At 36.6% G+C, this 57671-nt stretch carries 51 protein-coding genes (1 of these 51 running past the window's edge); 34 read left to right on the top strand and 17 right to left on the bottom strand.

The features are described from left to right. The 3 genes from BKP35_RS11390 to BKP35_RS11380 form a co-directional block, all read right to left on the bottom strand. On the bottom strand, positions 1-1141 hold the 5' portion of the coding sequence (locus tag BKP35_RS11390; protein ID WP_071313472.1) for a YheC/YheD family endospore coat-associated protein. 257 nt of this gene lie to the left of the window's left edge; only the first 1141 of its 1398 coding nucleotides appear in the window; it begins with the start codon at positions 1139-1141; the stop codon falls past the left edge of the window. A gap of 141 nt (positions 1142-1282) precedes the next feature. Then, entirely contained in the window at positions 1283-2332 is a 1050-nt protein-coding gene (locus BKP35_RS11385; protein WP_071313471.1) for a YheC/YheD family endospore coat-associated protein, read from the bottom strand. Between the two features lie 25 nt (positions 2333-2357). Then, on the bottom strand, positions 2358-3719 hold the full coding sequence (locus BKP35_RS11380; RefSeq protein ID WP_084031608.1) for a YheC/YheD family endospore coat-associated protein: 1362 nt from the start codon (positions 3717-3719) through the stop codon (positions 2358-2360). A gap of 163 nt (positions 3720-3882) precedes the next feature. Between BKP35_RS11380 and BKP35_RS11375 the strand changes: the two genes are divergently transcribed. The 11 genes from BKP35_RS11375 (at position 3883) to BKP35_RS11325 (ending at position 16820) form a co-directional block, all read left to right on the top strand. Then, positions 3883-5019 carry a DUF445 domain-containing protein gene (locus tag BKP35_RS11375; RefSeq protein ID WP_084031607.1) on the top strand — a complete coding sequence of 379 codons (1137 nt, stop codon included), beginning with the start codon at positions 3883-3885 and terminating at the stop codon, positions 5017-5019. A 122-nt stretch (positions 5020-5141) separates the two neighbouring features. Beyond that, the gene (locus tag BKP35_RS11370; protein ID WP_071313469.1) at positions 5142-5492 is read left to right on the top strand and encodes a YlbF/YmcA family competence regulator; all 351 of its coding nucleotides are present in this window, start codon (positions 5142-5144) and stop codon (positions 5490-5492) included. 356 nt (positions 5493-5848) lie between these two features. After that, positions 5849-6694, top strand: a complete 846-nt coding sequence (locus BKP35_RS11365; RefSeq protein ID WP_071313468.1) for a Cof-type HAD-IIB family hydrolase — start codon at positions 5849-5851, stop codon at positions 6692-6694. 369 nt (positions 6695-7063) lie between these two features. Then, positions 7064-7414, top strand: a complete 351-nt coding sequence (locus tag BKP35_RS11360; protein ID WP_071313467.1) for a hypothetical protein — start codon at positions 7064-7066, stop codon at positions 7412-7414. Positions 7415-7938: 524 nt separating this feature from the next. After that, complete coding sequence (locus BKP35_RS11355; protein WP_071313466.1) at positions 7939-9177, top strand: metallophosphoesterase family protein; 1239 nt, start codon at positions 7939-7941, stop codon at positions 9175-9177. 1 nt (position 9178) lies between these two features. After that, the gene (locus BKP35_RS11350; RefSeq protein WP_071313465.1) at positions 9179-12181 is read left to right on the top strand and encodes an ATP-binding protein; all 3003 of its coding nucleotides are present in this window, start codon (positions 9179-9181) and stop codon (positions 12179-12181) included. Positions 12182-12282: 101 nt separating this feature from the next. Next, a complete protein-coding gene (locus BKP35_RS11345) occupies positions 12283-12858 on the top strand; it encodes a GbsR/MarR family transcriptional regulator (RefSeq protein WP_071313464.1) in 576 nt (191 codons plus the stop codon). A gap of 517 nt (positions 12859-13375) precedes the next feature. Continuing rightward, the gene (locus tag BKP35_RS11340) at positions 13376-14059 is read left to right on the top strand and encodes a response regulator transcription factor (protein ID WP_071313463.1); all 684 of its coding nucleotides are present in this window, start codon (positions 13376-13378) and stop codon (positions 14057-14059) included. Continuing rightward, entirely contained in the window at positions 14056-15399 is a 1344-nt protein-coding gene (locus tag BKP35_RS11335) for a sensor histidine kinase (RefSeq protein WP_071313462.1), read from the top strand. Before BKP35_RS11340 ends, BKP35_RS11335 begins: the two co-directional genes overlap by 4 nt. Before the next feature lie 28 nt (positions 15400-15427). After that, positions 15428-16372, top strand: a complete 945-nt coding sequence (yhaM, locus tag BKP35_RS11330) for a 3'-5' exoribonuclease YhaM (RefSeq protein ID WP_071313461.1) — start codon at positions 15428-15430, stop codon at positions 16370-16372. A gap of 169 nt (positions 16373-16541) precedes the next feature. Continuing rightward, on the top strand, positions 16542-16820 hold the full coding sequence (locus BKP35_RS11325) for a sporulation YhaL family protein (RefSeq protein ID WP_084031606.1): 279 nt from the start codon (positions 16542-16544) through the stop codon (positions 16818-16820). A 90-nt stretch (positions 16821-16910) separates the two neighbouring features. On the opposite strand, the gene BKP35_RS18965 is transcribed toward BKP35_RS11325, so the two are convergent. Continuing rightward, a complete protein-coding gene (locus BKP35_RS18965; RefSeq protein ID WP_139192861.1) occupies positions 16911-17024 on the bottom strand; it encodes a YjcZ family sporulation protein in 114 nt (37 codons plus the stop codon). A gap of 710 nt (positions 17025-17734) precedes the next feature. Between BKP35_RS18965 and BKP35_RS19575 the strand changes: the two genes are divergently transcribed. Then, positions 17735-17905, top strand: coding sequence for a hypothetical protein (locus BKP35_RS19575; RefSeq protein WP_169819206.1), 171 nt, complete (start codon positions 17735-17737; stop codon positions 17903-17905). Between the two features lie 420 nt (positions 17906-18325). Here BKP35_RS19575 and BKP35_RS11320 read toward each other — a convergent pair whose 3' ends face one another. Beyond that, a complete protein-coding gene (locus BKP35_RS11320; protein ID WP_071313460.1) occupies positions 18326-19201 on the bottom strand; it encodes a peptidylprolyl isomerase in 876 nt (291 codons plus the stop codon). A gap of 384 nt (positions 19202-19585) precedes the next feature. Here BKP35_RS11320 and BKP35_RS18960 point away from each other — a divergent pair, with 384 nt between their 5' ends. Together BKP35_RS18960 and BKP35_RS11315 are read left to right on the top strand one after the other, a co-directional pair. After that, a complete protein-coding gene (locus BKP35_RS18960; RefSeq protein ID WP_084031604.1) occupies positions 19586-19669 on the top strand; it encodes a YjcZ family sporulation protein in 84 nt (27 codons plus the stop codon). An 82-nt stretch (positions 19670-19751) separates the two neighbouring features. After that, a complete protein-coding gene (locus BKP35_RS11315) occupies positions 19752-19838 on the top strand; it encodes a YjcZ family sporulation protein (protein WP_071313459.1) in 87 nt (28 codons plus the stop codon). Positions 19839-19907: 69 nt separating this feature from the next. Here the strand turns inward: BKP35_RS11315 and BKP35_RS11310 are convergent, their stop codons facing one another. Beyond that, a complete protein-coding gene (locus BKP35_RS11310; protein ID WP_071313458.1) occupies positions 19908-20087 on the bottom strand; it encodes a hypothetical protein in 180 nt (59 codons plus the stop codon). A gap of 113 nt (positions 20088-20200) precedes the next feature. Between BKP35_RS11310 and BKP35_RS11305 the strand changes: the two genes are divergently transcribed. The 3 genes from BKP35_RS11305 (at position 20201) to BKP35_RS11295 (ending at position 22967) form a co-directional block, all read left to right on the top strand. Next, the gene (locus BKP35_RS11305) at positions 20201-20776 is read left to right on the top strand and encodes a YpmS family protein (RefSeq protein ID WP_071313457.1); all 576 of its coding nucleotides are present in this window, start codon (positions 20201-20203) and stop codon (positions 20774-20776) included. Between the two features lie 159 nt (positions 20777-20935). Beyond that, complete coding sequence (locus BKP35_RS11300; RefSeq protein WP_071313456.1) at positions 20936-22588, top strand: diguanylate cyclase; 1653 nt, start codon at positions 20936-20938, stop codon at positions 22586-22588. A 43-nt stretch (positions 22589-22631) separates the two neighbouring features. Beyond that, positions 22632-22967, top strand: a complete 336-nt coding sequence (locus tag BKP35_RS11295; protein ID WP_071313455.1) for a DUF1878 family protein — start codon at positions 22632-22634, stop codon at positions 22965-22967. On the opposite strand, the gene BKP35_RS11290 is transcribed toward BKP35_RS11295, so the two are convergent. The 4 genes from BKP35_RS11290 to BKP35_RS11270 all read right to left on the bottom strand — a co-directional run bounded on the left by BKP35_RS11290 (position 22964) and on the right by BKP35_RS11270 (position 26611). Then, positions 22964-23542 carry an HTH-type transcriptional regulator Hpr gene (locus BKP35_RS11290; RefSeq protein WP_071313454.1) on the bottom strand — a complete coding sequence of 193 codons (579 nt, stop codon included), beginning with the start codon at positions 23540-23542 and terminating at the stop codon, positions 22964-22966. The genes BKP35_RS11295 and BKP35_RS11290 overlap by 4 nt on opposite strands. A 300-nt stretch (positions 23543-23842) precedes the next feature. After that, on the bottom strand, positions 23843-24202 hold the full coding sequence (locus BKP35_RS11285) for a YtxH domain-containing protein (RefSeq protein WP_071313453.1): 360 nt from the start codon (positions 24200-24202) through the stop codon (positions 23843-23845). Positions 24203-24843: 641 nt separating this feature from the next. Beyond that, positions 24844-25932, bottom strand: coding sequence for a 3-phosphoserine/phosphohydroxythreonine transaminase (gene serC / locus BKP35_RS11275; RefSeq protein WP_211274622.1), 1089 nt, complete (start codon positions 25930-25932; stop codon positions 24844-24846). Positions 25933-26179: 247 nt separating this feature from the next. After that, positions 26180-26611 (bottom strand): HIT family protein, encoded by a 432-nt coding sequence (locus tag BKP35_RS11270; protein WP_420534826.1) that lies wholly within the window; start codon positions 26609-26611, stop codon positions 26180-26182. Between the two features lie 381 nt (positions 26612-26992). Between BKP35_RS11270 and BKP35_RS11265 the strand changes: the two genes are divergently transcribed. The 4 genes from BKP35_RS11265 to BKP35_RS11250 all read left to right on the top strand — a co-directional run bounded on the left by BKP35_RS11265 (position 26993) and on the right by BKP35_RS11250 (position 31841). Next, complete coding sequence (locus BKP35_RS11265) at positions 26993-28576, top strand: long-chain-fatty-acid--CoA ligase (RefSeq protein WP_071313450.1); 1584 nt, start codon at positions 26993-26995, stop codon at positions 28574-28576. Positions 28577-29009: 433 nt separating this feature from the next. Further along, a complete protein-coding gene (locus tag BKP35_RS11260; RefSeq protein WP_071313449.1) occupies positions 29010-29747 on the top strand; it encodes an ABC transporter ATP-binding protein in 738 nt (245 codons plus the stop codon). 1 nt (position 29748) lies between these two features. After that, positions 29749-30963, top strand: coding sequence for an ABC transporter permease (locus BKP35_RS11255; protein ID WP_071313448.1), 1215 nt, complete (start codon positions 29749-29751; stop codon positions 30961-30963). 146 nt (positions 30964-31109) lie between these two features. Then, entirely contained in the window at positions 31110-31841 is a 732-nt protein-coding gene (locus BKP35_RS11250; protein WP_071313480.1) for an EcsC family protein, read from the top strand. Positions 31842-32725: 884 nt separating this feature from the next. Here the strand turns inward: BKP35_RS11250 and BKP35_RS11245 are convergent. After that, positions 32726-33907, bottom strand: coding sequence for a M20 metallopeptidase family protein (locus tag BKP35_RS11245; protein ID WP_071313447.1), 1182 nt, complete (start codon positions 33905-33907; stop codon positions 32726-32728). Positions 33908-34064: 157 nt separating this feature from the next. Then, positions 34065-34796 carry a cytochrome c biogenesis CcdA family protein gene (locus BKP35_RS11240; RefSeq protein ID WP_245741949.1) on the bottom strand — a complete coding sequence of 244 codons (732 nt, stop codon included), beginning with the start codon at positions 34794-34796 and terminating at the stop codon, positions 34065-34067. A 280-nt stretch (positions 34797-35076) separates the two neighbouring features. Here BKP35_RS11240 and BKP35_RS11235 point away from each other — a divergent pair, with 280 nt between their 5' ends. From BKP35_RS11235 to hemY, 8 genes are all read left to right on the top strand, one after another. Then, positions 35077-37233: a transglycosylase domain-containing protein gene (locus BKP35_RS11235; protein WP_071313478.1), complete on the top strand. Its 2157-nt coding sequence runs from the start codon at positions 35077-35079 to the stop codon at positions 37231-37233. Positions 37234-37531: 298 nt separating this feature from the next. Beyond that, on the top strand, positions 37532-37735 hold the full coding sequence (locus BKP35_RS11230; protein WP_071313446.1) for a hypothetical protein: 204 nt from the start codon (positions 37532-37534) through the stop codon (positions 37733-37735). A gap of 8 nt (positions 37736-37743) precedes the next feature. Next, positions 37744-38865 (top strand): GerAB/ArcD/ProY family transporter, encoded by a 1122-nt coding sequence (locus BKP35_RS11225; protein WP_084031599.1) that lies wholly within the window; start codon positions 37744-37746, stop codon positions 38863-38865. Then, a complete protein-coding gene (locus BKP35_RS11220) occupies positions 38866-40059 on the top strand; it encodes a Ger(x)C family spore germination protein (protein WP_071313445.1) in 1194 nt (397 codons plus the stop codon). 10 nt (positions 40060-40069) lie between these two features. After that, positions 40070-41593, top strand: coding sequence for a spore germination protein (locus BKP35_RS11215; RefSeq protein ID WP_071313444.1), 1524 nt, complete (start codon positions 40070-40072; stop codon positions 41591-41593). Between the two features lie 718 nt (positions 41594-42311). After that, the gene (gene hemE / locus BKP35_RS11205; RefSeq protein WP_071313442.1) at positions 42312-43349 is read left to right on the top strand and encodes a uroporphyrinogen decarboxylase; all 1038 of its coding nucleotides are present in this window, start codon (positions 42312-42314) and stop codon (positions 43347-43349) included. A gap of 120 nt (positions 43350-43469) precedes the next feature. Further along, positions 43470-44411 carry a ferrochelatase gene (hemH, locus tag BKP35_RS11200; RefSeq protein ID WP_071313441.1) on the top strand — a complete coding sequence of 314 codons (942 nt, stop codon included), beginning with the start codon at positions 43470-43472 and terminating at the stop codon, positions 44409-44411. Beyond that, positions 44411-45817, top strand: a complete 1407-nt coding sequence (hemY, locus tag BKP35_RS11195) for a protoporphyrinogen oxidase (protein WP_071313440.1) — start codon at positions 44411-44413, stop codon at positions 45815-45817. Before hemH ends, hemY begins: the two co-directional genes overlap by 1 nt. A gap of 835 nt (positions 45818-46652) precedes the next feature. Here the strand turns inward: hemY and BKP35_RS11190 are convergent. The 3 genes from BKP35_RS11190 to BKP35_RS11180 all read right to left on the bottom strand — a co-directional run bounded on the left by BKP35_RS11190 (position 46653) and on the right by BKP35_RS11180 (position 49411). Further along, positions 46653-47648, bottom strand: coding sequence for an aliphatic sulfonate ABC transporter substrate-binding protein (locus BKP35_RS11190; RefSeq protein WP_169819205.1), 996 nt, complete (start codon positions 47646-47648; stop codon positions 46653-46655). A gap of 217 nt (positions 47649-47865) precedes the next feature. After that, the gene (locus tag BKP35_RS11185) at positions 47866-48633 is read right to left on the bottom strand and encodes an ABC transporter permease (RefSeq protein WP_071313438.1); all 768 of its coding nucleotides are present in this window, start codon (positions 48631-48633) and stop codon (positions 47866-47868) included. Continuing rightward, complete coding sequence (locus tag BKP35_RS11180; protein WP_071313437.1) at positions 48566-49411, bottom strand: ABC transporter ATP-binding protein; 846 nt, start codon at positions 49409-49411, stop codon at positions 48566-48568. Before BKP35_RS11180 ends, BKP35_RS11185 begins: the two co-directional genes overlap by 68 nt. A 575-nt stretch (positions 49412-49986) precedes the next feature. Here BKP35_RS11180 and BKP35_RS11175 point away from each other — a divergent pair. From BKP35_RS11175 to pheA, 4 genes are all read left to right on the top strand, one after another. Continuing rightward, positions 49987-50532, top strand: coding sequence for a Spo0B C-terminal domain-containing protein (locus BKP35_RS11175; RefSeq protein WP_071313436.1), 546 nt, complete (start codon positions 49987-49989; stop codon positions 50530-50532). 201 nt (positions 50533-50733) lie between these two features. Then, entirely contained in the window at positions 50734-52017 is a 1284-nt protein-coding gene (gene obgE / locus BKP35_RS11170; protein WP_071313435.1) for a GTPase ObgE, read from the top strand. A gap of 210 nt (positions 52018-52227) precedes the next feature. Next, positions 52228-52680 carry an ACT domain-containing protein gene (locus tag BKP35_RS11165; RefSeq protein ID WP_281244219.1) on the top strand — a complete coding sequence of 151 codons (453 nt, stop codon included), beginning with the start codon at positions 52228-52230 and terminating at the stop codon, positions 52678-52680. Positions 52681-52697: 17 nt separating this feature from the next. Further along, positions 52698-53576, top strand: a complete 879-nt coding sequence (pheA, locus tag BKP35_RS11160; RefSeq protein WP_071313434.1) for a prephenate dehydratase — start codon at positions 52698-52700, stop codon at positions 53574-53576. Between the two features lie 251 nt (positions 53577-53827). Here the strand turns inward: pheA and BKP35_RS11155 are convergent, their stop codons facing one another. Together BKP35_RS11155 and BKP35_RS11150 are read right to left on the bottom strand one after the other, a co-directional pair. After that, positions 53828-54379: a transcription repressor NadR gene (locus tag BKP35_RS11155; protein WP_071313433.1), complete on the bottom strand. Its 552-nt coding sequence runs from the start codon at positions 54377-54379 to the stop codon at positions 53828-53830. 29 nt (positions 54380-54408) lie between these two features. Further along, a complete protein-coding gene (locus BKP35_RS11150) occupies positions 54409-55530 on the bottom strand; it encodes an IscS subfamily cysteine desulfurase (protein WP_071313432.1) in 1122 nt (373 codons plus the stop codon). A gap of 412 nt (positions 55531-55942) precedes the next feature. On the opposite strand from BKP35_RS11150, the gene nadB reads away from it, so the two are divergent. Then, positions 55943-57559 (top strand): L-aspartate oxidase, encoded by a 1617-nt coding sequence (nadB, locus tag BKP35_RS11145; protein ID WP_071313431.1) that lies wholly within the window; start codon positions 55943-55945, stop codon positions 57557-57559. Positions 57560-57671 lie beyond the last annotated feature (112 nt).

Below are 57671 nucleotides of genomic sequence, written 5' to 3'. Positions count from 1 at the left end.
GTAAAAGCGCTGTACTATGCAACTTTTTAATGATTGTTGGATGTGCGCCGATATCATGAAGAAGCTCTTTCACCGTTTTTACTTCTCCACCACTTTTAACATGTGTTGTAATGCTTCCTGTTCCTGCAATTTTAGCTGCGATTGCACTAACAGACCAGACGCCATTTTCATCTTTATTCGTATGAATGCGAAAATCGATCGGGTTGTTATTCCACTTTAATAAGTTAATGCCTTGTTGAGCGATCATTTCATCAAAACCATATGGAAACTGATTACGTAACAATCGCTTTAACGAAGAATACCTTCTAAGTCTGTTTTCTTCATCCTTACGAAAGCGACAATAAACGAAAGGTTCCTCTTTTTTTTGAATCAGCTGTTGGATCCCTAAGCCGAGACTTCCGTTTGCAGGCTTAACATAGACTTGTTTATGCGACTCTAGCATTTGTTGTATTTCGTTGAATGAAGGTTGAAAGAAACTTTCTGGTAAATGTTTACTTGCTTCTTCATCCCCCACAAGCAGTTGATGAATTTCCCATTTATTAAAAAATCCAGGGTTGAACCATGGAATATCATATTCTGTTTGAAGGCGACTTTTTACTTCCTTTGAAACCTCGAGATTTTCTACTTTTCGATTAGGAAGGCGGTCATAAACGACATTAGGGAGTGGTACTAATGTTTGCTTCCAACCGTCTTTCGTATAAAAATATCCGTTGATAGTGCCTGCGTCCCAATCAATTTGGTGAGCACCAAACACGAAGTAAAAAGCACCAACCTTTTGTTGAACAGAGAGTAATTTTGCGAAAAATAGAGAACGTTCACCAATCGGGCGTAAATTAAATTGAGTAAAACCAGCGGTGAAAATCCCAACGAGTGGCCCGATATACAATGCCTCATCTTTGTGTATTAAATTAATCGGTCCTTCATGTGGAATAAGTAGCTGTTCCCACAAATCACTTGAAAGTAAGTACTCCTCTTTTTTTTCAGGGTGAGGAGCAACTTTACACTCAACGGTTTTTGCGCCGAAAGAGATCGTGTTAGGAAACTGAATTTTTTCCACAAACTGTTTAAATAAATGTATTGGTACATAAATAGTTTTCGAGCGGCTTTCTTCTTTTTTAAACGGTAATGCTTCAAGACTCATGAAAATTCAACTCCCTTTTTATCTTAATGAATTTCATAATTGAATTTTAATGCCATTAAGTATCTATATGGAGTTGCGTTAATTCGCTCGCAACTCCATATAGTTTGATATGGCTCATTTTAGGTGATTATGAAATTCACTCTACTGTAAAAATAAACAATAATTAATCGGTCCGTTTGCTAAAAAGTTTTCTTTGTTAGGAAAACTAGTGAGAATTACTTTTCTTCCTGGTTTAGAATTGACTTCTAGAAGCCATAGCCTGCCTTCTTTATCAAAGCCGAAATCTAGGCCCAACTCAAACAATGGGTAATGTTTTTCTAACATGGTTGGAATTCGTTCGATTAATTCCTTTAAATTTTTTCTTAGGACAACTTGGGCCGTACTCGATAAAGAGCGAAGCCAGTCATCGTAACAGTCTACTGTACCTCCACCTGCTAAGTTAGAAGTGAAATCGCCTACTTTACCAGTACGGAGGCCTCTGCCGATTTCTTGCCATTGACCTTGGTCATCTTTTTGCAAAAATACACGTAAATCAAATGGCTGTTGTTGTTGATTTGTTAAAGAAAGAAACGGTTGCACTAAATATTTGTATCGTTTCATTACTTTATATAACAGATGTTCTACTTGCTTTTCTGTCAGTCGTTTGAAAAAAATCTCTCCCTCTTTTTTAGCTAAAAGGGAAAATGAGTCGTTTTCTTTTGATAATACAAAAATCCCTTTTCCTTGCGATCCACTCACAGGTTTAAATAAAATAGAATGATGTTTTTTGAACATAGAAGAAACTTGCGAGCGATTGCTTAAAAGTACAGTTTCCGGCAAAAACGAATAAATGGTTGGATCCTTACTTAATAATTTATATACTAGCCACTTGTTTGGAAGACCGTGCCCTAAAAATACGATGTCCGGTTGAGATTTTAACCAAGACAAACTAGGGAAATATTTTTTATATGTCGTTTCATTTTCATAGAAACAACGATCATAAATAAATAAGGGTATTGAAAAAGTTTCATTTACCCACTGGTTAGTTATATCGCAATATCTTTTTCCTTTAGCGATTTTTTTGTTCGCATCAATGGTTGTAGGTAAAAAAAGGTAAACATGCATGCCTTTATTACAACCAGCTTTAGCGATATCGGTAAAATACATTTGTTCTTGGTGTAAATTTGTAACTAAAATACCGAGATCACCCATAAAGGTTCCTCCTTTCGTTCAATTTTCATTTAAGAGGATATCCGGATAAGTAACTTAAGTATGCGATAACTGCTCTAGTCGAAGGTCGTATCCGGCTTGTAACCTCATCTGATTTTGATGGTTTTGAATTCACTTCGATAATCCAGAGCTTTCCATCTTTATCTAGTGCAATGTCTACTCCTAACTCACCAAAAAGTTCGTCATAACGATCACTAATTAAAGTCGCGGCTTCAACCGCTAATTCCCCCATTAATTTAACGTATTGATAGGCGAGCTTTTCATCAAACAGTTGTGATAAAACCTCAATAGGTCGTTTTTGTTCGCCACCTTTTGCGATGTTTGAAACAATTCTTTCCTTCGGGGAAATTCTAGCCACTGACGAAACGACTTTCCATTTTTGATCGGAATTTTTTATGCAAAGAATTCGAAAGTCTAGTGGACAATCATCAATAGGAATTAGGTCAATTCCTTCTTGGATAATAAACGGTTGGTTATTTAGACGGTCACATAACCGTTGATAAAGTAGGTAGCTTGAACGAAATAATGTCCGGACTTCTTGTGAAAAAGCTGAATAGTAAACGACGTAGCGATTTTTATCAGCTTCAATTCGTAATATTTGCCGCCCTTGACTACCAAAGACAGGTTTTAAAAAAATACATTTATTTACGGTCAGTTTTTCAATGAAAGTCTCGTAATCATCGAAAAGTGTCGTATTAGGTAAATAGGGATGCATTTCTGGGTAACTTATTAATGTATTATGAGTTTCCCATTTATCTAAGAAACAATGATTAAAATAAGGTATATTTTCTTCTTGTAAAAATGTTGAAAGCTGTTTAAATGGTTCAGTAGTTTCAAAATGGCGTGAACCGATGCGGTTGTAGACTGCTTCCGGGATAGGTAATGAACTTGCGATCCATTTTCCGCTATCGAACACATAGCCTTCAAACTGTCCATCCCATTCGATTAACGGGTTTATAAAGAAAAAAATGTGGTTCTGCTTTGCAAACTGTGCCATTTCTTCAAAAAAAGGCGTCATACTACTAAATTTTTCTTCTTCGTGGTACATTTGGTTTGTGACACAACTAATAATGGGTCCTAGTTTAAGTGTATTCTCCTCCTGTTTATATAGACAATGGATTGGAAATATCTCAAAAGGAATAGCGAGTTTTTTTGCTAAATCAGGAGTAATCTCAATCGTTGGAATTTTATAAACCGGAGTCTCAATGATACATACTTCTTCTATTTGATTCCCAAACTGTAAAAAGAGGTTTTCTCCATCATTAAGCGCCCATTTTTTACATAAAGCACGAGCTATTTTTATATGATCACTATTTTTGAAAATGCTATTTTTATCTGTTTGAACGATCACCTTTCTTGTGAACATCATTAATCACTCATTTACTTTAGTTTTGAATAAAGTCAGTAGCTATACAGCGAAGTGCGAAATCAGCTGCCATAGGCATTTGTTGATATCGTATCTTATGTTCCTTTCCGAATATGTGTGAAAAGTATTAATAATGACAAGCAAAGAAAAAGAGGAGTGAACAAAAGTGACAACATTGTTTCTGATCGCGATGATGGTTTTGGTTGGTGCCTTAATCGGTGGTATCACCAACTCAATTGCGATTAAAATGTTATTTAGACCATATAAAGCAATATATGTTAAAAGGTGGCGTGTTCCATTTACGCCTGGATTAATTCCGAAACGAAGAGTTGAATTAGCAGAGCAACTAGGAAAACTAGTAACGACCCATCTGTTGACTGCTGAAGGGTTAAAAAAGAAGCTAGAGAGTTCGTTATTTATGACCGAAATGACTGAGTGGTTAAAGAAAGAAGTAAAAAAAGTATTAAGAAGTGATGAAACAATCACCTCGGTCAGTGAAAAATGGTTTGGAATTACTGATGGCAAAAAGCAGCTTGAATCTAAAATAGATGAGTGGCTTGAGATAAAGAGTGTAGAACTGTTGACAGAGCTAAGACCAAAACGAGTAAAAGATGTTATTCCAGAAAATTTAAACAAGAAAGTAGAACAATCAATCCCACAAGTGACAGCTGTTTTTATTGAAAAAGGAAAACATTATTTCGAAACGGAAGAAGGTATTGAACGTTTAAGTAACATGGTCGATCGTTTTTTATCTGGGAGAGGAACCGTAGGCAATATGGTTTCGATGTTTTTAGGAAATGAGCGACTCGTAGATAAAATCCAACCAGAAATAATAAAGATGCTCAATGATGAAGGAACCCATGAGCTAATTGAAGTTTTTATGAAAAAAGAGTGGGAAAAGCTTAAACAGTCAAAAGTTGAAGACGTTGAAGAGTATGTTGATTTGCAGCAAATGGTTTATTTTTTGAAGCAGGAAGTAATGGAGAATGTTCCAGTCCATTATTTTGACGAGCCATTTCATAGATGGACTCAGCAATACGAACAGCATTTACTGAACGATTTAACACCGAGGTTTGTGAAAAAGGTTGGTCAAACGATATCAGACGAATTAGTTTATCTATTAAAAAAGTTAAAATTAGAAGAAGTGGTTAAACATCAGGTAGAGCAGTTTTCTGTAAAGAGGTTGGAGGATATGGTATTATCAATTTCTAGAAAAGAGTTTAAGCTCATCACGTATTTAGGAGCAATTTTAGGAGGGCTTATCGGTCTTTTTCAAGGAATAATATTAATTTTTCTTCAATAATTTCTGTTATGGGTTTTATTTCAGCACATAAAAATGTTATAGTCGTGAAGGAGTAATTAAAAAAGCCAATTACTATAACAAAATAAAGAGTGATAGGCAAAATCTTGGGAGGTTTTTATTCAATGTCAAATGCTTATGATAAAGCAAATGAGCTAGGTCGAGTATTAAAAGAGAGTGATGAGTTCAAACAATTAGCAGAACTTCATAATAAGGTGAACGAGGACGAGCAAGCAAAGCAAATGCTTGACAATTTCCGTGGAATCCAAATGGAGCTTCAACAAAAGCAAATGCAAGGTATGGAGCTTTCAGAAGAAGAAATTCAAAAAGCACAAAGTGTTTTTGAATTAGTTCAACAACATGAGCTTATTTCAAAGCTTATGGAAGCTGAGCAACGTATGAGCCAATTAATTGGTGACATTAACAAAATTATTGCTGAGCCACTAGAAGAACTATACGGCATGGGCCAAGAATAAAAGTAAGATTCAAAAAGAGTCAGACATTTGTCTGGCTTTTTTTAGTTGGCTAGTGGTTAGTTGGATAGTTGGTTCGTTGGTTAGGAAACCCTTCGACTTTTACATGTTAGAAGGTGAAGGTAGCGAACGTCATGAGCGTTTTTGTATGAAAAAGGCTGTTGACACTAGTGAGCAAGCCTCTAAAGTTAGACGAAATGGCACTTTGAATGTATGAGAATAGTAATCGAAACAGCATTTTACATAATTAAATGGTGCGATTAATCGTTTTGGTGTTTTCTTCTAACTGCTGTTCTAATGCTGTTTAATCTATCATAGGCTTATACAAATGACTAGTATTTTAGAAGAGGGGGATCACAGTGGCATATCGTTTATTAGCATTAGACATCGATGGAACGGTATTAAAATCGAACCATCGCTTAGCAAAGGATACGAAAGACGCAATAGAGTATGCAAAAAGAAAGGGAGTTTACGTTACTTTAGCTACAGGGAGGGCATTTCCTTCTGCTCAAAAAGTAGCACAAGCATTAAACCTTAATACAGATTTAATTACTCATGATGGCGCATTTATTTCTTCTTCCTTAGAAACTCCAACTTTTGAAAAGCGATTGAACAACGAAAAAGCATATCACATTGTAGAAGTACTAGAAAAGCATAACTGCCATATTCGAGTGATGCATGAAAAATATGCGATAGGGAATAAGATTAGACAAAAAAATTATTTAATTGCGAAAATGACGATCGGTATCGGTGACCCATTATTTTATCCTGTAACATTTGTTGATTCAGTTAGTAATTATTTATTAAATGAACCAGTTATGCCACCTAAAATTCATGCACATTTCTTCAATGAGAACGATCGTAAAAAAGCAATAGAAGAACTAGATCAAGAAATACCAGGTATTCATATGACATCCTCATCAGAAAGTGGTCTAGAAATCGTTTCTGAAGGTATTTCGAAAGCAAAGGGACTTCACGTTTTAGGAGAAAAGTTAGGAATAGGTTTAAATGAAATGGTTGCGATCGGTGCAAGTGAAAATGACCTTGAAATGATAACCGAAGTAGGGTTAGGGGTTGCTATGGGCAATGCACCGCGATCAATACGTGAGCAAGCTGATTGGGTAACACGTTCTAATGACCATGGTGGAGTTTCCTATATGGTAAGAGAAGTATTCCGAAAACAATTGAACATGCAATATAAATAATATTTAAACGCCGGGTTTGTAGTATGCAACTCGGCGTTTTTTAATCGTCAGGAAATTATAAATACAAATCATTTGTTGATAACATCCTAACACGAAAGGTGTCTAGCTTCAGCGAGGCAACTTCTTGAATAAACTTCTTTGCTGCCTTGCGACGAGCAAACGTAGTGGCGCAGGAGCAGCTTGGTAGCCCTTCGAGCGCTTCGATCCATCGATATTTATCTAATCGAAGATGATAAATCAAGAGGAGATAAATCGTCGCTGGCTCTCCACCGCTTTTCAGGGCTGACCAAGGCGCTTGCGCTTTTCTTGTTTTTAAGTAACCATTCGCCTATTACTTGCATAGCATGAAGGGTGAAAGGGGAGATGGGTATGCATCACAAAAATATGTACGATTTATGTAAAAGTCATATGCACCGTTACGTACTAGTCCAAACAACAGATCAGCAAACTTTTGACGGAATTGTAGAAAATGTTGATCATCAAAATTTGTATTTAGCTGTACCTACCGGTGGTGAAATGGAGCGAGAAGAAGAGAATGATGAGCGATTATTAGGTGGAATCGGCTATGGTGCGGGTTTTGGATATCCAGGTTACGGTTTTCCGGGTTATGGTTTTCCTGGGTATGGATACCCTTATTATCCTAGACCACGTCGCCGCTTCCGTCGCTTAGTATTACCTTTAGCAGCACTTACCGCACTTACATTATTACCGTATTATTAGAGTGAATTTCATAATTACCTAAATTTAGCCATATCAATCTATATGTAGTTGTGAGCGGTTTGACGCAACTACATATAGTCTTAATGGTGAAAATATTGAATTATGAAATTCACTAGTTAAAAAAGAAAAGTTAGCCACTGATATGAAGATCACCGTATAATTTATTATTGGGTGATCTTTTGGTTTTGTAGAATTAAAAATTTAAAATTGAAAATTGAAAACAAAAATTCAACCCCAAACCGCAAACCCCAAAACTCAACACTCAAAACTCAAAATTTAATTATACAGAACAAATGTTTTGTCTAAAATGTTATAATAACAGAGTGAATTTCATAATTACCAAAAACGAGCCACATCACGCAATATATAGTTTGCGAATGGTTTTGGCGCAACTATATATTGATCTTAGTGGAGAGAATAATGAATTATGAAATTCATTAAACAGTACAAATTGATAGGTAGTCATAAAGAAACTCAAAAACTAACAAAAAAATACCAACTACCATGTAAGGTGAGGGAGAAAGATGAAAAAAATTCGCTTCATCCATGGGGCTGACTTACATTTAGATAGTCCATTTCGTGGATTAAAGCATTTACCAGAGCAACTGTATAATCGAATAAGTGACAGTACATTCAAGGCGCTTGAAAAGCTTGTTTGGCATGCGATTAACAATGAGGTTGATTTTGTTATTTTAGCAGGTGATCTTTTTGACGGTGAGAATCGTAGTTTAAAAGCACAATCTAGATTGAAAAATGCAATGGAACAGTTGAGCGAGCATAAAATTGCTTGTTATATTGTACACGGCAATCACGATCACTTAAAAGGTAATTGGATCGAACTTTCTTGGCCTAATAATGTATTTTTCTACAAAGACAGTGTTGAGTTTTACGAGTATAAAAAAGAAGATTTGAACGTTCACATATATGGTTATAGTTATCCAGAAAAAAGTGTCAAAGAAAATATCGCTTTAAAATATGAAAAGACGGGTAACGCAAATTTTCATATCGGCATCCTTCATGGAACTGCGGAAGGTCAAGAAGAGCATGATTTATATGCCCCTTTCGCGGTGAAACAGTTAAAAGAAAAAGATTTCGATTATTGGGCATTAGGTCATATTCATAAAAGGCAAGTCTTACATAAAGACCCGTACATCTGTTATGCAGGGAATATTCAAGGACGACATAAAAAAGAACTAGGCGAAAAAGGTGTGTTTTTAGTTGAGCTAGATGATACGAAAAGCTCAGCGGTTACGTTTTTACCTACGTCCGAAATTAACTGGGAGGAAGTTACTGTTTCAATTGAAGGGCTCACGGAAGTAGATGAACTTAAAAGCTGTTGTGAGGAAATTTTGGATACGATTCAAAAATATGATTTAGGAATGTTACTGATTTTACGTTTTATCGGTAGTGGTTCGTTACATAATTACTTAGTTGAACAAGTGGACGAGCTTATTGACGTTTTAAATATGGGACAAGAAGATAAAGTTAATTTCACTTTTATTATCGATAAAAAAATAGAAACGATCGGCGAATGGGACCGTGAGAAGTTAAAAGACGAACAGCATTTGCTAAGTGATATCGTGACGGTTGTTGATCGCTTGACAGAAGAGCGAACTCCGTTAAATGACATTCTTAATGAAGCATATGCTAACTCGAAGCTCCGAAGCTACCTCGAGCCTTTTGACGATGAAGAGCAAAAACAATTATTAAAAGAAGCAGAGCATTATGTTTTGGCAACGTTATTAAAAGAAAGGGACGGTTAAGATGAAACTAACGAAACTACATATATACGGTTTTGGTCGCTTTCAAGATTATCAAATCTCATTGTCCGATGAGCGTATTCACATTTTTTTAGGGGAGAATGAAGCCGGGAAGTCAACGATTATGGCATTTATTCGTTGCATATTATTTGGTTTTCCAACTAGACAGCAAAGTGAATTACGTTATGAACCGAGACTCGGAGGTCGCTACGGTGGTAGTATCTCAATGATGACAAGTTATTTTGGTGAAGTGACGATTGAACGAGTCAGTGGAAAAGCTACTGGTGATGTGAAAATTTATTTTCCTGACGGTACGATCGGCAATGAAGCTGAACTTAAACTTGTTTTAGGGGAAATAGATCGAACGATATTTACCGGAATTTATTCGTTTGGGGCGACAGACTTACAAACGATGGAACAATTAAATTCAGAGGAAATAAACCAATTTATGTACGGTGTCGGGATTTCTGGGAGAAATAGTCTTTTAGAAATTGAGAAAAAGACAGAAAAGACCGTGCAGTCATTATATAAGCCGACGGGGAGAAAGCCTGTGATCAATCATCGCTTAAAAAAAGTCGCTGACCTAGAAGAAAAGCTCATTATGTGGAGAAACAAGCTTAATGAACACGAACAATTAGTGAGGCAGAGAGAGGTTTTAAGCGAAAAGATCGAAAAGTTAAGTGAGGAAAAAAAACGATCAAATCAAACGCTACGTTACTACGAAAAGCTACAATCTATATCAGCGGTTGTGCTTGAAAAAGCAATGTATGAAGATCGACTACGTCAAATACCTGCTTATGAACCTTTTCCTGAAGACGGTATAGAACGGTTTGAAAAGCATCAAGAAAGTCTCGTTTTAGTTGAGGCGGAAATGAACGACCTTGAGGAAAAGCTTACACAAGTATCAAATGATATAGAAAATCTTAATGTTTATGAAAATGTTGCTCAACTTGAAGAGGACGTCGCTGATATAAGAGAAACAGGAAAAGTCTATGAAAGTAAACGGGAAGAAAATGCTTTATTACAGCAGCAAATTCAATATGAAGAACAAGAATACGAGCTGTTGAAGGAAAAAGTTGGTCTCGAAGGTTACGATGAGACGAGCTGTGAAACGAGTTATTTAATTGAGCAACAGTTAAATAAGCTAATAGAGGAAGAAGCAGCAATTAAACAGCAAGAGCAAATACTCGAGTCCCAATTTCACCAAGCGAAAGTTGTACTTGAAGAAAAAGAGTTACAAGTTCAAGAAATTAATTCACAGCTATTAACTGATGAGGCCAGGCATGATTTAGAATTCCAAGTATCAAATCAGAATAAAGAAGCAGAGCTCAAACAGCGTTTGCAACTAACAGATGAAGCGTTAGCTCAGATTGATCGTCAATTGAGTTTACTAACACCTTCTAAAAAAAGTTCTCAGCCTTTTATATTCATGGCCAGTAGTTTGTTTTTTTTGTTGGTGGGTGCAGCTTTCCTTTTCTTTAGTGAACATGCCTACATCGCATTAGTGTCCTTTGTAATTGCCGTTTTTATATTTCTCGGTTTAAAACGTCAATCGAAAAATCCTTATAACAATTTTTTTGATGATTTAAATTTTCAAAAAGAGAAGAAAGTCGACGAAAGACAAATGATATTTGAAGAGCTCGAGGAAATTGATTCTCAACAAAATGAGCAAAAGGTAGAAATTTTAAAAAAGGATGATCAATTACGTGATGAACTGTTTTTTAAGAAACTTAATTTGAAGGAAGCGAAACAAAATTATGAATCTGTTTGTAAACAATTAGATCAATTGGAGATTGGCCAAGGAGAAATTCGGGAAAAATTGTTAGACTGGGCAACGAGTAGTTGTTTTCCGTTACGTTTAACGGCAGCTAATTACAAAAAAATGTTTGAGTTAGTGGAACAGTTAAAGGATAAAAATCGTAAACTTGCCTATTTAAAAAATAAGCGAGAGACTCTTCAGAGTGAAATGGAAGAGTTTGAAACGAAAGTAAGTACACTATGCAATCAGTTATCGTTACAGTTTGATGCTAAAAGTTATCAAAAAATGATTGAAAAGTTAACACAGTTATTAAAGAATGAAAAAGAAGTTGAAAGAAATTACGAAAGGCTCGTTCATCAACAAAATGAATTAATAGAAAAACGGAAAACATTGCAAATAAAACGCCAGCAATATAATACTGAAATTGAAAAACTATTTAATATCGCTCAATTAAACTCAGAGGAAAGCTTTCGACAAAAAGGGAAGGCGTGGAAAGAAAGTGTGCAAATAAACGAACGTCTTCGGGTATTAAAAAGTCAAATTGCTCCGTTAGTTCGTAATGATGATGAGTTGATTAAATTAGAAAACGATGTGTTGAAAAACAGCGACAATTTAGAAGAGGCGATTGAGCTATTAGAAAAGGAAGTTAGTTCGTATTGGCAGGAAGAGAAGCAATTGCACGAACAATTAGCAGAGCTCAAGTTAAAAATAAGAGAAATCGAAGATGGTAGTAGTTATTCCGATGCGTTACATAATTTTGAAAATGAAAAGGGTATTCTAAAAGAAGAGGTAAGAAAATGGGCTCTTCATCGTACGGTTCAACTTTTAATTGAAAAGTCTAAAGCGGTGTATGAGAAAGAGAGGCAACCTCTCGTCATTCAAGAGGCAACAAAAATGTTTTCGTTTATGACGAATAACAGGTATCATCAACTTTTTGCACCGGTTGGTGAACAAAGACTTTTCGTCGAACGTGAAGATGGTTTGAGGTTTGAACCTAATGAATTAAGTCAAGGAACACGTGAGCAACTTTATTTAGCGCTTCGTTGGGCACTAGCAACTGTTCATTCAAAGGACACAGCATTTCCGGTTTTTATTGATGATATTTTTGTCAATTTCGATAAAAAGCGACGCACACAAGCAATAAGGTTGCTGCGGGAGGTCGCCGAAAAGCATCAAGTGATCTTTTTTACTTGTCATCCTTTCATCGCTTCAGAAATTACATCTAAATATCATCAAATGTCAACATAATATGTTTATAAAAGCTTTTCATGTGAGCGCAGAACTGATAAAATCAGTTTGAACAGTTTTTACTGAACTATTACAGTATTGCTAAAGTGGAGGTTTTCCGGTTGTTAAATGATAAGCAAGATTCTTCTAAAAAAGATGAAAAAGAATGGGCAAAATATGAAGAAACAAAAGAACAGTTTATACAAAGTATCGCCAAAAATATGAATTTATATGGGATTACTCCTTCTATTGGAAGGTTATACGGTGCTCTTTACTTTTCGGAAGATCCGATGACTTTAGACGATATGAGGGAAGCCCTTGGTATGAGTAAAACGAGTATGAGCACTGGTGTTAGATCCCTGCAAGATATGAAAATGGTTGAACCGGTATTTAGGAGAGGGATTCGAAAGGATTTGTATCGTACAGAAGAAGATTGGTATAAATCATTTTCAGCATTATTTTCGCGTACTTGGAAAAAGGCGACTGAGACAAACATTGAGGAAATGGAAGAGGCAAAAGAAGAACTTGAGAAATTGTATGAACAAACAGATGATACGCAATTAAAAGAACGAATTACTGAAGACTTCCAAAGACTTGATTATGCAAAGGACTATTATGAGTGGCTACTTCGTTTCGTACAAGTTGTTGAAACTGGGAAAATTTTTGATTTGGTCCCGAAAACAAAGCCGAAATCATAAATCCTACTGATTAAAAGGTAGGATTTTTTTTATAATCAGAATTTATAAGTGAATGCAGCGCCTACGAGCTCGGTCACTTCAGTCAGGCAACTACCTTGGGTTACTTCTTTGTAGCTTTGCGACGAGTAACCGCAAGAGCACGATTCGGAAGCCAAAAAGCGGCATCTGTCCAAGGCCTTTCAGTGGAGGCAAAACGTTGCGGGCCCTCCAACGCTTCTCGAAGCTGACTAAGGCTCTTGCGCTTTTCTTAAAAGATAAGAAAGTATATAATAATTGAACTTGGAAAGGTGTCTAGCTCCAGGCGCCATCGGCTCGACCGCTTCAGACTTTCCCTTGCGGTCTAATACCTGACCGCTACGGGAAGGTCTTCCACCGGTTTTCGCCGATAGGCGGGCGCCTTGCGCTTTTCTTATAGCATGTTCACCCTTAAATTAGGAGCCCAAGCTTGCCAAGTTTTCTTTAAGTTCGATAAAATAGAGGTAAGCTCTTACATTATGATCATAATGTAAGAGATAAAATGGAAAAATATACTGTTAATTTAGTGGAGGATGAAAAAAACTTAGCTGAAATAATAAAAGCATATATGACTAGAGAAGGATGGGAAGTGCAGCACTTTCCGGATGGACAAGAAGCTTATGATGCAATTGATGAATCAAAGCCACATTTATGGGTATTAGACATTATGTTACCTAATATGGATGGTTATCAATTATTAAAAGCGATTAAAACGAAACAAGATACACCAGTTATTTTTATCTCCGCTCGAGATAAAGATTTAGATCGCGTGTTAGGTCTAGAATTAGGTAGTGATGATTATTTAGCAAAACCATTTCTACCAGAAGAATTAATTATACGTGTGAAAAGAATTTTATCAAGAGCTTACAACTCTTCTTCCCCACAACAACAAGAAGAGAAACGAGTAGAAGTGAACGGCTACTCCATTGACGCGAATACGAGAAATATTTATGATGGCAGTCAATTATTAGAGATGACGACGAAAGAGTTAGATTTAATTATTTTGCTGACGTCTAACATTGGAAAAGCCTTTTCCCGTGAAGAAATTATTGATTACGTCTGGGGTTCCGATTATTACGGATCTGAGCGTGCGGTAGATGATGTCGTGCGTAGAATTAGGAAAAAGTTACCGCGTCTTCATGTTGAAACACTTTACGGTTTTGGATATAGGGTTTTATCTTCATGAAGCAAGTAAATTTAACACAAAGAATTTGGTTATCTTTTATTTTATTGATTTTATTAGTTGGTCTTTTGATCGTTGTGATCTATCCAATTTCTTTAAAAACAACATTAACAGAAGAAACGTATCGCATTATTGAAAAGGAGCAAGATCGTTTTACTGGACCGAATCAAGCTCCTTTTGACCCGCGAGACACTGAGATTGACTTTATTGAGCGCAGGCAAGCTGAACGTTCTGTAGGACATATATTTTTTGTCGCTCAATACGGGATGCTTCAAGGTGATCACGTTCCAAGTGATGTAGTAAACGAAATGAGAGATCGAGCTGCTCAACAATTGACGGACCGAGGTAGGTATGAGTTAACTTATGGCGGTTCGACCTTATTTTATGTCATTTCAAAGGTTGATTCGATGGTTGGCGATGCTCATCATATAGCATTTATGTGGGATTCATATCGCGACCAGATGGTGAACCAACTATGGGAAAGACTTCTTTATATTTTAATATTAGCTAGTTTTGTCAGTCTTTTTCCAGCATTTTGGTTGAAAAATTATTTGCGACAGCCATTATCTATATTAGGCAATCACTTTGAACAAATCTCTAACCGCAATTGGCAAGAGCCTTTTGAGTGGAAAGGTGATCAAGATTTTCAAAAGCTGTCGTTTCAATTTGAACAAATGCGCCAAAACTTAATTAATTATGATAAAGCCCAAAAAACATTTATTCAACATGCGTCACATGAATTGAAGACACCGATTATGGTTGTGAAAAGTTATGCGAAATCTGTGAAAGATGGTGTTTTTCCACAAGAAAATCTTGAACAGGCGATGGATGTCATTATCGAAGAATCAAATCGAATGGAAAAAAGAGTGAAGGATATGCTTTATTTTACAAAGCTCGATTCTATTAAAGATGAAATTATTCATCGTGATGACATTGTTTTTGGTTCGATCGCCTATCAATTAGAAGAACGCTATCGAATACAAAGAAATGACCTGAGTTTTATAGTAGAAGGAGCTCAAGTGGAATTTACTGGTGACCGAGAACAAGTTCAAATCTTACTTGAGAATTTAGTTGAAAATGCGCTCCGTTATGCAGAGACAACGATTTGGATAAAAGCCGAAGTGGAAAATGATGAGGCAGTCGTATTAACGGTAAAAAATGATGGAGAGCGTATTCCAAGTAAAGAATTAAGTCATATTTTTACTCCTTTTCGAAAAGGAAATAAAGGGCAGTTTGGCCTCGGTCTAGCAATTGTAAAAAGAATTGCTGAACTTCATGGTGGCTATCCAACGGTAAAAAATGATGAAGATGGTGTAAGCTTTAAAATCTTTCTACCATTATAGACTTTTGTAAAGATGCGGAGGTGCAACAATGCGAAAAGGGATTGTTCATTATAATACCGGTGAAAAAATAGATGGTTATTTACTCATTAAATCTGCTAATAAAGGGCTAGCGAGTAATGGTAAGCCATTTTTAACGTTACAATTAGGCGACAATACTGGAGACATTGAAGCGAAGCTATGGGATTGCAATCCAGAAGATGTGACGACGTTTGTTGGGAGTGTGATTGTTCACATAACTGGCGATATCCATGATTATCGTGGAAAACAGCAACTTAAAATTAGAGGTATTCGTCCAACAACTGCTATGGACCACGTGAAGCTTGCAGATTTTCTCCAGTGTGCTCCTCAAGATCCAGAAGAAATGCTAGCTAAAATTACACAGTATATTTTTGAAATGAAGAATGCCAACATTCAACGAATTACGCGTCACTTATTAAAAAAGCATCGTGAAGCTTTTATTGAAATACCAGCTGCAACGAAAAATCATCATGAATTCGTATCTGGTTTAGCATACCACGTCGTTTCTATGCTAGATATAGCAAAGGCACTCGCTCAACTTTATCCGTCGTTAGATACAGACCTCCTATACTCAGGTGTGATTTTGCACGATTTAGGTAAGGTGATCGAGTTATCTGGACCTGTGGCAACAACGTATACAGTTGAAGGAAAGCTAATCGGACACATATCCATTATGGTCAATGAAATCGGCTTAGTAGCAAAAGAATTAGGAATTGATAGTGAAGAAGTAATGCTTTTACAACACTTAGTATTGAGCCACCACTCTAAGGGAGAATGGGGCAGCCCTAAAGCACCTCTAATCCGCGAAGCTGAAATATTGCATATGATCGACAATATAGACGCAAAGATGAATATGTTAGATCGTGCCCTAGAAAGAGTAAAACCCGGAGAATTTAGCGAGAAAATCTTCGCTATGGATAACCGTAGTTTCTATAAACCTAGCTTTCATGAGTGATTTTAAATTTACAATTTACAATGTAAAATTTAAAATTGTTTAGCTGAGCTTCGGAGCAATGCCCACACTAATTTTAAATTGTGAATTATGAATTTTAAATTAAAATGGTATATCTATTAATAGAGTAGAATAGACTACTAGTATCAATCTATTAATAGAGGTGAATTGGATGAATTCAGTAAAAATTGTCGGGGCATTGATTGTGGGACTGTTTGTACTTTTCATTTTTAGAGTTTTATATTTAGCAACTCCGATTGGAGCAATAGTTGCTGCAAGTCCTTGGTGGGTATATATTGTGGTAGGTGGAATTATTGTTAGTGGTTATTTATCATATAAATACACGAAAGAAGACAAACAAATCGAGGACCGTTGGATTGAACAAGAAGGTGAAGTCTTTATGGAACCGATCCGCAAAAGACGTCAAAATAAAGGGATTGTAAATGAATAAAAAATGTAAACAAAAAGAGAAAACGGGGATCCGTTTTCTCTTTTTGTTTTATTAGACGAGAGCAAACTCGCCAATCGTTTTGGTACTTAATTACCAAGTAACGTAAGCAGAACCTACAATTACTAATAAAATAAATAACACTACAATTAGAGTAAAGCCTGCACCTGCACCTGGAGCTGGAGTTGGAGGGATACAACCTGTCATGTTTATCATCCTTTCAAATATTTTTATGAGGGATATTCCTCTTTATCACACTATGTAGATGCACTTGATTTCGTACTGGGCAAAGGTGGAATTTTTTAGGTGGGTGAAAAAGACTTAGTTAACATGATTATAGCTCAAAAAACTTCGGGAAAATTTAAGGGTGTATGGGGAGTGTGCAGTATCACGTTGCTTCGGAGTATGGGGATTATGCGCAGTAATTCGCACTCGCTCGATAGTGTGCATTATGGGGAGAGTATGCTGTAGTTGGGTTCCTTATAGGGTCGGGCGCGCGAGAAGATCTTGCGTTACCTTTTAGGTGGTGCGACGCTTCGTTCGGGCATACGAGAAGATCTTGCTTTACCTTTTGGTGAGTGTGACGCTTCGTTCGGGCACGGGAGAAGGTCATGCGTTACCTTTTGTATGATGTGACACTTTGTTCGGGCACGGGAGAAGGTCTCGCGTTACCTTTTGTGTGATGTGACGCTTTGTTCGGGCACGGGAGAAGGTCTCGCGTTCCCTTTTGTGTGATGCGACGCTTCGTTCGGGCACGGGAGAAGGTCTCGCGTTCCCTTTTGTGTGATGTGACACTTTGTTCGGGCACGGGAGAAGGTCTCGCGTTCCCTTTTGTGTGATGTGACACTTTGTTCGGGCACGGGAGACCGTGCAGTAGAAATGCGCCCTTTCTAATACTGGATTACTCTTCTCTGGATTTGATTCCAGAAGAGAAATCATTCTGGTGTTTTGATTACTCATCTTTAGATTTGATTCCAGAAGAGAAATCATTCTGGTGTTTTGATTACTCTTCTCTGGATTTGATTCGAGAAGAGAAATCATTCTGGCGTTTTGATTACTCTTCTCTGGTTTTGAACACAGAAGAGTAATCATTCGAGCGTTTCGATTACTCTTCTCACGTTTTGAACTCAGAAGAGTAATCATTCAAGCATTTGGATTACTCTTCTCTGGATTTGATGTAGGAAGAGTAATCATTGGAAATAGTTGCGTCATTTAAAAGTTCATAAAAGAGAAAAGGGGCTGTCCGAAAAAGTGTCAGACACCGTTAGGCTCCAAATATAGACGGATAATAAGTTTATACGTCTATATTCGGTAATTTTTACCTAGTGTCAAACACTTATGGGACAGCCCCTTTAAATAGAAATTAACATTCTTTTAAGACAATGAATTTCATAATTCATTATTCTCACCACTAAGATCAATATATAGTTGCGTCAAAACTTTCGCAAACTATATATTGCGTGATGTGGCTAGTTTTTGGTAATTATGAAATTCACTCAAGAAGAGACTTAATTAAAAAGGTGTTGAAATTGTTCGTCTTTAATTTCAATATTGGCATCTTCGAGGATTTCTCGTTGAACTTCTTCAATAGGGCGAGCTTGTCTTCTTGCTAGCACTTCTTCTATCTCGTCTTTTACTTCTTCGAAATCCTCTTCATAAGGCTTTTTGTCGGTAACTTTAATAATATGGTATCCGAATTGAGATTGAACTGGTTCACTGATTTCACCAACTTCAAGGTTAAAAGCAGCTTGTTCAAATTCTGGCACCATTTGTCCACGCTCGAAATAACCTAAGCTTCCACCCTCCGCTCCTGAGCCAGGGTCTTGTGAATATTGTGTGGCTAACTCAGCAAAATCTTCACCTTCATTTAGTTTTTCTAATATTTCTTCTGCAGTTTGTAGATCTTCAACTAATATATGGCTTGCTTCTACTTCTTTACCTGCATCGTACTCTTCACGTACTTCTTCTTCAGTAACTACAGCGTCTTCTGAAGCTATTTTTTGAATGACTAAATGTTGTTTAACTAATGCACGGAATTCCTCTTCATCAGAAAAGCCTTGCATTGCTATAAAGCCAAGGAAATCTTCTTCTTCTGTTAGGTCATAAGCTTCTTTAATTTGATTAAGTTCTTCATTTATATCTTCTTCAGTAATATTAAGTCTTTCGGCATGTGCATTAAAAAGCTTTTCCTGAACTAATAATGCAACTACTGTTTCTCCGTGTCTTTCTTTAAGTTCATTAATTAGTTCTGCTTCTGTAATAACTTGCCCTTCCACTTCTGCAATTACTCTTTCATCAGTATCGGCAACATTAGCACCGTCACCATTACAGGCTGACAAGACTAAAAGACCGGTTAGGGTAAATGCGGTAATTAACTTTTTCATAGTTCCAACTCTCCTTAACTTTTCATCAAAATTGACACAATGCTAACTATAGCATAAAAATGAAAAAAAAGTAAATTTCAATAATAGGGCAAACGTCCAAACAAAATAATGATTAGATACATATACCAATATTAAGTAAGGCATAATTCAATTGTTTTACATTATCAAAATTTGGAAATTGTCTCGGTATAAAAAAACTAAGGCTTTCGAACTTCAATTATAAAAAGAGAGAAACCAAGTTTTTTATGATGCCTTACCTTAGTGACGGTTAATTTATTGAGGTTCTGTTACCTGAATAAAATTAACAGTTTAAGGTTGTTTGCCCATTCGCTCCAACGGTAGTTTGCATATGATAATGTAGTCCATTGGAAAGGGGGTTTTTTCATGTCACACAAATATCATGGTGGATTTGCGTTAATCGTTGTACTGTTTATTTTATTAGTAATTGTAGGTGCAGCGTGGCTTTAATTAAAAGTATAATACTCGATCATAAATTTGGCTTTAAGCCAAGTATAAACAAATAACTTATTTCAAAAGGAGGAAGTTTAAAATGGCTCATGCCTATACTGGAGGTTTCGCGTTATTAGTTGTATTATTTATTTTATTAGTGATTATCGGTGCATCTTGGGCTTGGTAAGTAGAAAAGTGAAAACACCTTGCTAGGTTCGACGAAATAAGTAAATACCTAAAAAAAATCCTCTTCACTTTATGTGAGGAGGATTTTCATATAGGAAGATGTTAATAATATAGTTATTAATACATTTATCGTACGAAATACTTGTGGCTGCTTCTCTTCAGGTATTTCTTTTTGAAGGCATAAAGTATTTGTCATAGAATTAATCATAAATAAAATAAACAGTGCAAAAGGAAAATAAAAGATTAACATTAGTTACCTCCATTCAATAGGATACCATCTATAACTTTATCAAATTATACGAAAAAAAGATAGCTTTTTGCATTAAAATAAAACTGTAAAACAATTCTAGTGAGGTGAGATGTTTGGAAAAGGAATACAATAAATGGAAAATAGCTTTTATAAGTTTAATAACGAGTTTGGCATTAATAGCCATTGCATTAATTACTTTTGTTTTGTATTACCTTCCTGTATCGATGGAACATAGTGCAGATGATGTTGTTCAACCGAGTGGGGAGAGTAGGTTCGTTGTAAGTACAACAAAGGAAAATTTACAATTTTTTATAGATGAGCAATTATCACAAGAAGGGAGTCATTTAAATATATACTTATCTGACTATGTGACGCTTACTGCGGAAGTTCCTTTTTTAGGTAGTAATATCCCTTTTCAGCTAGATTTAGAGCCACAACTGTATGGTGATGGAAATTTACTTTTAACAGAACAAGCATTTAGAATTGGACAACTTCAAATACCGAGTGATACTTTGTTTCAATTAATAAGTCGTACACTCGACCTTCCAGAATGGATAAAAATAGATGCAACCGAAGGGAAAATATTTTTGTATATTACTAATATTGAAACCTTTAAACAATTATTTATAAAAGTCACAGCATTTGATTTGAAGGAAAACGAAATCGAATTTGAATTAGTTTCAAAGTAGTACTTTTCCATTTTAATGGCAAGGGTACATCATCATGATCAAAAAGTACTAACAATTGTAAATATATATACAATTGTTTTAAAATAAAAGTACAAAATTAGTTCAATTACAAGTATGATGAATGTATGCAAAGATTTTTATATTTGGAGGTTAACTAATATGTTTCAAGACGATGGTAATGAAAAAAAACATCTATATGTTAAAAGAAGCCCCAAAATAATCATTGAAAAATTGATCAATGATGTATTACATAGTAAAGATAATGCTGAACTACCTTCTGATATTATCAATCGTCTTCATCAATTAGAAACTTCTTCAATAAAATATAATGTGATTGAACTTGTTCATATGACTAAGACATTACAAACAATGGTTAAAAGGCAAGGTTCAAAGGTTGTGTTACCAAAATATATGGAGCGCGCTTTTTTGCTACTATTAGAAGAAATGTTAATGAGTATCCAAAACCCTACTCAAATTCAACAACGGCTTCCTAAAGTTAGAGATGAAAATGTACTTTACTCCGTAAGGGAATACAACATTGGCGTAGAGCGAACTGTTATCCTCGTTGATAATGATATCCTTTTTTTAAACAAAACTGCTAGTTTATTAACAGAAGCAGGCTTTAAGGTCTTAAAATCAAATAGAGGAAAACAAGCACTGAAACTAATCACAGAATCGCAACCAGATTGCATTATTTTCGGTTTAAATTTAATAGATATAAACATTGAAGCATTTTTAAAGGATTTGCACGAAAGGGTAAATACGTTATTTGTACCAATAGTTGTAATTGGGCATGAAAATGAAAAAGATTTAATAGATAAAATAAAATTTAATATTAATGATTCAATTTTAAAGCCTTTAGTTATTGATGATTTATTTGTGAAAATGATGCGGTTACTTGATCATGTTTCTCGTATGAAAAAACAAGTACATATAGATGAGTTAACAGGTGTGTACTCAAGAAAATTTATTATGGAAAAGCTAGAATATTATTATTGTAACGATAAAGAAAAAGATTATCCACATGCGTTAGCAATTCTTGATTTGGACTATTTTAAAGATGTAAATGATAAATATGGACACCAAATAGGTGATAAAGTTTTAGTGGAGTTTGCTCAATTTATTAATAGCAAAATAAGAAGTACAGATATATTTGCAAGATATGGTGGAGAAGAGTTTATTTTATTACTACCACGAACGAAAACAATCCACGCTTGGAAAAAAATAAATGCATTGCAAAAAGAATTTAAAGAGAAAAATATCGACATTGGCGATGATAGTATTAAGCAAACGTTTAGTGGTGGAATTGTCTCAAATAAAGACGTGAGAACAGATCACCCTGTTGAAGTGTTAAACTTAGCTGACATTGCACTTTATGCAGCGAAAAACAGTGGTAGAAACCGTGTATTAATATACGACCCGATGATGAGGCTGAAAAAAGAACAATATAAAATTTTAATTGTCGACGATGATCGTTTTACTCGTAATATTTTATTAGACGGTTTGAAAGATGAACAATGGTCTTTATTTGAAGCTACCAATGGTTTAGAGGCGATTGAAATAGCGAAGGAACAAATTCCAAATATAATACTGCTTGACGGATTAATGCCTGAAATGAATGGCTATGAAACTTTAGAGGAAATTAGGAAAAATATTCGTTTTAAACAAACGGCCGTCATCATGCTTACAGGAAATCATTCTGAGGAAAATATCGCAAGAGCCTTAGAAGCTGGGGCGGACGATTATATTACTAAACCTTTTTCATTAGTCGAATTAAAGGCAAGAATTAACCGTTCCTTAGTTCGCCATTAGTAAAAAAAAATTCGACTTTGTATAGAAAGGGGATTACTACCAAATGGAAACGAATGAAGAAAAATTGTTACGGTTAGAGTTTTATCAAGAGCTTCTTCTTTCATTAACGAATGGTGCTTTTCCTTTCTACACGATGGTCGTCAATGAAAAATTATCTAGAAATGAAGTACAAGAAGTTCTAGAGCTTTGTGAAAAGCTAAATGATGAATATGAAAAACAAAAAGAAGAAGGCTTTATTACATTTCTCCCTCTTCTTACTCACTTTGTCGGTATGCTAAATTATAAATTAGACCCACATAAAACGATAGATGCCTTACATAAGCAAGGTATCTATCGAAACTTAATGAGTGAGTTTTTAAAAACGATCAAAAATCATTAACTTGTTTCAGCTTTAATGTTTTGCGTTGCCATTAAGCGTCCATCTTTATCAGTGAAGTCTTGGTCCATTTTCTCAAACGTCTTTTCAAAGATTAGCATAAAGTCTGGGCCGTATATATGTTTCACGATCGACATGACCTCTGAAAATTCTGGAAATTTACCATAAAGTTCTTTAATTGGTAGTGAACCTTCGTAAACACCAGTGTCTTTAGGGTCGTAGACGGCTAAAGTGTCAAGGAGAAGTTTTTCCCCTTGTTCTGTCAGGAAAACATACGTATTACGCTTATCATTTTGCTTTTTAGAAAATGTCAGAAGCCCTCGCTCTTCTAATTTCTTTGAGAAGTTAAACGCTGTAGAAACGTGCATTACACCAAACTTGGCAATATCAGAAATTGAAGCCCCCTCTAAGTGATAGGCAATCCATAAAATATGATGTTCATTAATATTCAAATCAAATGGTTTAATCCAATTTTGCCAATCTTTTTCAATCGATTTCCATAGCGCTTTACTTAATTGAGCAACTTTATGACCATATATAATTGATTGCTTGATGGAGTATGGCGCGTTATTATCCATATGAGACCTCCGATTTTAAAATTATTTCACGTACGTTCCATGAAGTATTTTTAGAAAATTCATTATTTTTTCGATAAAATGATATATTCATAATATCACATAAAATAAACGAATAACAATAAAAAAATGAATTTATTTTATTTTTCTGATAATATTTACCTAATGTATTTCATCATTCGATATTTTCGCCATTAAGTCTCTATATGGATCAATTTAGGTAATTATGAAATTCACTCCACTAGAAGAAAAAAAAGGCTTCCACCACATGACTGAGTGGAAGCAACGCTTACGCTTTTCTTTTTATAAAGGCTTTTTGATTTCGGATTCCAATTGATCAATCGTCTCGTGAAGTTCTTCAATACTACGTTGAATATCAGCTACAGTCGGTTCAACATCCTTTTTCCATTCTTTAATGGAATTTTGTACATCTGTTGATACTGTTTTAATCGTTGTTGCTCCTTCTTTTGCAGCAATTTCAACTTTATTTTTCAGCTCCATGGTTTGTTCTCTTACATTTGATAAAGAATCGATTAATCCATTAACGTTAGACCCAATCATTTTTTGAACGTCAGATCCAGATTTTGGTGTAGATAACAATGTAATTGCCCCACCAATAATACTACCGGTCACAAAACCGTAAAAAAGTGCTTTTCCACTCATTTTGATCACCATTCCTTTCCTTTATATAGGTTTGTCCGTTTTTTTATTAGATTATCACATTTTAGTGGAAGTTTGAATATGAATATAATATTTCAATAATATTATTCTTACTAACGTAATAATATAAGAAAAATGAATAAGTTTAAAGAAGGGGGATGATTGAGTGTACGGTATTATTTTTGCGTTATTCTCTTTGGCATTACTATTATTCTATGGAATGACTCATACGTTTATATTTGTAAGGAAAATGAAACGTGATTTCGAATGCAAAAAAACATATGTGAGGTATGGTCGTTTCCTCGGAGCCACAGGGTGTGTCAGCTTAATTTTAGCCATCCTTCTTTATTATTTTGGAGTCGGATGATTTTGATGTACCAACGAATGTTTAGATTACTACTTCGCACCTATTTTTAGGAGCGAAGTAGCTTTATAAGTTCGGAATCTCCCTTCTCAATGCATCTAGGTTCACCACCCTAGAATGAGAGGAGAATCAAAACTATAAGGTATTTGTGTCTACTATTTACTCTAATGAATTTCATAATTCAATATTTTCGCCATTAAGTAACTATATGTAGTTGCGTTAACCCATTCGCAACTACGTATAGTTTGATATGGCTTGTTTTAGGTAATTATGAAATTTACTACTCATGTCGTTTTTTAAATTTAGTCATAAACTGTTGCAGTTGATCGCAAGCTTCATAAGGAACAGCATTATAAGTCGAAGCTCTGCATCCCCCTACAGAGCGATGACCGTTTAAGCCGACAAAACCTTCTTCTTTCGCTTCTTGTAAAAACTTCTTACTTAACTCTTCATTACGTAAGTTAAAGGTTAAATTCATTAAAGAACGGCTCTCGGTTTCAGCATGTCCTTGGTAAAATCCATTACTTTCATCAATGGCATTATAAATTAATGCTGCTTTTTCTTGATTACGACGATCGGTTTCAGCTACTCCACCACGCTCACTTACCCATTGAAGTACATTTTTTAACATGTAAATAGAGAAGGTTGGTGGTGTATTATATAGTGAATTGTTTTTTGCATAAGTGTCATAACGCAACATAGATGGTGTGTTTTCATTAGTTTTTTCAAGTAGGTCTTTTCTTATAATAACAACGGTTACCCCAGAAGGTCCTAAATTCTTTTGTGCCCCAGCATAAATCATTGAGAATTTCTCGATTGGTAGTGGTTTACTTAAAATATCACTAGACATGTCAGCAATTAACATGTTGTTTTCTATGTTAGGGAATTCCTTCCATTGTGTACCGAAGATCGTATTGTTGGACGTGATGTGTACATAGCCGTCATCTGGAGACACGTTTAATTCAGTAAGTTTAGGAATACGGTTATAATTTGTTTCTTTCGTAGTAGCAGCAACGGCCGTTGAACGACCTAAAATCTTAGCTTCTTTTAGTGCTTTTTCAGACCATGAACCTGTTAATACGTAATTCCCTACTTTCTCTTCAGTTAAAAAATTCATCGGAATCATTGAAAATTGTAAACTAGCGCCACCTTGTATAAAAAGGATTTCATAATTATCAGGGATCGATAAAAGTTCAGCTAATAATGTTTTAGCTTCGTTATGAATTGCCTCATAGTCTTTACTACGATGACTAAGTTCCATTACAGACATGCCAGTTTCATTAAAGTTCACTAACTCCTTTTGTGCTTTTACTAAAACCTCCTCTGGTAATGCAGAAGGGCCGGCGTTGAAATTGTAGGCTCTTTTCAAAGTTATTCACTCCCTCAACTTAAATTTACAGTGGTACGTTAAATGATTAAAATAATATTTTTATCCTATCATGTAAGTAGTCTTATAATCTATCCTTTTTTTAATTATTCACAAAATTTTTACGATGTTCGAGTTTATGCCGGACAAAAATGGAGTACGAATCGTGGTGTGATTTCATACTCCATTTGGGTCGCTTATTTTATGTTTTCTCTCCCGCAATTTATTCTTTGTCGCGGAGGACAGCGGTTTACTTCAAAGATGAAGAGATTTCTTTAGCAATTAGTTGTAGGTCATCCGCAGAATATTGACTGCTATGATCTTTCCAAACAGCCCCGAAGCCGTCTCCCTTTCCATATCTAGGGATGAGGTGGAGGTGGTAATGAAATACGGCTTGTCCCGCATCCTTACCATTGTTGTTTAAAATATTTAAACCTAGTGGCTTGTACGTTTCTTTAATGGCATTAGCAATTTTGGGTACGACACCGAAGAGTTGTTTCGCTGTTTCAGGCTTTAATTCAAAAATATTTTCTTCGTGTAACTTAGGAATAACAAGTGTGTGCCCCTTTGTTACTTGGCTAATGTCAAGAAAAGCAAGAACATGCTCATCTTCGTACACTTTTGCTGCCGGGATTTCTCCACTGACAATCTTACAAAAAATACAATTTTCTTCACAACTCAATATAATCATCCTTTCAAAATAACGTTTCCCATTATGTAAAAGTTTTATGGGTGAATTTTCCACATTTTATCATAAAAGAGATTAAATTGCGATTTTACATATCAGATGGTGACGGTGTGCCTTCATGAAGTTTTTGTATGGAAAAAGAATGCTCGGTCGATTTTCTTGAGTGAGCCTCTAAAGGTCGATAGAGATTTACAGCGAAGCGAAAGAAAGTCGATCGACATTTTTCATTCCTGATGGAATACCGTCATGCGCATATGTATGGAATTTTAAAAAAATATAGGAAATTTTCCTAAAAATACACTCTTTTCAAAAACAAATATGTTATAATTTAGAAAATTGTAAATATTTAAACATATTTGTGGGAGGGGTTCGTCTATGCATGTACCATTAATAGTTACAGATTTTTTAGACCGAGCGGTCACTTTGTATGGTGAAAAAACTGCAGTCATCGACGATCAAAAAACAGTTACTTACAGCGAGCTTAATGAACGAGTAAACCAACTTTCATACGGGTTAAGGGATTTAGGAGTAGAAAAAGGCGATAAAGTTGCGTATTTAGCTCCAAACACTCTTGAAATGTTAGAAGGGTTTTATGGGATTTTTCAATTAGGAGCTGTCATGGTAGCTTTAAACACTCGCTTGCAACCTCATGATTATACATTCATCTTAAATCATAGTGAAAGTAAAGTATTATTTGTTGACCAAGAGCTTTTTCCACTAGTAGAACCAATTTTAGACGATTTAACAACTGTTGAGAAAATCATTGTTCATAATTGTTCAAACCTGAGCGAACAAATTACAAACTATGATCAGTGGTTAAGTCAATATTCGAAAGATGAATTTCAACGGGCTCTTTTAGACGAAGAAGATGTCGCATGCTTGTTATATACGAGTGGAACGACTGGAAACCCAAAAGGAGTGATGTTAACACACCGTAACAACTATTTACATGCTATGTCTGCAATGCATCACATAAGGGTTTATGATGAAGATACGTTGCTTCATATTTTACCGATGTTTCACGTCAATGGTTGGGGATCGCCATTTTATTACACGGCTAACGGAGCGACTCAAGTGATGCTTCGAAAAGTGCAACCTGAGGTAATTTTTGAAAAAATTCAAAAATACGGGGTAACAGTAGCTCATATGGCACCGACTGTCCTAAACGCGCTCTTAGAATATCATAACCAAAATGGGTCAAAAATTGAGCAAAATATGCGTGTTGTTATTGCTGGCTCAGCTCCTCCACCTGCATTTGTTGCACGAGTGGAAGAAGACTTGGGTTGGGAATTTGTCCAAGTGTACGGGATGACAGAAACCTCCCCATTGTTTACAACTTCTAGAATTCGCTCGGAACAAAAGACGCTTGAAAAAGAAACGCAATATCGTCTCAAAGCAAAAGCAGGATATGCAATGATCGGTGCGAAAGTAAAAGTCATCAATGACGATGGGAAAGAGGTAGCTAAAAACGGAAAGCAAGTTGGTGAGATCGTCACTCGTTCAAACGGTGTCATGAAAGGGTATTGGAAAAATGAAGTGGCGACAATGGAAACGATTCGGAACGGCTGGCTTCATACCGGTGACATGGCAACGGTTGATGAGAATGGTTATATTGATATCGTTGATCGAAAGAAAGATGTCATCATTAGTGGGGGAGAGAATATTTCCTCTATTGAAGTTGAAGGGGTGCTGTACGAACATCCCGCGGTGTTAGAAGCAGCCGTAGTTGCAGTTCCTCATGAAAAGTGGGGAGAAGTACCGCATGCGGTCATTGTTATCCGTGAGGGTCAAACGTTAACAGAAGAAGAGATAATCGCATTTAGTCGCGAAAAACTCGCTCATTTTAAAGTACCAAAATCAATTACGTTTACAGATGAACTACCGAAAACCGCTTCTGGAAAAATACAAAAAGTTCATATCCGCAAACAGTTTTGGAAGTCAGATCGGTTAGTAAACTAGTTTAAAATAAAAGGGCGACTCACTCTGGGTTGTCCTTTTTATAATATACAATTCACAATTCACAATTAAAAATTAAAAATTAAAAATTGAAAGTTCAATATTCAAAATAAAACCTCGAAACTCAATTTAAAAATTGTCTTTTCTTTGGTCTTTCTTAAGTCATAGAACACTCCTTGAGTCACCGCACAGAAACTCAAAACTCAAATTACCAATCACTTTGAAAATTTGATACTATAGTTATAGAAAAATTTTCTAATTTATACTGAGTGGAATTTCCTCATTTCATTATGATCGCATCAAGTATCTATATTTAGTTGCGTTAAGTTGTTCGCAACTAAATATTAGTTTGATATGGCTCAACTTAGATAATTATGAAATTCACTCGGTGAAAATATATATTGCAGATTTAAAAAAACTAAGGAGCAGAGCTACTATGAGCAAATTATTAGAGTTACATCAAGTGAGTGGTGGTTACCATAAAGGAAAACCGGTTTTACACGATATCTCATTTTCTGTGAATAAAGGTGAAATTGTCGGTTTAATTGGCTTGAACGGCGCAGGCAAAAGTACAACGATTAAACATATTTTAGGATTGATGGAAGCTCAATCAGGTGAGATAAAAATTAATGCTAAAAAGTTTCTTGAGGACCCTAACAACTATCGACGTTCTTATTCTTACATACCAGAAACTCCGATTTTATATGAGGACTTAACGTTACAAGAGCATTTAAATGTGACGGCAATGGCTTACGGGCTATCAGAGAAAGAGTTAGAAGAAAGAAGTGCAGCATTATTAAAAGAATTTCGTATGGAAAAGATGTTGAACTGGTTTCCGGGTCATTTTTCAAAAGGAATGCGCCAAAAGGTAATGATTATGTGTGCGTTTTTATTGTATCCGCCACTTTATATCGTTGATGAACCTTTTATCGGATTGGATCCTCTGGCGATTAAATCGTTACTAAATCATATTGTTGACATGAAAGAACGAGGTGCCGGTGTTTTAATGTCGACCCATATTTTATCTACAGCCGAAAGGTATTGTGATCGTTTTATAATGCTTCACCACGGCAAAATCATCGTTGAAGGAACACTCGAGGAGCTTCGAGAAAAAATGAACATGCCAGAAGCTGCTCTTGATGACATTTACATTGAAGTCACAAAGGAAGATTAATATGAATAGTGTTGAAGAGTTATGGAGTAAACGTATAAAAGATTATTGGAATATGGCGATACGCTACTTACGTTTAATCGGAAATAGCGGATTTTTATTTACGATTTACTTAGCGATTATCGTCGGTAGTTACTATTATGCAGAGTTGTTAAGATGGCTTCCGGAGAACTTTCCGGCAGCGCTGCTTTTAGCAGTAATCACAGCATTACTTTTGACGAAAAGTCCGGTGAGGACATTTGTTAAAGAAGGAGATCTCGTTTTTTTATCACCTGTTGAAGGGAAGCTTGCTAATTATTTTCGTTCTTCTTTTTACTATTCTTTAGTAATGCAAGGCTTTGTTATTGTGCTTATCATTGTCCTTTTTACACCACTATATCGACATTTTATCGTAGATGATGCTCATTCATTGTTATTTATTATCGTAGTCTTACTTTTAAGTAAAGGGTGGAATCTTTTATCTCAGTTTGAAGAAGGAAGGCTATTATTCTCTAGCACGCGTACTACTCATAAATTCGCACGTTTTATCGTAAATATTGCATTAACATATTTGTTATTTGTCGGTGCCTCAATTTATTTTATTATTGCGGTGATCGTCATAAAAAGTTTATTACTTATTTTTTATTATCAACCGATCAAAAAACAGCATAGTTTAAAATGGGAGCATTTAATCGAAGTGGAAGAGCGAATGGTGATGACATTTTATCGGATTGCCAACATGTTTACCGATGTTCCGAAACTACGTACAAAAGTGAAAAGTCGTAAAATATTAAGTGCAATCCCGAATTTACTTTCTTTAAACCAATCATCGACTTTTTCGTATTTGTATTTAAAATCATTTATCCGAGCGAATGATTACTTTGGAATATACAGTCGCTTGATGATTATTGGGGTCGTCTTACTGTTTTACGTGCAAATTGATTTCGGTAAACTGTTCGTTGCGCTTTTAATTATTTACATGTCAGCTTTACAATTGTCAACATTATCGAAGCATCATGATTTAAAGCTATGGATCGATTTGTATCCGATCGATCAAAAAATGAGGAGAGACTCTTTTAGCAAAATTGTTTTTGGTTTGTTATTGATTAAAACGATCGTTTTTGCAGTAGCAACGTGGGTAGCGACGGTTCATTTTGTGGAAACGGCCCTCGTATTATTAGCCGGAATTGTCATGAGTTACGCATATTCTTATTTCCTTTTACATAAGAGAATTTCATAATTACCAAAAATGAGCCACATCACACAATATATAGTTTGAGAGTGGTTTTGAAGCAACTATATATTGTTCTTAGTGGCGAGAATAATGAATTATGAAATTCATTGACTTAAAAAACGAACTGAAAGGGGATAAAAGATGTGGCAAACTTGTATGAGGAAAAAGCGAATATAGAATTGCAGCGTTGGCAAAGAAAAATTGAGAAAAGTGGCTCGCTTAGCAAAAAATACACAAAAATAATTCAAAATAAAGTTAATGAAAAAATTCCGGAAAAAGTGCACGAAGTATTCACTACGAGTGTGAAAAATATGGTTCATGCAACTTTAGTGGGAGCGGAATATACAACAACAACCATTCCTGTCGAAGGAGCCACGTTAGAAGAGCGAGAAGTGAGACTGGAGCAAAAAGTTAAAGCGTACAAGAAAACGGCGGCGGTTGAAGGGGCAGGAACAGGCGCAGGGGGAATTTTGCTCGGGATGGTCGATTTCCCGCTCCTTTTATCAATTAAAATGAAGTTCTTATTTGAAGCCGCTAGTTTATATGGCTATGACGTGAAAGACTATCGTGAACGACTTTATATTTTATACCTTTTTCAACTCGCATTTTCAAGCGATGAAAAAAAGAAAGAAGTTTTAAAGAAGATTAAGGATTGGGAAGAAATTAAAAGGAACCTCCCCGATAAAGAAACGTATTTACAACAAATTGATTGGAAAGAGTTTCAGCTCGAATACCGCGATCACATTGATCTTATTAAGTTACTGCAGGTCATCCCAGGTTTTGGTGCGATCGTCGGGGCCTTCGCTAACTATCATTTCCTTGAAGTACTAGGCGAAACCGCCAAGAATAGTTATCGGATGAGAGTTTTGGGTGGGGGAAGTTGAAATAAAAGTTTTGGCTAAATAAATCATGTTGCTTCGCAGTCTGGGGGTGACGCGTAGTAATTCGCACTCGCTCGATAGTATGCATTATGGGGAGAGTGTGCTGTAGTTGGGTTCCTTATCGGGTCAAGCATGCGAGAAGATCTAGCGTTCCCTTTTGGTGAGTGTGACGCTTCGTTCGGGCACGCGAGAAGGTCTCGCGTTCCCTTTTAGTTGATGTGACGCTTTGTTCGGGCACGCGAGAAGGTCTCGCGTTCCCTTTTGGTTGATGTGACGCTTTGTTCGGGCGCGGGAGAAGGTCTCGCGTTACCTTTTGTGTGATGTGACACTTTGCTCGGGCACGGGAGAAGGTCTCGCGTTACCTTTTGTGTGAGGTAGCGCTTTGTTCGGGCACGCGAGACTATGCAGTAGAAATGCGCCCTTTCTAACACTGGATTTCTCTTCTCTGGATTTGATGTAGAAAGAGTAATCAGTTTTGTTTCAATCCATGTTTTGGAGGGGGAATTTATAGGCCAAGGATGATATTTCTCCCTAAAGAGTTCGCTGTTTGTTTTACACCATTTAGCTTTATTAATACTGCACACTCTCTCCATACTGTGACGCAAAAATAAACTGCATAAATAGTTCATTCCATGCGAAAACAGACCTACCAATATCAAAAAGAGTGCGAGTTGCAACAATACAACTCACACTCCAGAATTATTCTCTATTTACTCTCAAACCCTCAGCTTAAAATTTAACCAAAACCCTCAACCTCAAATGTTAGACTTCAAACTTCGGGTCTTAGACCTCAAACCTCAAAACTCAAATTCAACCCTCAAACTCAAAACTCAAAATTCAACCCTCAAACTCAAAACTCAAAACTCAAAACTCAAACCAATTAAATCTCATTCACCATTAGCTGTATAACAAAGTGCTAATTCACCTAACAGCTTAGCTGACACGAGCAATGCTTTTTCATCGAAATCGAACTTCGGATGATGGTGTGGGTATGCTGTTTCGGTTAAAGGACTTTTCGCACCTGTAAAGAAAAACGCTCCTTTGACGTGATGTAAGTAATAAGCGAAATCTTCTCCACCCATTTGTGGTTCCATATCCTCCACTTCTTTAACGTCAGGTATGCCACTTGCTATGTGTGCAATTTGCATTGCTTCTTCGTGATGATTAACGAGCGCAGGGTAGCCTCTTTTATATACTAAGTTTCCTTTCACATCGGCGGAAAGGCATACTCCATCTACGATTCTTTGAATCTCTTTTTCAATTAATGTTTGAATTTTTTCGTCAAAGGTACGAACAGTGCCGATTATTTTAGCATTGTCAGCAATTACGTTAAAGGCGTTTTTTGCTTCGAAAGAGCCGACAGAAACTACAGCGGATTCCATTGGATTAACACGACGACTGACAATTTGTTGGAGAGCGGTAATGATTTGTGCGCCAACCACTATTGAATCTTTTGTTTCATGAGGTTTTGCCCCGTGACCACCTTGACCTTGGATAGTAATTTCGAAACGGTCAGCCGCTGCCATGATCGGACCACTTTTATATTGGATTGTTCCAGTTGGGACTGTCGCCCAAAGGTGTGTCCCGAAGATGTAATCAACACCATCTAAGCAACCGTCCTCAATCATTGGTAGTGCACCACCTGGTGCTAACTCTTCCGCATGTTGATGAATAAAAACGATTGTACCACATAGTTCACCTTTAACAGCATTTAACGCTTTTGATAAGCCAAGTAAACTTGCAGTATGTCCATCATGGCCGCAGGCGTGCATAACTCCTGCGTTTTTAGACTTATAAGGTACGTCTTTTTCGTCTTGGATTGGTAAAGCATCAAAATCTGCTCTTAATGCTACTGTTTTGCCAGGGTGTTTCCCTTTAAGTATAGCGATTACGCCACGTCCACCGACTTGTTCTTTTACTTCATGTCCAAGCTTTCGATGATAGTCGGCAATCAACTTCGGAGTTTCAACTTCCTGAAATGAAAGTTCAGGATATTCATGGAGATGGCGACGTAGTGAGACCATCTCTTCGTAATTTTCCTCTATAAAAGTAAATAGTTTTTCTTTCATCAAACTCCTCATTTCTCTAAGTTGTATTTAAGCCATTTTCTATAGAACTTTTAAAAAATGGGAATGTCCCAAAACAAAGTGTCAGACACTTGTGGGACAGCCCCTAAAAGAGCATTAATTCTTTATTCAACAATTTGTCAAAAAATCCTGCTAATACTTAAATATTAAAAGGGATAAATTGAGCTAACCACCCAGAAATTCTAGCGAATAACCCAGTGTATAATAGGATACCGAGAATAACCATGATTACCCCACTAACCTTTTGAATAATCGGAAGGAACTTATTGATTTTTTTAATTTTGTTTAACGACTTTGAATATAAAAGGGCAACAAGGATAAATGGAATTCCTAGTCCAATCGAGTAAACCAATAATAAAAGCATTCCAGAAGCCATCGTTCCTGTTTGAGCAGATAAAATTAATATTGACGATAGTGCAAGCCCGATACAAGGTGACCATCCTGCCCCAAAAACAAAGCCGAAGCCTACAGATCCAAAAAAGCTCGTCGTTTTTTTCGGTTTAGAGTTAAGTCTTTTTTCGCTCATTAACATTCTAAAAGAAAAAATACCGTACATTTGTAAGCCTAATACGACGATGATAATACCGCCAATTTTTTCAAGAAGCTCACGATTTTTCATGAACAATTGACCGAATGCTGTAGCCGAAGCTCCTAGTAGTAGGAAAATAATTGTAAAGCCGATAATAAACCCGATACTTCTAGATAAGATAATTTTTTTGTCTACGTTTAGTTGGTTGTTCGATACCGATGTACCTGTTAGTTGAGCTAAATAAGCCGGTACTAACGGGAAGATACAAGGAGATAAAAAAGAAATAATACCCGCAAATAAGGCAATCCATATCGATATAAACGTAAATTCAGTAATTTCCAAAGCAAACACCTCTTATAAATTAATACCGTACATAGTAATTGTACATTCTTTCCTCCATTTTATCATGGACAAATGTTAACAATCTAAAAACAATTTTGTAACTTTATGATATCTCGCTCGTATATTATAGAAAAGTGCAAAAATGTTCTATATTTGTCGAACGTAAGTTAAAATATAAAGAATAGTAGCTTCAAAGCTACGAAGCAATACTTTCAATCACTCAAAACACAGTATTCAAAACTCAACACGCAACATTCAAAAAGGAGGGCTTTTGATGCGTATGAAAAAGAAGCTCATGATTGGTGCATTGCTTTTGTCAATCATGACAGTATTAAGCTTTTCTATTTATATGACGGTTATTTTAATTGGAAATTATAAAATTGATAATAAAAAACTTGTGATGGATGCAACTACTACTCTAGTAAATGAAGATGGCGAAATCATTACGAAATTATTCAATGAAAATCGTCATATTGTTCCAATCTCAAATGTCCCACAACATGTGCAAGACGCCTTTGTCGCAATAGAAGATGCACGCTTTTATGATCATCGTGGTATAGATTTTCGGGCGATTGGACGAGCTGTATATCGCGATATTATTGCTCGTGCGAAAGTGGAAGGTGGTAGTACGATCACACAGCAATTAGTAAAAAATACGTTTCTTTCAAATGAAAAAACATGGATGAGGAAAACGAACGAAGTGTTAATTGCGATGAATATAGAGCGACGTTATAGTAAACAAGAAATTCTCGAAATGTACTTAAATCGAATTTATTTTGGTCATGGGGCTTATGGAATTCAAGCGGCCTCAAAACTTTATTTTAATAAAGATGTTAGTGATTTAACGGTTGAGGAAGGCGCACTACTTGCAAGTTTACCGAAGGCACCTAATTCATATTCTCCATTTAATAACATTGAATTAAGTAAACAAAGAAGAGACCTTACACTAAGTGTCATGGAACAAAGAGGGTATTTAACGGCGGAGGAAGTGGTTCGACTGCAAGGGCGTACCATTCAAGTTGATTTTAATAAAATATCAGAAAATCCAGCTTACTTAACATACATAGATATGGTGTTAGAGGAAGCGGAAAGTCGTTACCAGCTTACAAGTGCTGAAATATTAAGAGGTGGCTATACGATTGTTGTACCGATGGATCTTCACTTGCAACAAATAGCGTATGACAAGTTTCAAAACGAAGATTATTTCCCGGAAAACGGACCTAATCAAGACGTTCAAGCAGCTCTCGTCCTATTAAACAATGAAACTGGGGGTGTCGAAGTAGCTCAAGGCGGGCGAGATTACGTTCGAAGAGGGTTAAACCGTGTCAATGTTCAAAGGCAACCGGGCTCTGCGATTAAGCCTTTAGTCGTATATAGTCCTGCATTAGAAACCGGAATGTATGAACCGTATTCGTTACTTCAAGATGAGCTCGTTGATTATGATGGGTACGAGCCACGTAATTATACGAACCGCTATGAAGGCATGTTGACGATGTATGACGCAGTTAGAGATTCGGCGAACGCACCTGCCGTTTGGCTTTTAAATGAGCTTTCTGTTGAAAAAGGAAAAAGCTATTTCGACCAGATGAATATTCCAATTGAAGAAGAAGGGTTAGCTCTAGCGTTAGGTGGCATGACAGAAGGGTTAACGCCGCTTGAATTAGCAACGGCTTACCGGCCTTTTGCAAGAGAAGGGAAAATGGTAGAACCATTTTTTATTACAAAAATATATGATCGTAACGGACAATTAATTGCAAATGTAGCTCCGTTAGAACAAGAAGTCATCTCCGCTCAAACGGCCTGGTACATGACAAGAATGCTAGAAGCCGTAGTCGAAGAAGGAACAGGACGACATGGAAATGTTAATGTTGCATTAGCAGGAAAAACAGGAACGACTTCTTTTACAGAAGTAGCTGGTGCGGCTAGAGATGCTTGGTTTGTCGGTTACACCCCTGATGTAGTAGGTGCATTATGGATCGGTTTTGACCGAACCGATCAGGCTCACCACTTAACAGTAGGAAGTTCATATCCGACGAAATTATTTAAAGAAATTGTGAATGAAAAAGCGGTAGAACCATCTTCGTTCGTTTTTTCAAAACCAGAAGGTGTGTTAGAACTTGACCCTCCTGTTCGCTTAGTTGAAGTTAATGATTTAAAAGCGGCGCTATCGTTTAGAGGCTTAGGTTTAAATGTTCAATTAAATTGGACCACTTCTGATGATGAACGGTTGCGTTACAATATTTATGAAGTGACGGACCGCGGCCAATTATTAAAGATCGGACAAGTAGAAGGTACGGGTGAGTATGTCGTCCGTGGCGTAAATCTATTTTCGATGAAAGATTACGTCGTTAAACCATACAATCCACAAACAAATATCGAAGGAAATGCTTCAAACCGAGCACAAGCAAGTTTTTCATTATTTTCAGTTGACCAGTAGGGGCTGTCCCAAAACAAAGTGTCAGACACCGTTAGCAACCAAATATAGACGGATAATAAATTTATACGTCTATATTTAGGAAGTGCTACAAGGTGTCAGCCACTTGAGGGACAGCCTCTTTTTTGTCGTTAACTTTTATAAAAGAAAGCGGTCGTTACTGAGGGCTATAATGCATGGTTTAGACTTGGAAACATGCAAAAAACCAAGCATTTTCTGGGGATTATTTTCTCTATATACATATTGAAGGATAAACTGGTGAAAAATACTATCATTACCAAACGAATGTTAGGAGACGTATATGGATGACTTATTGGATAGAGTGTTAGGATTTCTCCCGAGTCGAGGGTCATTTTGGACAGCAGTTGGCTTTGTTATATTCATGATTGCATTGCAAAGGGTTAATGATTGGGTCCAAAAAAAAATAAAGCTTCCGTGGATGGAAGAGAAAAATCAACAGCAGCGAAAAGCGCTTGAGCAAAGTCGAAATTCAGAAAGTGAGTAGGTGGTCGTTTGAATCCGCATAGTTATCAAATTTCAAAATTGGAAATGGCGATTACTGTTGTTTCAATGGTCATCGGTGTAGGGATTTTAACGTTACCAAGAGCACTAGCTGCATCGGTAGAAACGACAGATGGGTGGATGTCGATCGTGTTAGGGCTCGTCTTAAATATGGTACTCGTTTTGCTGATATTTCGCTTACATCGTCACTTTCCTGGAAAATCGTTCATCGGTCTATGGGGGAATCAATCGGTCGCTAAGTGGATCGGTAAACTATTTAGCATCGCATTTGTTTGTTATTTTGTTACGTTACTCGCCTATGAAGCAAGAATTTTAACGGTCGTCGTGCGAATGTATTTGTTAGACAGGACCCCGTCAGAAGTAACCGTATTATTTATTTTTTTAGCGACAACGTATGCCGTAACAAAAGGAGTTCAAGGCATCGTTCATTTAAATTTAATGTTCTTTCCATTTGTTGTATTCGTTATCACTTTAATCGTTATTTTTAATTTACATGATGCGAGTTTCGGCGCGATTTTTCCAATTGCTGCGGAAGGAATTACTCCGATCATTATGGGAGTTCAAGAAACGTCACTTTCTTTTTTAGGAATTGAAATTTTGTTTTTCTTTTTAGCGTATATGAAGGGAAAAGACTTACAAGCAACTTTAGTGAACGCAGGCATTGCTTTTGTTGCTTTCTTGTATTTATTAATTGTTGTTATGTGTTACATGGTTATAGGTCTTGAGGTCACGAAGATCATAGCTTTTCCGCTAGTTGCTTTAGCGAAAGAAGTTGAAATTATTGAAGGTTTAGTTGAGAGAATTGAACCACTAATGATCACCGTTTGGATCATGTCGATCTTTAATACGATGGCAATCGTCCATTTTTTAGCAACGAAAATCATTAAAGATGAATTTGTAAAAAAAGCGCGAGTATCGACCATTGCGATTGTGATCACGTTTTTTTCCTTTATTATTACGTTCATTCCTGTATCACTCCAAGAAGCCTTTATGTTAGGTGATTATGTTTCATACTTTGGACTAGGACTGACATGTTTTGCGCTTTTATGTGGTTATCTATATGTTTTCATTAAAAAGAAATCGAAACAGCAAGGGAATAGTGAGGCGATGTAAATGAAAAAAAAATGGTTACTATCGATTGTAGTGTTGCTCACGTTAACTTCTTGTTGGGATTTAACGGAAATTGAAGAAATTGGATTTGTCATCGCTTTAGCGATCGATACTCTTGAAGAAGAAGATTATGAACAATATAAGAAGCAGTTTAAAAAAGAACAGAACTTTGATCCACAACAATTATACAAGACGACTTTTCAAGTCGTAATCCCGGGCACAGTTACTGAAGACCTTGCTTTTGAACAAGTTCCTTTTTTTAATATTAGCGCTGTTGGAAGGACGAACTTTAAGACGCTTAGACATATTGCTACAAGAAGGAGTCGTCGCTTAAATTTCGAACATCTAAAAGCGATCATTATTAACGAAGAAATAGCCCGAACCGGGGCAATTGGGAAAGTAATCGACCTTTATATTAGAGATCATGAAATGCGCCGTACGACACTAGTTTTTGTATCAAAAGGTAATGGTTTTGAAGTGTTGGAGGATAAGCTACCGCTTGAGATGATGCCGGGGCTTTCAATTAAGATGATTCAAGATAATTATCCTGCTTCTCATGGGATGCCGTTTCCAAAACCAATCGGTGAATTAGCGACATGTGTTGTTGAGGAACACAGTTATATCGTTCCGCGAATTACCGAAAAAAGAGGAGTAGATTTCGTCATTGCTGGTGCTGGTGTTTTTTTAGGGGAAACGAACGAAATGATCGGTTGGCTTGGGGAAGTAGATATGGAAGGGTATAACTTAATTAGAGGAGAAGCAGAAAATGCGATTGTTGAAGCAAGCTTAGAAGATAACCTTTTTGTTGTTGAACTCGATAATATGGATTCTGTTTTTACGTATGAGCAAAAAGACGGTGAAGATCATTTTCATATTGAAATTAAAGCAGAAGGTTTTTTTACAGAAAATTGGTTAGAAGGAATAGACATCGGTGAACAAGAGGAGATTGAAAAAGTTGAGGCTGCTTTAGAAGAAGAAATAGAAAGACTAGCTAGCAAAATTGTCGCGAAAATGCAAAATGAGTTTCATGCCGATATTTTTGAACTATATAAAACAGTTCAACGGAAAAACTATGCTCGTTGGAAGGAAGTAGAAGATGAGTGGGACGGAGAGGACGGATACTTCTCCAATGCTAATATTGAAATTAGTGTAAAAGCAAAAATTAGACATTATATGACGAAAGAGCAATTAACATAGGAGATAAGCGATGCTTAAAAAACTATTTTCAAAACTGCATTCAGACGAAGTAAGAAAAGAAAAAGAATATGAGATCAAATTTACAGGTGATATTGATGAAACGGTTCAATCAATAAACAATATCGTCGGTGAAAGCGATGATATCATCCAAAGAGATTTTCTGATCGGCAAGAAAATTCGGGCAACCTTATTTTTTGTCGATGGACTTTGTGATTCAGCTAGTATTGAACAAGATGTCATCCGTCCTTTAATCTACTTTACGGACGTGAAACGGTATGATCAAAAAGATTTTTTAACTTATTTACAGGAGGAAGTAGTAACAATATCGGAATTAACGACGGAAACTTCACTTGAAAAAGCAATGTTGCCGTTTTTATCAGGAGAAACGATTCTCATCATTGATGGCATTAAGGAGTTAATTCTTTTTGAAACTCGTCAATTTAATGAAAGAAGTATCTCCGAGCCTGAAAGTGAAATCGTCGTTCGTGGTCCCAGAGATGGCTTTGTCGAAACGTTACATACAAACATTTTACAAATTCGTCGACGGATTCGTGATCCTAATTTAACGGTTCAATTTGGTGCGCTAGGTCGACGGGCGAAAAGTGATTTTGCACTTCTTTATATAAAAGGGGTTACGAATCAACGATATATTGATGAGATGCGTTATCGGATTTCATGCGTTGACACCGATCAAGTCGTAGAAACAGGAACACTTGAGCAGTTAATAGAAGACAATGTCTTAACAGTTTTTCCGCAAATGTTACGGACGGAACGGCCTGATAAAACAGTTGCAGCATTAATGAGCGGTCAAGTCGTTGTTTTACACGATGGTAGTCCGTTTAGTTTAATGGCGCCTATTACGTTCCATATGTTGTTTCGTTCGCCTGAAGATTACTATGACCGTTGGCAAATTAGTTCGTTTACTCGTTTACTTAGATATTTAGCTGCTTTTTTGGCGATGTTTTTGCCGGCCATTTATATTGCAATGGTGTCGTATCACCAAGGGATGTTACCTACTTTAATGGCGATTTCGATTGCAGGGTCCCGCGAAGGAGTGCCTTTCCCTGGATTTATCGAAGCGATCGTGATGGAGATCACCATTGAACTTTTACGAGAAGCAGGGGTTCGCTTACCTCGTGCTGTTGGACAAACGATTGGCATCGTCGGTGGTCTCGTTATCGGTGATGCCGCTGTTCGCGCCGGTATAGTTAGCCCGATTATGGTCATTGTCGTTGCATTAACAGCGATCGCCTCATTTGCAATTCCAGCTTATAATGTAACGATCGCTTTTCGACTCCTTCGTTTTTTAATGATGCTTAGCGCAGCAACATTGGGATTGTATGGGATTGTAATTGTCTATATATTTATTAATATCCATTTAGTAGGATTACGAAGCTTTGGTACATATTATACTTCTCCGTTTGCACCGTACCGCTATAGTGAATGGTTAGATATGTTTATAAGAGCGCCATTGAGTTTAATGAATAAGCGCTTTCCAGAACTGAAACCCGAAGATAAAAATAAGTCAGGTTAAATACTGGTTTAAATTTAGCGATTTTATGAACATTCACTTTTTGAGGAGAAAAATGTTAGCAATATCACATTTTGAAGTGGAATTACCCGTTAAGATAAAATTGAGAGTATCGGTTTTGTTAGGTTGGTTGGTTTGTGGTTTGTTGGTTAGGACACTAGTTCAACTTTTCGGGTTGTTAGATGGTGGTGGCAAGTATGCAGCTATGATGGTTATGTATGAAAAAAGGAGTGCAATTTTCTGAACGAGCCTCTAAAATTCGATAGAGGGTGCTCCTGCGGTTACTCGTCGCAAAGCTACACGATGAATTTTCCAGGAAGTACCACTTGATGTTATTGAGTTCAGTAGCTTTACAGCGAAGAGAAGAAAATTGCACTCCTTTTCCATATTAGATGATGACGGTATCTGTCATGTGGGTTTTGTACATTTGAACAATCTTTGAAACATAAAATCATCAATTTTATGACAACTTCGTTAGAAAACTATACAGCAATTCCGAGAAAGTATATAGTAAATAAAGTAATATAAATAGTGAAAAAACGTTAATATATATGTATTTTATACATATTTTAATGAATTTCATAATGCAATATTATCGCCATTAAGTATCTAAATGTAGTTTCGTTAAAACACTCGCAACTACATTTAGTGTGATATGGCTCGATTTAGGTAATTATGAAATTCACTCTGAGAAAGATAAATAAGAAGGGTGAGGGTAAAGATGACAACGCAAACATTCAATGATAACTTTTTAAAAGCTGTAAAAGGGGAACAAGTTTCACGAGTTCCAGTTTGGTATATGCGACAAGCAGGGAGATCGCAACCAGAGTATCGTGCAATTAAAGAAAAATATTCGTTATTTGAAATCACTCATCAACCAGAACTTTGTGCATATGTGACAAAACTTCCGGTTGATCAGTACGATAATGACGCAGCGATTTTATATAAAGACATTATGACGCCACTTCCGGCGATTGGTATTGACGTCGAAATTAAAGCTGGAATTGGTCCAGTGATTTCTAATCCAGTACGTACACTGCAAGATGTAGAGAAACTAGGCACAATTAATCCTGAAGCAGATGTTCCTTACGTATTAGATACGATTAAGCTTTTAAGAGAACAGTTAACAGTGCCATTAATTTCATTTGGTGGAGCGCCATTTACACTTGCAAGCTATATGATTGAAGGTGGCCCTTCAAAAAACTATAATAAAACAAAGGCGTTTATGTATTCTCAGCCTGAAAGCTGGTTCTTACTTATGGACAAACTAGCTGATATGACGATCACGTACTGTAAATCACAAATTAAAGCCGGTTCACAAGCAATTCAAATCTTTGATTCATGGGTAGGTGCATTAAACGTTCAAGACTATCGTACGTTTATTAAACCTGCGATGCATAAAATCTTCACAGCATTAAAAGAAGAGAACGTTCCATTAATTATGTTCGGAGTAGGAGCGAGTCACTTAGCAAATGAATGGCATGATCTTCCTTTAGATGTAGTAGGTTTAGATTGGAGACTTTCAATTAAAGAAGCGGGTGAGCGTGGTATTAAAAAAGCGGTTCAAGGAAACTTAGATCCAGCCATTTTACTTGCTCCTTGGGATGTTATTGAATCTCGTGCGAAGGAAATTTTAGATCAAGGATTGAAACATGACGGTGGCTTTATTTTCAACTTAGGACACGGTGTATTCCCACAAGTCCAACCTGATACATTACGTCGATTAACAGCATTCGTTCATGAGTATACAGCGAAATAAAAATTAAAAATGTATAATTTATAATGTAGAATGTTGAAAGCTTTGGCTACGAAGCGAATCTTTCAATAATTCTACATTATCAATTTTAAATTGTACATTTAAAAAGAAAGGTGTAATGAAATGTCTAAAAAAACGATTGGACTACTTGTCATGGCTTATGGTACTCCTCGAAAGGTAGAGGAGATTGAGCCGTATTATACACATATTAGACGTGGAAGAAAGCCTTCAGAAGAAGCGTTAAATGAACTAACTGAACGTTATGAAGCCATTGGTGGTATTTCTCCATTAGCGAAAATTACCGAAGCACAAGGGCAAGAGTTAGAAAAAAGGTTAAATGAGCTTAATGAAGAAGTTCAATTTAAGCTTTATTTAGGTTTAAAGCATATCGATCCTTTTATCGAAGATGCAGTGGCACAAATGAAAGAAGATGGGATCAAAGAGGCGGTAAGTATCGTCTTAGCACCACATTACTCAACGTTTAGTGTGAAATCTTATAATGGTCGTGCCAAAGAGCATTCAGATGAAATTGGTGGTCCTACGATACATAGTATAGACAGCTGGTATGATCATCCTAAATTCATTGGAAATTGGGCAGATGCGATCAATAAAACGATGGTTGATATGACTGAAGCAGAGCAGGAAAAGTCCGTTGTCATTTTTTCAGCACATAGTTTGCCAGAAAAGATATTACAAAACGGAGACCCGTATCCTGATCAGCTACAAGAAACGGCAGATTTGATTGCAAAAGCAGCAGGAATTAAAAATTATACGATCGGTTGGCAAAGTGAAGGTAACACACCTGATCCTTGGATCGGACCAGACGTTCAAGATTTGACAAGGGATTTATACAATGAAAAAGGTTATACATCATTTGTGTATTGTCCAGTAGGATTTGTTGCAGATCATTTAGAAGTTCTTTATGATAACGACATTGAATGTAAAGATGTTACAGACGAGTTAGGAGTTCGTTATTACCGTCCTGAAATGCCAAATGCAAAGCCGAAGTTTATTGATTGTTTAGCTGATGTCGTCACAAAAAAGTTGAAAGAAAGTGAGCGCTAATGAGTAAAAAGAGAGTAGCAATTATTGGAGGGGGAATTACCGGGATTACGGTAGCCTACTATTTGCAAAAAGAAATATTAGCGAACAATTTAGATTGTGAGTACCGCCTTTTTGAAAAATCGACAAAACTAGGTGGCAAAATAACGACCGATTATCGTAACGGCTTTGTTATTGAAATGGGACCAGATTCATTTTTAGCGAGAAAACAAAGTGCATCTAGGCTTGCTAAGGAAGTCGGGCTAGAAAAAGATCTCGTTAATAACGGTGGTGGAGGAGCGTTTATTCTTAACAACAATAAACTTTTCCCGATCCCAGGTGGAGCGATTATGGGGATACCCACACAAATGGCTCCATTTGCAACAACGAGGTTATTTTCACCGATAGGAAAATTACGAGCGGCAGGTGATTTAGTTTTACCGAAAGCTAGTGATCCAGACGTTGATATATCTTTAGGAAGCTTTTTTCGAAAGCGTCTAGGTAATGAAGTCGTTGATAACTTAATCGAACCTTTATTATCCGGAATTTATGCTGGAGATATTGATAAATTAAGTTTAATGGCAACTTTTCCACAATTTCACCAAGTTGAACAAAAACATCGCAGTCTCATTCTTGGGATGAAAAAATCAATGCCCCCTAAACCGAAAAATGTACCGAAAGCAAAACCGAAGGGAATGTTTTTATCGTTTAAGCGAGGTTTACAATCTTTAGTTGACGGTGTTGAAAGTTTTCTTGATGAAGATGCGATCGTTAAAGGTACAGGTGTTGTAAAAGTAGAGAAAAAAGGCGAGCAATATGAGCTTACTTTTTCAAGTGGTCTTGTTGAAACATTTGACTATGTCGTCATGGCAACACCACACCATGTAACAGAACAAACTTTGAGCAACTATTCCTTTGTAAAGCCATTAGCGGAAATTCCTTCAACATCTGTTGCTACAATTGCGATGGCATTTCCTCAAAAGGCAATTAAGAAAGATATTAATGGTACTGGTTTTGTTGTATCTAAGAAAAACGATTTTAACATTACCGCTTGTACTTGGACCCATAAAAAATGGGCACACTCAGCACCGGAAGGGTATGCTTTGTTACGCTGTTACGTAGGTCGTGCAGGCAACGATTCAATAGTCGATTGGTCTGACGAAGAGATTATCGATGCCGTTTTAGCTGATTTAAACAAAACGATGGAGATTGATGAAAAACCTGAGTTTCATATTATTCGCCGCTGGAAAGATGCTATGCCACAATATGTAGTTGGTCATAAGCATAGAGTTACAGAGTTAAAGGAGCAGTTACAAAAACAGCTCCCTGGCGTTTATACTATTGGCGGATCATTTGAAGGAATTGGTGTTCCAGATTGCATCGACCAAGGTGAAGCTGTTGTTGAGAAAATCGTAAAGCAGCTTTCATAAAAATAATTTAAATTACCCCTTTAGTGAGTTTTGTAGCTCGCTGAAGGGGCTTTTGGTTGTGGAGTGATTTTGGGCGTTGTGGTGGGACTATTTGTAGTGGAATTTGGGACTGTGCGGTAGCGTGTTGCTTCCTATTACGGGGGGAGTGTGCAACTCGTGTTTCTTAATATTACGGGGGGGAGTGTGTAATTGCACTATAAAAGAGAGAGTAAAATGCTCACTTTAAGCTTTCGATTCCCCTTCTCTTGCTTTGAACTCAGAAGAGTAATCATTCGGGCGTTTGGATTACTCTTCTCTGGTTTTGAGTCGAGAAGAGTAATCATTCGAACGTTTGGATTACTCTATGCTGGTTTTGAACCAGAGAAGAGTAATCATTCGAGCGTTTGGATTACTCTATTCTGGTTTTGAGTCGAGAAGAGTAATCATTCGAGCGTTTGGATTACTCTATGCTGGTTTTGAACCAGAGAAGAGTAATCAGTTCGGGATTTCGATTTCTCTTCACTAGTTTTAAGTTAGGAAGAGTAATCAGTTTCTTTCGCATAAAAAGATTATCTTTAGAAGGTGTGGATGATTTGACGGTTACAGATAAAGGGCACGTAAGAATTTTTCACGTGACCTAACCGAGTTTCACATCACCCAAAAGGTAACGCGAGACCTTCTCGCGTGCCCGAACAAAGCGTCACATCACCCAAAAGGTAACGCGAGACCTTCTCGCGTGCCCGAACCCATAAGGAACCCAACTAGTGCGCACTCCCCCCATACGCACTAGTTACCTCACATCAGTATTGTCGCAATAAAAAATCCGACTCACAAAGAGCCGGACCTAAACATATAATTAGTTTTCAGCTAAAATCTTATCTAATCTTGATGTGTCAACAAACCCATCTAAATCTGGCTCATCATTGATGAAGTCTAATTCATAAGAAGCTGTTGCCCAAGCTTGTAAGGCGTCAGCGTGAGTTTCTGTTGTAACAACCATACGCTCCCAAGCGTTTTCTAAAACAGATTGTGGAAGTCTTGTTTGTGATAAGCTATAAAGCAAGTCATTAACTGTTTCTAAAGTATCAGCAGTGTTCTCGTGAGTGTAATCTACTGCACGTTTATGAGCGCGTAAAAATTGGTCAACTTGCTCAGGGTTTTCTTCTAAAAACTGTGGAGTTGTAACAACAACGACACTAGCTAATTCTTCCCCTAAAAATACTTCATTCCATTCTGCGATAACATTGGCACCAAATTCTTCAACTAAATATGTTCCCCAAGGTTCTGGAGCAGCAGCTGCATCAATTTCACCTTGTTCAAACATAATCATCATGTTTGCAGGATTTACACGCGGTTGATGGTCGACCTCACCGCCACGTCTTGTAGTTGTTAAGCCACGATCTTGGAGCATAATCTCTAACTGAACGTTATGTGTACATCCGTTTCCAGGAGTACAAAATGATTTTCCAGCAAAATCATCTAAAGTTTCAATACCTGAATCTTCTCTAGCAACAATTAACGTAGCACCGTTAGCAGCAGCACCAATGACAACGATGTCGCCCCCTGCTAAAAAGTAGTTAATTGCCGGGCCAGGTCCAACATAACCTAACTGAATTGCTCCGTTATCTAACGCTTCAATAAAGTCATTTCCATTTGGAAAGTTAATAAAGTCTAATTCTTTATCTGTCATTTCTTCTTCAAAAAAAGCTTTTTCTTTACCGACGATTGCAGCGGCATGGTCTAAGTTTGGAAAGTAACCAACAGATACCGTATCAGAATCATCTGATCCACAAGCAGCTAATACCCCTAATAAAATAGCAAATATTGCTACTGAAAATATTTTTTTCATCATAAAATCCCCCAATCTTTTCTATTAATTTATAAATCAATGAATTTCATAATTTATTATTTTCGCCACTAGGATATATATAGTTGCGGTAAAACCATTCGCAAACTATATATTGCGTGATGTGGCTCATTTTCATTAATTATGAAATTCACTCCTATAGTTTTCAATAAAAACTTCCTCGAACTGCCCACACAACTCAAAACTCAAAACTACCAAAATTCTACTTCGACAAGCCCCAACGTGTCATTACTTTCTTTTCTAGTGGAGCGAATACTAAGTATTCAACGATTAATCCGATGATTGAAATAATGACCATAATCGCAATGACTAAATCCATATTGAACATGTCTCTAGCATCTAATAGCGTCCGTCCTAAACCACCGCGTCCTAAAAGTTCACCGGCCATTAATGCACGCCAACCAAATGCCCATGCAAGTCTAGCACCAGTTAAGGCTGCGGGAATAGAAGCTGGAAGCATTACTTTCCATACTAACTCAGAACCTTTGTAACCCATTGTCCTTGCAGCGCGTATTAACAAAGGTTGAACGTTTTTAATACCCATACGCACATTCATTGTCATAGCCCACGTACCACCAAGCACGATAATGAAAATAATAGCTGTACTTCCTTGACCAAAAGCAATAAGAGCAATTGGAAGCCAAACGATACTCGGAATCGATTGCAAGGCAATAACTAATGATCCAATCGTTTCGTCAGCTAATTTTGACTGTCCTAGTAAAATGCCTAGTGCAGTTCCAATAATAAGCGCTAGTGCAAAACCAACACTTATTCTCTGTAAACTAGTTATCAGTGCACTACTTAAAATACCAGATTGAAAGAATCCTATATATAATTGCTCGATGGCCCCACTTGGAGATGGGAAAAATCGAGTGTCTCGAAATGTAAAAATATCATTTAGTCTAAATATGCTCTCCCATATTGCGATTAGTGCCGTAAAGAAGACTAGCCTTCTTACTGTTGTAGTCATCGCCCATTTCCTCCTTCATTACTTTCTCGATCTCACCAGCGAGTTGCTTCATAATATCTTCTTCAAGTTTTACAAACTCTGGTGAAGAAGGTTTTCTCGGTCTCTCTAGATTTACTGGAAACTCACCAATAATGCCACCAGGTCTCGTGCCCATTAAAATAATCCGATCTGAAAGAATTACTGATTCGCGAATGTTGTGGGTAACAAAAATAATCGTTTTCCCAGTTTGTTCCCAAATGAACTGTACTTCTTTATGAAGCATTGACCGTGTTTGTTCATCTAATGCTCCAAACGGTTCATCCATAAGTAGAATTTCAGGGTCCATAGCAAGCGCACGAGCGATTGATACACGTTGCTTCATTCCACCTGACAATTCATGAGGGTATGAGCCGACAAATTTACTTAAGTGAACGAGTTTTAAATATTCTAATGCTTTTTTTTCAGCCTCATCTTTACTCATCTTTTTCTTTAAGCCAAACATAACGTTTTCTAAAACGGTTAACCAAGGCATTAGTGCAGCTTCTTGGAAAACAACCCCGCGGTCTGGACCAGGTGCAGTGATTGTTTTTGAACCGACTTGAACAACACCGTTCGTCGCTTTATCAAGGCCAGCAACAATATTTAGTAAAGTTGATTTACCACATCCTGATGGCCCTAAAAGAGATAAAAATTCCCCTTTTTTTATGTTTAAATTTATATCATTAAAAACGGTAAACGATGTTTTTTCTTCTTTATTGAAAAACGTTTTTTCTACGTTTTTAATTGTCACGTGATCCATTAATAAAACCTCCAAACTTATTAAAAATACAAATCATATATTTTTACTCGGAATTAAAGTACTCTTAGTATATGATGGATTAAAGAAACTGTCAACGAGTTCATTGTAAAAATAAATGTTCAAATTTTTTGCAAATCACTATTCGAATTTTAGAGACTTGTGAAAAAATCCACTGCAAATGTCGATTTTCATCTATATAATCACATTAATTAATGATTTTATACGAGAAATACTAGAATTAAATTGTTTATGAATATTTTTGTGATAGTATATATTGTAGTCATTGATATCCTTTGGCTTAAATGGTAAAAGCATGAACTTATTTTAATTTTCTTTACAGTGAGTGAGTTTCATAATTACAAAAATGAGCCACATCATGCAATATATAGTTTGCGAATGGTTTTGACGCAACTATATACTGATCTTAGTGGCGAGGATCATGAATTATGAAATTCATTAAGTATCAGATTTATAAGTTAAGTCGGAAGATAGTATAAGGGAAACTAAGGCTCTCACTAGGGGTTGTGATAATAAGCTTAGTTTTTCTAACTTTATTATAGAAATAGGTGTGATATATGAAAGAGGAGTGGAACATTTTACAAATCCTTCGACACTCTCGACATGATTGGTTGAATGTAGTCCAATTAATTAAAGGGAATTTGGCACTAAAGAAATACGATCGTGTCGAGGAAATCATTCAAGAGGTCATACATCAGAGACAACATGAAAGTAAGCTATCAAATCTTGAAATTCCGAAATTAGCTAGTCAACTGTTAGTATTTAATTGGGAGAACCGACATCATTTTCAAGTTGAGTTTGAAGTGGTTGGAACAACTAAAAACCTTTCATTATACGAAGAAAGCTTGCTTGAATGGTTCGACCGTTTTATTGATGTAGTAAATGAAAGTAGTCAGCAATATGGAGATAACCATTTATTACTAACATTCCAATTATTTGCTGAAAACGTACCGAGTGTTACCTTTGACTTTCGAGGAGAATTACATAATGAAAAGGTTATAAAAAATTTTATCGATAGTTCAAGTGAGTGGAATGAACAATTGAAATTAGTGGAATCATATATTAGTAAAGAAGAGTTTTATTTAACGATAGTGCTTGATTAGCTTTTGAGTAGCAAATTAATGGCAATGAACTAGGGTTTATAACTGAATGGATGAAAAGGTTAAAATGAAATAAGTTTAAAGGTCTAAGTGGAAGTACCTCCGCAAAGCTTTACACACCAATGACGAGTTAGGCGGAGTAGGATTAAAAATGAGTAAAATGTGCATTATGAATATGATTTGAAAAACTTTTGAGGTGAAAAGATGTTTGTAGATAAGGTTACGGTTTATGTAAAAGGTGGAGATGGCGGAAATGGAATGGTTGCTTTTCGTCGTGAAAAATATGTTCCTAACGGTGGACCAGCTGGTGGTGATGGAGGAAACGGTGCAGATGTTGTATTTGAAGTAGACGAAGGTTTAAGAACTTTAATGGATTTCCGCTATCAGCGTCATTTTAAAGCGGATCGCGGTGAACACGGAAGACCGAAAAGTCAGCACGGTAAAAATTCTGAGCCATTTATTGTTAAAGTTCCACCAGGGACGACGGTGATTGATGAAGAAACAAAAACAACGGTTGCAGACTTAGTTCATCACGGGCAAAGGGCCGTGATCGCAAAAGGTGGCCGTGGCGGTCGTGGAAATAATCGTTTTGCCACTCCAACGAATCCAGCTCCTGAAATTGCCGAAAACGGGGAGCCAGGACAAGAAAGAAATGTTACATTAGAGTTGAAACTGCTTGCTGATGTTGGTCTTGTTGGGTTTCCAAGTGTAGGAAAATCTACGCTTCTTTCAGTAGTGTCTTCAGCGAAGCCTAAAATTGCTGAATACCATTTTACAACGATTAAACCGAACTTAGGTGTTGTCGATGTGGAAGATGGACGTAGCTTTGTAATGGCAGATTTACCTGGGCTAATAGAAGGGGCACATCAAGGTGTTGGGCTCGGTCATCAATTTTTAAGACATATCGAACGAACAAAAGTGATCGTTCACGTCATTGATATGTCGGGAATTGAAGGGCGTGATCCTTATGAAGATTACACAAAAATAAATGAAGAGTTAAAAGAATATAACCTTCGTTTAACTGAGCGTCCGCAAATTATTGTTGCCAATAAAATGGACATGCCAGATGCAGAGGAGAATTTAGCTGCTTTTAAAGAAAAAGTAGCAGACAAAGAAACCCTAGTTTTCCCAATTTCTGCAATTACGAAACAAGGGTTACGTGAATTGCTTCTAGCAATTACAGATAAAGTTGATACAACCCCTGAGTTCCCATTAATTGAGGAGGAAGTCGAAAGCAGGGTTATTTATCGCCATGAAAAGAAAGAGATGCCGTTTAAAATTACGAGAGATGACGATGGAGCTTACGTTCTTTCTGGCGACGAACTTGAAAAGTTATTTAAAATGACGGATTTCTCTAGGGACGAATCTGTAAAACGCTTCGCGCGTCAAATGCGAGGTATGGGCGTAGATGAAGCACTTCGGGAACGTGGTGCCAAAGATGGAGATCTCGTTCGCATCATGAAATTTGAATTTGAATTTATTGAATAAATTGGAATGGCTACCTTTAGGGTAGCTTTTCTAATTTACAATTTAAAATTAAAAATTATGGAGAGCAGATTCGGGGTTGCTGAAAAGTAAAGGCTCCGAAGCTGTGCTTACAACAATTTTAAATTTTGCATTGTAAATTGAAATTTAGTTGTCAAAATGTTCATGCAAATTTATAATGTATTAATAGGAATTTTTAGGGTGGTGGTTTTTGTGTCTAAAGAGAGTGACGATCAGTTTTATCTCGTCCGTGCTAGTATTTTACCAGAAGCGATGTTGAAAACGTTAGAAGCTAAGGCACTTTTAGACAGTGGAAAAGCAAAACAGATTAGTGAGGCAACGGAAGCTGTTGATTTAAGTAGGAGTGCTTTTTATAAATATAAAGATGGGGTTTTTCCTTTTCATACGATGGTGAAAGAAAAAATTATTACACTTTCAATTCACCTTGAAGACCGATCGGGTACTTTATCGAGGCTTTTAGCAGCAGTAGCTGAAGCCGGAGCTAACGTATTAACCATTAATCAAACGATTCCTTTGTCAGGAAGAGCGACAATTACTTTGTCGATTGAAACAGCTTCCATGGAAATTGAAATTGATAAATTAGTGAGGCAAATGCAACATTTAGATGCAGTTGAAAAAGTAGAATTAATTGGTTCAGGGGCTTAGTACGAAAGGAGTTAATCATGAAGAAAATTGCATATTTAGGTCCTAAAGGGACGTTTACAGAAGTAGCTGCCAAAGCTGTATTTCCTAACGACGAATTTATTTCTTTCCCATCGATTCCTGATTGTATGGACAGTGTTTCAATCGGTGATGTAGACTTTGCCGTAGTTCCAATCGAGAATGCGATCGAAGGCTCTGTAAATTTAACGTTAGACTATTTAATTCATAATCAAAAACTAATGATAAATGGTGAGATCACCGTACCAATTGAGCAACAATTATTAGTTCATGAAAATCAACTTGAAAATTGGACCAAAATCGAAAAAGTATATTCACATCCTCAAGCAATCGCTCAAAGTCATCAGTTTTTACGTTCGTATTTGCCAAACGCTGAATTTGAATATACGAATTCAACAGGATCAGCGGCTCAACATGTCGCTAACCACCCTGACGAGCGTATCGCGGCAATTGGGAATTCTTTAGCAGCAGAGCAGTACGGATTAACGATTGCTCAATCTGAAATACACGATTATGAAAATAATCATACTCGTTTTGTTATTTTAAAAAAGGATAACATATGCCTAACGGAGCAATCTCCTCTATTTAATGGAGATAAGACAACGTTAATGGTCACATTACCTGCAGATTATCCAGGTGCCCTACATCATGTTTTATCGGCATTTGCTTGGAGAAAATTAAATTTATCAAAAATCGAATCTAGACCGATGAAAACGGGATTAGGTAATTACTTTTTTGTGATTGATGTTGCAATGAAAATGGACGAAGTTTTAATTCCGGGAGTCATCGCTGAGTTAGAAGCGCTGAAATGCCAAGTAACACTTTTAGGTAGTTATCCATGTTTTTCATTAGCAAAAAAAAACAATGAGGTAAAGGTTTAATCTTGAGGGTAAGTGCGCTTAAGTTGTAATAGTGTTTTGAATTTTATCGGGGCTGTCCCAAAACAAAGTGTCAAGCACTTGTTGTGGGATAGCCCCGTTTTGTTACTTGTAGAAAAGCACAAGGAGTAAATTCAAAAAGCTGTTTCGCTCCATCGATGTTTATATAGTCTGGGATGCACCTCTAGAGGAGATAAACCGTCGCTGGCTCTCTAACGCTTTTCGGCGCTCACCAAGCCGCTATCGCGTTTCTATTAATCATCTTCACTAGACAATAAAAAACCCGCAGCATTTAAAGTATTACAAATTTCGGTCAATTGTTCTTCGGTTCTTGCTTCAATCGTATGAAGGTGAACACCGTCAGTTAATTGTGACAAAAGAGATGCATTAGTTGAAGACATCTTTTTAATGAAATCGTTAACGTCGCGACGGTTTCTAATCATAAGTGATGCTGTTAAATCTCCATAAACAGGGTGCTCGACAACGACATCTTTCACTGCACCACCTAGGTCAACGATCATGTTTAATTCTCGTGCTGTTTCTTCAGGAGAATGTTTACAGGCGATTACTTTAGAAAGCATCTCAGTTTTTGCTTGCTCTTTTATAAAAACATACCCTTGTGATGTAGCTAAAATTGGATAATTTCTTGCTTTTAAAATAGATATGTCTTGGACAATTACTTGTCTAGAAACATTCGTTTTGGAAGCTAAAAGTGTTCCGGTAATCGGTTGGCTTGATTCAGTAAGCCATTTTAATATTAAGTTTCTTCGATCTTCACCTAACACTTTTTTTTCTTGTTGTTTCATACGTTCTCTCCCCCTTAGTATAAAATTTTCTAAAAATATTCATTTACGATTGTATTGAGAGCTTCTGCTGTTTTTTTAATATGTGATTCTGTCGTTTGTTTTCCGAGAGAGATACGAATTAACTCTGTTGCGGCTTCTTTACTGTAACCAAGTTGAAGCATTGTTTTTGATGCATTTTGCTCACCGACTTTACAAGCTGTTCCAGTGGAGATTGCAATGTTTTTTTGATTCAGTTGTAACATTACATATTGGCCTTCGATTCCATGAATACATAATGATAAATGGTGTTCTAAGCGATCTTCGGGGTGACCGATTAAGCTATAGGATAAATTATGTTTGTCTAAACTCGCTAATAGTTGTTCACTAAGTTTTTTTAGGCGTTTTTGTTCTGCTTCCATTGCCGAACATATCTGGATGGCTGCTTCAGCAAAACTAGCTATTGCAGGTACATTGACTGTTCCGGCGCGAAAGCCATTTTCGTGTGATGTGTTTGGAATAATTGGTGTCCATTTAATAGAAGGGGATATATAGACCGCACCAACACCTTTAGGTCCGTAAATTTTATGGCTTGAAAGCGATATACTATCAACATTTAAAGCCGCTACATCAATAATAGTTTTTCCAAATGCTTGAACGCAGTCGCTATGAAAGACAATGTTTTTTTGTTTTAGTAATTTACCGATCTCACTTAAGTTTTGAATCGTACCGATATCAGAATTAGCATATCCAATAGACACGAGGATTGTATCGTCTCTAAGTTCATTCTCTAACGCAGGAATTGATACAACTCCGTACTTATCTACTTCTAAAAAAGTCACATCGTAGCCTTCTTCTTCTAACTGTAAAAAAGTGTTAATTACTGAGAAATGTTCAATGCTCGTTGTAATAATATGTCCCTTTTTCCCTTTGACTAATGACTTAATAGCTAAGTTGTTGGAATCAGATCCACCCCCAGTGAAATAAACCCCCTGTTCAGCGCCGTTAATACTGTTTGCTATTGTTTTTCTAGACTGTTCTAAAAGATTTTTTGCTTGTCCGCCAACATCATGTAGACTGCTAGGATTACCGTAAAAATTTTGTGATGCCTTCGTGAAAACTTGTAGGGCGCGATCAGACATGGGGGTTGTTGCGCAATAATCTAAATAAATCATTTTAAACACCTCGATTTTGGAATTTTACCCAATGGTGGAAATTTTTTCGTAAATACTACTTTGTTTACTACAAAATAAACGAGTTTTTATTGATATGAAGCTAACGATGAGTGTACATCAAAACAACTTTTCTGTGTAAGAAAAATCATAAACTTTTTTATAAAATAAAAAAAGTCTTGTCACTAGTTTAAAAGTATGTAAATATAGGTGTCAAGACAGTTGTATGTTCATAAATAATTCATAATTAGCTGACCAAGGCGCTTACGCTTTTCTATGTCTAGCTTCAGGCGCCATCGGCTCGACCACTTCAGTCCTTTCCTTGCGGTCTAAAACCTGACCGCTACGGGCAGGCCTTCCAGTGGTTTTCGCCGATAGGCGGGCGCCTTACGCTTTTCTTACAAGGGGGATTGTCATGAATGTTAAGAAAACAGAGGTGGTTATCATCGGTAGTGGCTTAGCAGGCTTAATGACCGCAGATTACCTTTGTGACCAAAAAAATGTGATGCTTATCACAAAGTCTGAGCTGAATAATAGTAATTCAATGTTAGCACAAGGTGGAATTGCTGCAGCTGTTACGAAGGAAGATCACTGGCAGGAGCATTTTGAGGATACAATCGTTGCTGGTGGGTTTCATAATCGTAAAGAGATGACAGAGCTTCTTGTAAAGCAAGGTTCTTCGTTAATTAATCGACTTATTGAAATTGGCGTCGCATTTGATAAAGACAAAAATAATGAACTCTCCTTAGGAATGGAAGGAGCTCATACAAAAAGGCGAATCCTCCATGCGGGTGGAGATGCAACTGGAAAAGTAATCGTTGAAGCATTGATGTCAAGGGTTATTCCTAAAATTGATGTTTGTGAGCGTGAAATGGCTTTTGATTTACAAGTGGAAGATGGTGTTTGTCAAGGCGTATTCACGAAAGATATAAAAGGCACTATTAGTTACGTTGAAGCGGACCATGTCATTATTGCTACAGGTGGTGTCGGTCAACTTTATTCTGCTACATCAAACTGTAGGGAGGCTACTGGGGATGGGATTGCTATGGCATACCGAGCTGGTGCCGAGATAGCTGATATGGAGTTTATCCAATTTCACCCAACTTTATTAATGAATGGCAATAGTAGTTGTGGTTTGATTTCAGAAGCTGTTCGTGGTGAAGGAGCAAAGCTAGTCAATGAAGAAGGGTGCTTCCTTATGAAGGGGAAACATCCAATGGAGGACTTAGCACCACGTGATATCGTTGCTAGAGAAATTTTTAATTCGAAACTAAAACAAGAAAAAATCTTTTTAAATATAGAAAATGTAAACAATTTCAAACAAAGATTTCCATCCATTTATCAAATGTGCGAAAAAAATCCTGAGATTTTAAAAAGTGAATTATTACCAGTAGAGCCTGGTGCTCACTTTATTATGGGTGGTATTAAAGTAGATAGAGAAGGACAATCATCTATCGAAAATTTATATGCTGTTGGTGAATGTGCCTATACAGGGGTGCATGGCGCTAATCGTTTAGCGAGTAACTCTTTATTAGAAGGAGTTGTATTTAGTGAACGTTTGTCAAAAACAGTATTACAGAAGAAAAAAAGAACTAAGAAAAAAAGACTAACTCCGTCTATCGTACTTAAAAATACAAGTTCAAAAAATCTTCCAACGGTCGAACAAGTTCAAGAAGTGATGGATAAATTTGCCGGAATTATTCGGAATAAAAAAGGGCTTCAACAAGCGATTTGCTGGTTTCGCCAATATAACGACTTGTTAAATGACAAAAATCATGCTTATTTATCAATTCAAGAAAAAGTTATTAGCAATATGTTAGTTGTAGGGTTATTAATTACTCAGGCCAGTCTTTTACGAGATGAAAGTCGTGGGGGTCATTATAGGAGTGACTTTTCGGCTAAAAATGATCAACGATGGTCTGGATATCGAAGTGTTTTTGTAAATGGTGAATTAATTCGTGAGAGATTCGTAGAAAACGAAGCCCTCAAGCAAGATTCTTTATCGGAATTAAAAAAGGAGCATTCCTGTTAGAAGGATTTTCGGGGACTTGAAAAAAAAAGAGCCCTCCTGGTATGATACGGGGTGTCAAATCGTGCACCGAGATGACCCCTAACTTAGTTAACCAAGGAGGACTTCATAATGA

The sequence above is a fragment of the Anaerobacillus arseniciselenatis genome (assembly GCF_001865995.1).
Taxonomy (GTDB): Bacteria; Bacillota; Bacilli; order Bacillales; family Anaerobacillaceae; genus Anaerobacillus; species Anaerobacillus arseniciselenatis.
The sequence above is the reverse complement of the archived record's forward strand: the minus strand, read 5'-3'. Positions and strand labels throughout refer to the sequence as shown.

Bases quoted from the DNA above. Each gene is read 5' to 3' on its own strand.
- BKP35_RS11385 (WP_071313471.1), bottom strand. From the start codon at position 2,332: ATGGGTGATCTCGGTATTTTAGTTACAAATTTACACCAAGAACAAATG.
- BKP35_RS11380 (WP_084031608.1), bottom strand. From the start codon at position 3,719: ATGATGTTCACAAGAAAGGTGATCGTTCAAACAGATAAAAATAGCATT.
- BKP35_RS11370 (WP_071313469.1), top strand. From the start codon at position 5,142: ATGTCAAATGCTTATGATAAAGCAAATGAGCTAGGTCGAGTATTAAAA.
- BKP35_RS11360 (WP_071313467.1), top strand. From the start codon at position 7,064: ATGCATCACAAAAATATGTACGATTTATGTAAAAGTCATATGCACCGT.
- BKP35_RS11355 (WP_071313466.1), top strand. From the start codon at position 7,939: ATGAAAAAAATTCGCTTCATCCATGGGGCTGACTTACATTTAGATAGT.
- BKP35_RS11350 (WP_071313465.1), top strand. From the start codon at position 9,179: ATGAAACTAACGAAACTACATATATACGGTTTTGGTCGCTTTCAAGAT.
- BKP35_RS11340 (WP_071313463.1), top strand. From the start codon at position 13,376: ATGGAAAAATATACTGTTAATTTAGTGGAGGATGAAAAAAACTTAGCT.
- BKP35_RS11335 (WP_071313462.1), top strand. From the start codon at position 14,056: ATGAAGCAAGTAAATTTAACACAAAGAATTTGGTTATCTTTTATTTTA.
- yhaM (WP_071313461.1), top strand. From the start codon at position 15,428: ATGCGAAAAGGGATTGTTCATTATAATACCGGTGAAAAAATAGATGGT.
- BKP35_RS11325 (WP_084031606.1), top strand. From the start codon at position 16,542: ATGAATTCAGTAAAAATTGTCGGGGCATTGATTGTGGGACTGTTTGTA.
- BKP35_RS18965 (WP_139192861.1), bottom strand. From the start codon at position 17,024: ATGACAGGTTGTATCCCTCCAACTCCAGCTCCAGGTGCAGGTGCAGGC.
- BKP35_RS11320 (WP_071313460.1), bottom strand. From the start codon at position 19,201: ATGAAAAAGTTAATTACCGCATTTACCCTAACCGGTCTTTTAGTCTTG.
- BKP35_RS18960 (WP_084031604.1), top strand. From the start codon at position 19,586: ATGTCACACAAATATCATGGTGGATTTGCGTTAATCGTTGTACTGTTT.
- BKP35_RS11315 (WP_071313459.1), top strand. From the start codon at position 19,752: ATGGCTCATGCCTATACTGGAGGTTTCGCGTTATTAGTTGTATTATTT.
- BKP35_RS11310 (WP_071313458.1), bottom strand. From the start codon at position 20,087: ATGTTAATCTTTTATTTTCCTTTTGCACTGTTTATTTTATTTATGATT.
- BKP35_RS11300 (WP_071313456.1), top strand. From the start codon at position 20,936: ATGTTTCAAGACGATGGTAATGAAAAAAAACATCTATATGTTAAAAGA.
- BKP35_RS11295 (WP_071313455.1), top strand. From the start codon at position 22,632: ATGGAAACGAATGAAGAAAAATTGTTACGGTTAGAGTTTTATCAAGAG.
- BKP35_RS11290 (WP_071313454.1), bottom strand. From the start codon at position 23,542: ATGGATAATAACGCGCCATACTCCATCAAGCAATCAATTATATATGGT.
- BKP35_RS11285 (WP_071313453.1), bottom strand. From the start codon at position 24,202: ATGAGTGGAAAAGCACTTTTTTACGGTTTTGTGACCGGTAGTATTATT.
- BKP35_RS11265 (WP_071313450.1), top strand. From the start codon at position 26,993: ATGCATGTACCATTAATAGTTACAGATTTTTTAGACCGAGCGGTCACT.
- BKP35_RS11260 (WP_071313449.1), top strand. From the start codon at position 29,010: ATGAGCAAATTATTAGAGTTACATCAAGTGAGTGGTGGTTACCATAAA.
- BKP35_RS11255 (WP_071313448.1), top strand. From the start codon at position 29,749: ATGAATAGTGTTGAAGAGTTATGGAGTAAACGTATAAAAGATTATTGG.
- BKP35_RS11245 (WP_071313447.1), bottom strand. From the start codon at position 33,907: ATGAAAGAAAAACTATTTACTTTTATAGAGGAAAATTACGAAGAGATG.
- BKP35_RS11235 (WP_071313478.1), top strand. From the start codon at position 35,077: ATGAAAAAGAAGCTCATGATTGGTGCATTGCTTTTGTCAATCATGACA.
- BKP35_RS11230 (WP_071313446.1), top strand. From the start codon at position 37,532: ATGGATGACTTATTGGATAGAGTGTTAGGATTTCTCCCGAGTCGAGGG.
- BKP35_RS11220 (WP_071313445.1), top strand. From the start codon at position 38,866: ATGAAAAAAAAATGGTTACTATCGATTGTAGTGTTGCTCACGTTAACT.
- BKP35_RS11215 (WP_071313444.1), top strand. From the start codon at position 40,070: ATGCTTAAAAAACTATTTTCAAAACTGCATTCAGACGAAGTAAGAAAA.
- hemE (WP_071313442.1), top strand. From the start codon at position 42,312: ATGACAACGCAAACATTCAATGATAACTTTTTAAAAGCTGTAAAAGGG.
- hemH (WP_071313441.1), top strand. From the start codon at position 43,470: ATGTCTAAAAAAACGATTGGACTACTTGTCATGGCTTATGGTACTCCT.
- hemY (WP_071313440.1), top strand. From the start codon at position 44,411: ATGAGTAAAAAGAGAGTAGCAATTATTGGAGGGGGAATTACCGGGATT.
- BKP35_RS11190 (WP_169819205.1), bottom strand. From the start codon at position 47,648: ATGATGAAAAAAATATTTTCAGTAGCAATATTTGCTATTTTATTAGGG.
- BKP35_RS11185 (WP_071313438.1), bottom strand. From the start codon at position 48,633: ATGACTACAACAGTAAGAAGGCTAGTCTTCTTTACGGCACTAATCGCA.
- BKP35_RS11180 (WP_071313437.1), bottom strand. From the start codon at position 49,411: ATGGATCACGTGACAATTAAAAACGTAGAAAAAACGTTTTTCAATAAA.
- BKP35_RS11175 (WP_071313436.1), top strand. From the start codon at position 49,987: ATGAAAGAGGAGTGGAACATTTTACAAATCCTTCGACACTCTCGACAT.
- obgE (WP_071313435.1), top strand. From the start codon at position 50,734: ATGTTTGTAGATAAGGTTACGGTTTATGTAAAAGGTGGAGATGGCGGA.
- pheA (WP_071313434.1), top strand. From the start codon at position 52,698: ATGAAGAAAATTGCATATTTAGGTCCTAAAGGGACGTTTACAGAAGTA.
- BKP35_RS11155 (WP_071313433.1), bottom strand. From the start codon at position 54,379: ATGAAACAACAAGAAAAAAAAGTGTTAGGTGAAGATCGAAGAAACTTA.
- BKP35_RS11150 (WP_071313432.1), bottom strand. From the start codon at position 55,530: ATGATTTATTTAGATTATTGCGCAACAACCCCCATGTCTGATCGCGCC.
- nadB (WP_071313431.1), top strand. From the start codon at position 55,943: ATGAATGTTAAGAAAACAGAGGTGGTTATCATCGGTAGTGGCTTAGCA.